Here is a 57,671-nt window from a genome sequence, read left to right on the forward strand (position 1 = left end):
CGCACGCCGTAGGAGATGCCGAAGAAAATCAGCCAGCCGAACATGGCCTTGGTCAGCGCCACGCTCCAGGTCATGTCCTGGGCCCAGCCCATGGTGTGGTCACCCAGGGCGTTGAAGAAACCGCTGCTCCACGCCCACTTGTCGGCAAGGGCAAAGAACAGGGTGTAGATGTTGTTGAGCATGACGTAGACAAAAGTCACCAGGGTCATGGCGGCCAGCAGGATGGCGATAAAGCCTTCCTCCAGGTGCTCCCAGACGCGCCTTAGCGTTTGCATGGCAAAACCTCGCGAAGCGGAGATAGGTGTGTGCAAGGCTTGGAGGCGGGAACCGGATCAACATGTGGGAGCGGGCTTGCTCGCGAATGCAGTCTTTCAGTTGATGCATTCGGTGACTGATACACCGCATTCGCGAGCAAGCCCGCTCCCACATTTGATCTCGGTGCCCTCCAAATTACTGGTTCGACGCGTCGGCCGCCTTGATCAGGTCAGCGCCGATTTCACCTTCGAACTTCTGCCACACCGGGCGCATGGCTTCGCGCCAGAGCTGGCGTTGCTCCGGCGTCAGTTCGATGATTTCGCTGGTCTTGGCGTCGATGATCTTCTGCTTGGCCGACTGGTTCAGCGCCTCGGCCTGCTTGTTCACCTCGACGGTGACTTCAACCATGACCTGGTCCAGGGTGGTGCGTACATCCGGCGGCAGGCCGTTCCAGAACTTGGCGTTGGTGATCACCATGTAGTCGATCAGGCCATGGTTGGATTCGGTGAAGTACTTCTGCACTTCGTTGACCTTCTGGCTTTCATAGTTCGACCAGGTGTTCTCGGTGCCGTTGACGGTGCCGGTCTGCAAGCCCTGGTACACCTCGGCAAAACTCATCTTGCGCGGGTTGGCGCGGATCGCCTTGAACTGCTCCTCCAGGACGCTGGAGGCCTGCACGCGGAACTTCAGGCCACGGGCATCCTTGGGCTCACGCAATGCCTTGTTCGCCGACAGTTGCTTGAGGCCGTTGTGCCAATAGGCCAGGCCGAGGATGTTCTTGTCTTGCATCGAGGTCAGCAACGCCTTGCCCTGGGCCGCCTGGAAACGGTCGACCGCCGCCAGGTCGTTGAACAGGAACGGCAGGTCGTAGATCTGTACTTGCTTGGTGTACTGCTCAAACTTGGCCAGGGACGGCGCCAGCATCTGCACGTCGCCCAGCAGCAGCGCTTCCATTTCCTTGCCGTCGCCGAACAGCGAGGAGTTGGGGTACACCTCGACTTTCACCCGGCCGGGCAGGCGTTCTTCAGCGAGCTTCTTGAACAGCAGGGCGCCCTGGCCTTTGGGGGTGTTTTCCGCGACGACGTGGGCGAACTTGATCACGATGGGGTCGGCCGCCTGGGCCAGGCCCGCGGCAAACAAGGTGGCGGCGCAGAACAGCGCCCGAGAAAGCTTGAGCATGGAAAATCACCTTCTTATTGTTGTGTTATAGGGCAAGGTGCCTGATGTCACGCGTATAGAGAATTTCGAATTTTAGATACCTGCGTTCGGCGTGGACGAACGCCGATTTTGCAAACGACAGAGATCCAATGTGGGAGCGGGCTTGCTCGCGAAAGCGGTGTGCCAGTCACCGGATGCACTGGCTGACCCGCCGCTTTCGCGAGCAAGCCCGCTCCCACATTTCTACGGTTGCGCGGCTAATAATCGTTGGGCCCGCAACAACACCGGTGCATCCACCATCTGCCCGTCCAGCTGATACGCCCCGGCCCCATGGGCACCGGCATCCACCACCCGTTTGGCCCAGGCCAGATCCTCGGCACTGGGGGCCAACGCCTGGTGAATCACCGCCACCTGCTTGGGATGGATACACAGCGCGCCGGCAAAGCCCATTTCATAGGCATGCCGAATCGAACGGCGCAGGCCTTCGGGGTCGTCGATGGCCGGGTGCACGCCGTCCAGCGGCGCCACCAGCCCGGCGGCGCGGGAATGCACGATCAAGGCAAGGCGAGCCTGGTCGAGGGCAAATTGCGCGGCCGGGGAGCCGCTGCTCAGGTTCAAGTCCAGCGCCAGGTCCAGGCCACCAAACGACAGGCGCTCCACCAGCGGCGCATGGGCGATTTCCGCCACCGCCAGCAAACCCCGCGCACTCTCGATAATCGGCCAGATAGCCTTGCCCGTTGCAGCCACCACGGCCACCTGGGCCGCACTTTCAACCTTGGGCAGCAACACCCCCGCGACCCCGGCGTGGGCCTGACAGAACGCCACATCGGCAAAATGCTCGGGATGCTCCGGCGCGTTGATCCGCACCCACACCCGCGCCGCCGGCGTCGCCTGCAAAAACACCCCGAGGTTGTCCCGGGCCTGACGCTTGAGCGGCTCTTCCACCGCGTCTTCAAAATCCACAATCACCGCATCGGCGCCACTGGCCAGGGCCTTGGCAAAACGTTCCGGTCGGCTGCCCGGTACAAACAGCGCAGAGCGCACAAGAGAGGTTGGCATCGTTCGATTCCTTGTCAGATAACGCCGCGGATACGCAGGCCGTCGATGGCTTCAGCGGAGTAACCCAGCTGGTCGAGAATCCCTTGGCTGTGCTGCCCCAGCCCCGGCACTGCATCCATCCGCGGAATGAACGCGGCATTGCGTGCCGGTGGCAGCAACGACGGCAACTTGCCCGCCGGGCTGTCGACTTCACGCCAACTGTCCCGGGCCTTGAGCTGCGGGTGGTCCCACACGCCTTGCATGTCGTTGACTCGTGCACTGGCGATTTGCGCGTCTTCCAGGCGCTGGATCACGCCCTCGGCGCTCATCTGCGCAAAACTGTCGACGATGATCTGGCGCAGCACGTCGCGGTTTTCCGAACGCTTGAAGTTGGCCGAGAAACGCTCGTCGGTGGCCAATTCCGGGGTGAGCAGCACCTTGTCGCAGAACGCCGCCCATTCCCGCTCATTCTGCAACCCGAGCATCACCGTGCCGCCGTCGCCGGTGGGAAACGGCCCGTAGGGGTAGATCGTCGAATGCGCCGCACCCGCGCGCGGTGGCTGGGGCGCGCCGTCGAACGCGTAATACATCGGGTAGCCCATCCACTCCACCAGGCTTTCCAGCATGCTGACGTCGATGCGACTGCCCTGCCCGGTCTTGCCCCGCAGCAGCAGCGCCGAGAGGATGCCGCTGTAGGCGTACATCCCGGCGGAGATATCGGCGATGGAGCAGCCGGCCTTGGCCATCTGGTCTTCACCCGGGCCACCGGTGACCGAGAGAAAGCCGCCTTCGCTCTGGATCAGCAGGTCGTAGGCCTTTTTCTTTTCATACGGGCCACCCTCGCCATAGCCGGAGATGTCGCAGACGATCAGCCGCGGGAAGCGCTCATGCAGCGCCTCGAATGACAATCCCATGCGCGCGGCCGCGCCCGGTGCGAGATTCTGCACCAGCACATCGGCATCGGCCAGCAGGGTTTCCAGGATGTTCCCGGCATCGTCGTGCTTGAGGTCCAGGGTCAGGCTTTCCTTGGAACGGTTGGTCCACACGAAATGCGAGGCCAGGCCGCGCACGCGCTCGTCATAGCCCCGGGCAAAGTCGCCCGCCCCGGGACGTTCGATCTTGATCACCCGCGCGCCCAGGTCGGCCAACTGGCGAGTGCAGAACGGTGCGGCAATCGCGTGTTCCAGGCTGACAACGGTGATGCCGTCCAGCGGTCGTTGATTAGCGGTCATGACAGTTCCTTAAAGCCAGTGAGCCAGGGACGCGGCGTTGCGCAGGTCCCAGACTTTTTCAATCAGCCCGGTGGTTTGCGCGGGTGTGCGGGCACCGCTGAATTGAGTCAGGCGCTGGAACTTGTCGGCCAGCTCCGAGCGATTCAGGGTGTTGCCCGGGTCGCCCTTGGGTTCGTCGATGGCGCCGTGCAGGGTGCGACCATCGGCGGTGGTCACGATCACCCGGCCCAGCCAGCGCTGCGGATAGGCACCGTCGACTTCGGTGTCGAGGGTCATGGAGACCTTGTCGCGAAACGCCGCCACGTCCCCGTCGCTCAGCGCCAGCTCGTGAAACTCGGTCAGCCCGGCCTTGCCATGCACGGCAATCAACCCCAGCACGGTGCCCATGGAGAACTTGGCCTGGTGCACGGTCTGCGGCAGCGTCACCCGGCCCAAAACGTCGATGGCGCCCTGGTGAACGCGGGTTTCCACATGGGCGATCTGCTCATGGCCCAGCCCTTCGCGCTGCATCAGATCCAGCAGCGCATCGGCGGCCGGATGGGTATGCCGGCATGAAGCATGGAACTTGAACGACGTTTCCAGCAGCGCCCAGCGACTGCCGAGGCGATCCGACAATTTGCCTGGGTCGGCGTCGGTGGACATACCCGCCGCCATCCCCTGATCACCTTCCAGAATATTGCGCGCACCGGTCAGCCCGTCCGCCGTCAGATACGCCGCCAGCAAACCATCGGCAGCGGCCTTGGCAGTGTGCAGTTGCTTGGAGTCGGCGGCATCCCGCAGGAACTCCCACAGCCCGGCCGCCTGAGTGCCGGCACTGCCCAGCAGATTGATGAATTGCTCTTGGTTGAAGTCGAGCAATTTGCCCACGGCCACCGCCGCCGCGAGAGTGCCGACGGTGGCCGTGGTGTGGAAGATCCGGTAGTGGGAGCGGCCCATGAACTCACCGATGCGAATCCCGGCTTCGTAGCCGGCCACCGAGGCCAGCAGCAGCTCGCGACCGGACTTGCCGAGGTCTTGCGCCGCCGCCAATGCCGCCGGAAACACCACGGTCGCCGGGTGCAATACCGAGCTGTTGTGCAGGTCATCCTGCTCCACCAGGTGCGACGACGCGCCATTCACCAGCGCGGCGAAATAGGCACTGCTGCTGCCGCCGTTGACGATGATCTGCGCCGGGCCATCAGCCGGGCCCATCCTGCGGGCATAACGTTCGAACAGCGGGATCGGATGCGCGCCCTTGCTGGCCAGCGCCGAGGCGAGCCAGTCGAGGAACAGGTCTTCGGTGCGGGCGAGTACGGCGTCCGGCAATTGTTCGTAGTTCAACTCGGCGAGGAACCGGCACAGCGCTTGGGTATGGCTCATGGTCGGGCCCTCAGAAACTGCGTGGCAGTTCGAGCAGATGCTCGGCCACGTAGGACAGGATCAGGTTGGTGGAGATCGGCGCGACCTGGTACAGGCGGGTTTCGCGGAACTTGCGCTCCACGTCGTATTCGCAGGCAAACCCGAAGCCGCCGTGGGTTTGCAGGCAGGCGTTGGCCGCCTCCCAGGAAGCCTTGGCCGCGAGGTACTTGGCCATGTTCGCGCTGGCCCCGGCATTGGCGCCGCTGTCGTATTCCTCACAGGCACGCCAGCGCATCAAGTCGGCCGCTTCGATCTCGATATGGGCTTCGGCAATCGGGAACTGCACGCCCTGGTTCTGTCCGATGGGCCGACCAAATACCACGCGGTCGCGGGCATAGGCGCTGGCTTTCTCGATAAACCAGCGGCCATCGCCGATGCACTCGGCGGCAATCAGGGTGCGTTCGGCGTTGAGGCCGTCGAGGATGTAGCGAAAGCCCTTGCCCTCCTCGCCAATCAGGCTGTCCAGCGGCAACTCCAGGTTGTCGAAGAACAGTTCGTTGGTCTCGTGGTTGACCATGTTGGCGATGGGCTGCACGGTCAGGCCGTTGCCGATGGCTTCCCGCAAGTCCACCAGGAAGATCGACATGCCTTCGGATTTTTTCTTCACCTCGGCCAACGGCGTGGTGCGGGCCAGCAGGATCATCAGGTCGGAATGCTGCACCCGCGAGATCCAGACTTTCTGGCCGTTGATCACGTACTTGTCGCCACGCTTGACTGCGGTGGTCTTGATTTTGGTGGTGTCAGTGCCGGTGGTGGGCTCGGTCACGGCCATCGACTGCAGGCGCAATTCGCCGCTGGCGAGCTTGGGCAGGTAGAAGCTTTTCTGTGCTTCGCTGCCGTGACGCAGCAAGGTGAACATGTTGTACATCTGGCCGTGGACGGTGCCGGAGTTGCCGCCGCAGCGGTTCACTTCTTCCAGAATCACCGAGGCTTCCGCCAGCCCCAGGCCGGAGCCGCCGTAGGCTTCCGGGATCATTGCCGACAGCCAGCCGGCATCGGTCAGGGCCTTGACGAAGGCTTCCGGGAAACCTTTTTCTTCATCGACCTTGCGCCAGTAGGCAGCGTCGAATTCGGCGCAGAGTGCGCGCACGCCTTCGCGGATGGCATTCAGTTCTTCGTTGTCATTCGGGTTCATTAACGGCTCTCCGCCTGTTGTTCTTGGAGGTTTATTCGAAATGCAGTTCGGCGCGCTGGGCCAGGCCGTCGGCGTTGCCCGCCCACAGTTCCGCGACGCCCGGCGCGGTGACGCGCCCGCCCACTTCAAAGGCTTGCGGGGCAATCAACGGGCGCACGCCGCGATACGAGAAACGGCGCAACGTGGCCGCGGGGTTGGCGCGGCAAAATGCGCGCAGGCTCAAGGTGGCGATCAGCGGCCCGTGCACCACCAGCCCCGGATAACCTTCGGTGCCGGTGACATAGGGGTAGTCGTAGTGAATGCGGTGGCCGTTGAAGGTCACGGCGCTGTAGCGGAACAACAGGGTTGGCGTCGGGTCGACCGCTTCGCGCCAGGCGCCTTCGGGGAGCGCGTCACCACTGCCCTGCTTGGGCGGCGTGGGTTCGCGGTAGACGATGTCCTGTTCTTCGCGCAGGGCCAGGCGGCCGTCCTGGGAATAGTCGTGGCGCACGGTGACGAACAACAACGAGCCGGTGCGACCGGTTTTTTCTTCCACCTGGGTGATGGTCGAAACGCGGGTGGCGGCCTCACCGGCACGCAATGCATGGAAGAACTCGATGCGCCCGCCGGCCCACATGCGGTTGCGATTATCGGCCGGCGGCAGGAAGCCGCCACGGGCCGGATGACCGTCACCGCCCAGGGCGGACTCGGGCAGCGGGTCCTGGAAGAAGCACCATTGCCACAAGGGCGGAACCGGCTCGCCATCTGCCGGTGCCGCTTCGCCAAAGGTGGCGGCGATGCGTTTGAGCAGGTTGTGGCTCAAGTGGTCGTGGGCTGTTTCGCTACGGCCGATCCAGTCTGTGGCGCTCATCAGGTGCATGTCCTCGGGCAGGGAATCTGAACCGGATCATGCTGGGCCCTGGCCGTTCTGAGAATTTGCATTTCAATAAAGCAGCGTTCGGCTATGCTGAACGCCATCGCCCATAAAAAGATCTCAAGAACCCGGATGATCAATGTGGGAGCTGGCTTGCCGGCTCCCACATGGGTTCTTCGTCGCTGCCCCGGAGCCTTGCATGCACTTTGATCTGGCTGACTTACGCCTGTTTATCCATATCGCCGAATCCCCCAGCCTGACCCAGGGCGCCAAGCGCGCGTTCCTTTCGCCGGCCGCCGCCAGTGCGCGGATCAAGGCCCTGGAGGGCCAGCTCGACACCCGCCTGTTGTACCGCGACAGCCGTGGCGTGGAGATCACCCCGGCGGGCGAACGGCTGCTGCACCATGCGCGGCTGATCATGCGCCAGGTGGATTACCTGAAAAGCGAGTTCACCCAATACGGCATCGACTCGGCCGGGCATATCCGCATTTTTGCCAACACCACCGCCGTGACCGAGTTTCTCCCGGAGGTGCTGGCCGGCTTCCTGTCCCAGCGCCCCGGCGTGACGGTGGACCTGCAGGAGCGGCTGTCGCGGGATATCGTGCGGGGCGTGCTGGATGGCACCAGCGACATGGGCATCATCGCCGGGCCTGTGGAAGCATCGGGTTTGCAGGTGCTGCACTTCAGCACCGACCACCTGGTGCTGACGGTACCGGTGGGGCATCCGCTGGCGGGCCTGCCTTCGGTGACGCTGGAGCAAACCCTGGCTTATCAACATATCGGCTTGCATGACGGCAGCACGTTGCTGAGTTTCCTGCGTGAGCATGTGGAGCGGCTGGGCAAGCACTTGTCGTTGCGCATTCAAATGTCGAGCTTCGAGGCGATCTGCCGGATGGTTGAGGCGGGCGTGGGGATCGGCATCATTCCCGAGTCGGCCGCCGTGCGGCACAGCCGGACCATGCAACTGGTGACGGTGAAGCTGGATGAAGTTTGGGCAGTGCGCGAGCGCAGTATTCTGGTGCGGGAACTGGAGGCGTTGCCGGGTACGATTCGGGCGTTGATCGCGACCTTGATGCCCGAGATGGAACCGCCCCGGCTGCCGGGCGCCTAAGCTAACGTTGCCCTTTTGCGAAGGAGATCTGGTCATGCAGCTTGAAGGTTCCTGCCATTGCGGCGCGGTTTCGTTCAGTCTTGAGAGTGCGCATCCCTACCCTTATCAGCGGTGTTATTGCTCGATTTGTCGCAAGACCCAGGGGGGTGGCGGGTATGCGATCAACCTTGGGGGGGATGCCAGGAGCCTTAAGGTGCGGGGGCGCAAGTTGATTTCGATTTATCACGCGCGGATGAAAGAGCCGGGGGATAGCCGGGCGCATGCGAGTACGGCTGAGCGGCATTTTTGTTCGCAGTGTGGGTCGGGGTTGTGGTTGTTCAGTCCGCAGTGGCCGGAGTTGATTCATCCGTTTGCTTCGGCGATTGATACGCCGTTGCCGGTGCCGCCGGAGCATACGCATCTGATGCTGGGGTCGAAGGCGCCGTGGGTTGAGGTGAGTGTTCGCGCGGGGGACCTGGAGTTTGAGGACTATCCAAAGGAGTCGATTGCCGAGTGGCATGAGCGGTTGGGGCTGGGTTGATTGATTAAGTGAGTGAGTGAGTGAGTGAATATCCGTTATTTGGGTGATGGCTGAGATTGGTTCCGCTCTTACAGCGGCTCACTTTTGAAAAGCGCAAAAGTAAGCAAAACGCTCTTGCCCCACCACTCGGCACCTCGCTTAGGCTCGGTGTGCCCTCACTCCGGCTTTGAACCGTGGGCCGCCGTCATGGGCCATCCCTGGCCCAGGACGGCTAACCCGGCGTCCTGCCGGGTTACCCACGCTCCAAAGCCTGCGTTCGGCCAGCGTGGTTTAACGGGGCGCCCAAGATCAAGATCAAAAGCAGATCAAGAGCACAGCGGCCTACCGGCCGGCTTGAGTGTTGAAGAGCAAAATCAAAATCTAAAGCGGGCACGGTCCAAAAAATGTGGGAGCGGGCTTGCTCGCGAAGGTCGTTAACGATGACGCGGGCATTCTGGATGAACGCGGCGCTCTCAGGTTTTTCGCGAGCAAGCCCGCTCCCACAGAAAAGCAGATCTGCTTTCGCTCTGGTCTTTGCTTTTAACACTCAAGCCGGCCGGGAGGCCGCTGTGCTGTTGCTTTTGATCTTGATCTGCGGGCCCCGTCAACCACGATGGCCGCAAGTAGGCACGGTGGAGCGGGTAAATCGGCAAGGATGCCGATTTAGCCGCGCCGGGCCATGGATGGCCCGTCGCGGCGGCCCGCGGAACCGGGCCGGAGTGCGGGCATGCCGAGCCTGGGCGAGGCACCGAGTGGTGGGGCAAAGACCTTTTGGTTACTTTTGGGGCGTTTGCCAAAAGTGACCCGCTGTAAGAGCGGAACCATAAGTGGCCGTTACCGCAGCAATGGATATGTACACAAACCCCACACCCCCCACTCCTCACCCAGCCGCCAAAGAAGGCTCCAACTGCCGCTGAGCCAACCAAATCTCCTCCTGCAGCCACTGCGCAAACACCTGCAACTGCGGCGTATCCGTCTGCTCCGGCCGGGTCACCAGCCAATACGACTGATGCCCCTCCACATGCACATTCAGCACCTGCGTCAACTGCCCACTGGCCAACTCCGAAGCGACCATATGCCAATCCGCAATGGTAATCCCCAACCCATCGATCGCCGCCCGAATCGCCAAATCCAGCAGGTCAAACTCATACCCCCCCTCGATATCAACCCCACTGATCCGCGCCGCATCCAGCCAATGCTTCCACGTCAGATACCGCTGATCCTCCCGCGCCAGCACATGCAGCAACGTCATGCGATTCAGATCAATCCCGTCACTCCACTCCCGGGCATACAACGACGGCGCACACACCGCGATATGCCGCTCCTGAATCAACAACGAGCTGTCCAACCCATCCCATTCCCCATCGCCAAACCGAATCGCACAATCCAGCGTACTGGTCTCCGCCAGGCTGTCCTGCAACCGCGTGGTAATGCTCAACTCCAACTCCGGATGCTGCTCGCGCAAGCGCCCCAACCGCGGCATCAACCAACGATTGGTAAACGTCGGCGGCGCATTGATGTGCAGTCGATTGGCATGGGACTTCTGCTGGATACTGCGCACCGTCAACTCGATCTTGTCGAACGACTGATGCAACGCCCGCAGCAATACCCGCCCGGCACTGGTCAATTCCAGGTGATGGTGACGACGCTCCAGCAGGGCCTCGCCCAACTGTTCTTCAAGCTGGCGCACCTGGCGGCTGACCGCACTCTGCGTGACGTTCAACAGCTCGGCGGCCCGGGTAAAACTGCCGGTACTGCCGGCGACTTCGAAAGCTTTGAGGGCGTTGAGACCGGGCATTTTGCGTTTCATGGACGACACTCGGGAGCACAGGGGAAATAACCTGCACAACATACCTTTTTGTATTGGGTCAGCGGTAGCACCCCAGCCTGACAAACAATTAATCGTCACAAACGCTGAAAGTGTCGTTTATCGCTACAGACCGTCGCTCACGAATAAATAGCCTGCGTATAACGCATGCACACTAAGACAATTAAGCATTGGTCGTCGCCAGGCTATAAACGCTAGTCTGCCGATGTACTTCCTGTAACTTCGCCCCTCTCTTTCGCGATTAACTTATCGAGTCATCGCCATGTCCAACGCACCCGTTTCATCCCGGCGAAGTATTGGCTTGCTGGCACTGGTGTTTACCGCCTGCAACGCCACCACCCACGGTTTCAGTGTGTTCCTGTATTCGGCGCTGTTGCCGCAGATCCGCCTGGCCTTTGAGCTCAGTTACAGCCAGGCCGCATTGATCGCCGCGCTGTTGCAGCTGTTCTACATGGGCGCCTCGATTGCCAGCGGCCTGGCGGCGGCGTGGATCAGCCCGCGCAATATGGTGCGCCTGACCATCGTCCTCAGCCCCGCCCTGCTGGCCCTGGCCGTCGCCACGCCGTGGGTGCTGCCGTTTGCCCTGTGCCTGGCACTGGTGTCGGCGTGCGCGGTGTCGAACTGGAACGCGATTTCGGCCCTCGCTCAAGAGGTGATCCCGACTACACATCGCAGCCGGGTGCTCGGGCTGGCGTCCTCGGGCTCAGCCTTTGCGCTGTGCTTGAACGGGCTGTTGATCGCGCTGTTGCAGGGGTTGTCGTTGCGCCAGTTCTGGCTGATCTGCGCCGGGTTGACGCTGGTTGTCACGCTGTTGACCCTGTGGGCACTGGCCCCGATCAAGCAACCGGCACCACGCGAGACCATGGCGCCGGCGCTGAATCAAGTGCTGCGCCAATGGCTGAAGTTGTGCATGGCACAACCGGTGGCAATGCAGATCGTCTTGCTCAGCGCGTTTATCGGCGCCATCAGCGGGCCGTTTCTGAATTTCCTGTCGGCGTTCGTCAGCGAGCAGCTACAGGCCAGCGCCTCCGTCACCGGCTCGATGTGGACGCTGATCGGGATCGGCGGTGTGATCGGCGGCTTGCTGCTGGGCACGCTGGCAGATCGTTGGGGGGCGTTGCGGGTGATGGCCCTGAGTATCGGCGCGTTTGGTCTGAGCATGCTCGGCTTGCTCGGGCACCCGAGCCTGGTACTGAGCTGGCTGGCGGCCGGGCTGTTCGCGCTGTTCTATTTCCCGTGTTGGGGCTTGATGGCCGCCTACGTCGGTGCCCGGCTCAGCCCGGTGCACAGCCTGCAAGTGGTGAGCCTGAGCATGGTCAGCTACGGCCTGGCGAGTGCCACCGGCAATGCCTTGTGCGGCTGGCTGCTGCAAGTCACTGGCGAATTTGCGGTGGTGCACGGCTGGATCGCGGCCTGGGTGTTGGCCAGCCTGTTATTGCTCAAGCGCATGGCCCAGCGACACACCCGTGAAGCGCTGGCCGCCCAGATGCCCTGAGTGGCCCAGTTGCCGGCGCAGAATCTCCACCAGGGCATCCACTTCCGGCACCTGGCAACCGGCTGAACGCCAGAACATCAGGCGCGCCGGGGCAATCGGCGGGAAGCCCTGGCGCTCGTCCAGAATCTGCCAGTCGGGTGGCACCAGGCGCCGCGCCATCACGCCCACCGACAAGCCCTGCTCGATCGCAATCGCAATGCCGCGCGGGCTTTGGCTGGTGTAAACCACCTGCCACGAGCGCCCGGACTGGGCCAGCGCCTGCACGGCGTTCGCACGGAACGCGCAGCCCTCGGCGTACACCGCCAACGGCACCGACTGACGCCCCACGCAACTCCAGCTGGGCGCCGCGACCCACACCAACGGCTCGTCGCACAGGTATTCCCCGCTGTGCAAACCTGCGTGTTCCACCCCCAGCACCAGGTCCAGCTCGCCCCGTTGCAGGCGCCCCACCAGGGCCGTCGACATCTCGCAGCACACATCGGGCCGTACCTGGGAGAACTGCGCCTGGAAGTCCTTGAGCATCCCGCCCAGGCAGTACTCGGCGTAGTCCTCGGGCATGCCGAGGTGGATACACACCTGTTGATTGGGCAATTGCGCGGCGCTGACGGCCTCGCTGTGCAGCTTGAGGATCTGCCGGGCGTAGATCAAAAAGGTTTCGCCACCGGGGGTCAGGCCCACCGAGCGGCTGGTACGGCGGATCAGTGGCGTGCCGACGATGTCTTCCAGGCGTTGCAGGCTCTGGCTGACGGTGGATTGGGTCTTGTGCAGGCGCTCGGCGGCCGCCGAAAACCCCTGGCACTCGATAATTGCCACAAACACTTTAAGCAGGGTGCCATCCAGTTCGCCCGACATAACTATCGCCCTCGCCGATGGATTCGATCACAACTTGTAATTTCCACTTTGCACCTCGTTCAGCAACTATCGGGTCAGCCAAAAAACACCAACTGATAGTTCCGGGAGTCTTGCATGAGCCTTCAACTTGCTGACGCTGAAGTGGGCGATATCAGCGACATTATTAATACCGAGCTGTATCCCATACATGATTCGGGCCATGTTCAATTACAGGCCCTGATCGAACACGCCCGGGCCGAACTGGCCGAAGACGGTTGCTGCCTGCTGAAGAACTTCCTGCGCCCCGCAGCGCTTGAGCAGGCGCGCCTGGAAGGTTTGGCGCTGTCGGGCAAGACGTTTTATTCGGTGCGCAAGGTCAACGCCTACTTCACCGAGGACGACACCTCCCTGCCCCACGATGACCCGCGCCGCACGTTCATGGAGCGCACCAGCGGCTTTGTGACCCGCGACATGATCGCCCCGGACGCGATCATCCACCGGCTGTACGTGTCGCCGATGATGAAACGCTTTATCGGTGCCTGCCTGAATGAGCCGGAAATCTTCGAGTACGCCGACCCGTTCGCCGGGCTGGTGATCAACGTGATGCCGGACGGCACCGAGCAGCCCTGGCACTTCGATACCAACGAATTCATCGTCAGCATGATGACCCAGAAGCCCGAGGCCGGCGGCCTGTTCGAGTACGCGCCGATGATTCGCTCGCGCACCCAGGAGAACCTCGGCGCCGTGGGCAAGGTGGTGCGTGGCGAGGACCGTTCGCGGGTGCAGGAACTGGAGCTGAATCCCGGCGATTTGCAGATATTCAAAGGGCGTTTTTCGGTGCACCGGGTGACCCGCGTGGAAGGCGCCACCGAGCGCAACACGGCGATCTTCGCCTACTCCGAAAAGCCCGGAATCATTGGCCGTGCCCAGCGCACCAAGCAGCTTTACGGACGCCTGTCCGAAGCCCATCTGCAAGCCGAACGCAACCTGGTCCGCAGCGACCAGTTGCTCGACTGATTCATACCTAAAAAACCTTGAAACCGTATTTGCCCTGCGAGGAACACCCCATGAGTCTGTCCGGCCCCAACCGCAACCCCGCTGACTGCGAACCTACCCATGACGAGATCCAGCAGATCCAGCTGGACCGCCTGCAACGGGTGCGCAACGAACTGAAAAAACGCGACTACGCCGCCTGCGTACTGTTCGACCCTACCCACATGCGCTACGCCACCGGCTCGCGCAACATGCAGGTGTACTCGGCGCGCAACCCGGCCCGCTATGCGTTTATCCCGGCAGAAGGCCCGGTGGTGGTGTTCGAATTCGGCGGCTGCCTGCACCTGGCCGAAACCCTCAACACCGTCGATGAAGTGCGCCCGGCCAAAGCCATCTCCTATTACTTCTGCGAAAGTTTCCTGGGCAATGTCACCGCCGACTGGGCCGCGGAAATCGATGAGCTGGTGCGCAAATGCGGCGGCGGCAAACGCATCGCCATTGAAAGCGCCACCTCCGCCGCAGCCTTCGAACTGCAAAAGCTCGGCTACCAGATTTTCGACGCCCAGGAACCGCTGGAACGTGCGCGCTGCATCAAGGTGCCGAACGAACTCAAGATGATCCGCGCCAGCCTGCGCGCTACCGAGGCCGGGGTGCGCCTGATGGAAAGCAAACTCACCCCCGGCATCAGCGAGAACGAGCTGTGGTCGCACCTGCACCAGCATGTGATCGCCACCGACGGTGATTACGTCGAGACCCGCCTGCTGTCCTCCGGCCCACGCACCAACCCGTGGTTCCAGGAGTGCAGCACCCGGCCCATCGAAGCCGGCGACCTGGTAGCGCTGGACACTGACGTGGTCGGGCGTTTCGGCTACTACGCCGACTTCTCGCGGACCTTCCTGTGCGGTGAACAAGCCGCCACCGCCAAGCAGCAGGAGCTGTACAAACTGGCCTACGAGCAAGTGCAGACCAACATGGAAATGCTCAAGGCCGGGCGCAGTTTCAAGGAGTACGCGGAACTGGCCTGGAAGATTCCCGAGCATTACAAAAACAACCGTTACTTCGCCCTGGTGCACGGGGTTGGCATGACCGGTGAATACCCCTACGTGGTGCATCGCGAAGACATTGATGCCCTGGGCTACGACGGCGTGTTCGAAGCCGGCATGACCATCTGCGTGGAAAGCTACATCGGCCACGACGACGGCGGCGAAGGGGTCAAGCTCGAAGAGCAGATCTACATCCACGAACACGGCATCGAGTTGCTCTCCGACTACCCGTTCGACCCGCGCTTGTTGAGGTACTGATCGTTCCCACGCTCTGCGTGGGAATGCATCCCGTGACGCTCTGCGTCACCGTTTCGCAGAGGGGACGCGGAACGTCCGGGGCGGCATTCCCACGCAGAGCGTGGGAACGATCGGTCGGTGGGGAGCGACATGTAACATGCGTTTATAGAACGTTCCAACGCAGAATTTGTCGTTTGTCGATCTTTGCGCAAATGACAAAACTGCGGGCATCTCTAATAAAAACAACATGAGAGCTGCCCTATGTCCTGTCCCATTGCCACCCTCCCGACTTCGTTGCGCCTTGTTCTTCTGCCGGCTTCACAGCGGTCACGGTCGCGCCTTCGCGGCGCTTGCCATTGACCCTTGCGGTTCAACAAAAAAACGCATATTCGCAAGTACCGGAGAGGCTTATGAAAGAGTTGACTACCCTGGACGGCGCCGCGCCGCATCCAGCCGTAAATGATCTGTGTGCCCAAGTGCAAAGCGGCGAAATCAACCGTCGCCAATTCCTGCGCACGGCCGCGCTGCTGGGCATCACCGTCGCCAGTGCCAGCACCTTTCTCGGTTCCGCACTGCTGGGCAATGACGCCCAGGCCGCCGAGCCACGCCAGGGCGGCAGCCTGCGGTTTGCCTGCGCGATCCAGGAAATCCAGGACCCGATGCTGATCACCTGGATCGAAGCCTCGAACCTGCTGCGCAACTCGGTGGAATACCTGACCTGGGTCGACGCCGACAACATCACCCACCCTTACCTCGCCGAGAGCTGGAGCCCGTCGGAAGACCTCGCCACGTGGACCTTCAACCTGCGCCAGAACGTGAAGTGGAGCAACGGCGACACCTTCAACGTCGACGACGTGCAGCACAATATCGAACGCTGGATCGCCGCCGATTCCAAGTCGGTGAACCGCACCGCGTTCCAGGACATCAAGGCCTTCGAAAAAGTCAGCGAGTTCCAGTTCCGCCTGGTGCTCAAGCGGCCGATCCTGGCGATCCCGGAGATGCTCAACGCCTTCACCTGCGCCATCGTGCACCGCAGCTTCAAGGCCGGTGACGACTGGGCGAAAAACCCGCTGGGCACCGGGCCGTTCAAGCTGGTTTCATTCGCCGTGAACAAGCAGGCGACCTTCGCCAAGCGCGCCGATTACTGGGGCAAACCAGCCAACCTTGACGAGTTGCGCTACATCGACATGGGCACCGACGTGTCCACCCACCTCGCCGCCCTGCAAGCCGGGCAAGTCGACGTGCTGTACCGCGTGACGGTGGCTGAACTGGACCTGGCCAAGCGCTTGCCCGGGGCCCAGTTGCTGACCTGCAAGTCGGCGCAAACCGTGGTGATGCGCATGGCCTGCGACCAGAAGCCGTTCACCGACCTGCGCATCCGCAAGGCGGTGGTGCTGTGCGCCGATAACGCGCAGATGCTGAAGATCGCCTATCGCGGCATGGGCACCCTCGGCGAAGACCATCATGTGGCGCCTTCCCACCCCGAATATTTCCCGCTGCCCAAGCGCAACCGCGACGTGGCGGCGGCCAAGAAGCTGCTGGCCGAAGCCGGCTTCCCCAACGGCATCGACATTGACCTGATCGTCGGCAACACCCAGGGCCGCTATGAACAGGACTGCGCGCAGATCCTGCAACAGAACTGCCTGGAAGCCGGGATCCGCATCAACCTCAAGGTGATCCCTGCTGCACAGTACTGGCCGATCTGGGACAAGGCCGCCTTCAGCCTGACCTACTGGGCCCACCGCCCGCTGGGCGTAATGTCCCTGGAACTGGCCTACCGTGGCGGTGGTGCCTGGAACGAAAGCCATTACAGCGACCCGGCGTTTGATGCCGCGCTGGACAAGGCCATGGGCATCATCGACCCGAAACAGCGCGCCGTGGCGATGGAAGATGTCGAACGCATCCTGCAGGACGCCTGCGTGATCGTGCAGCCGTTCTGGGGCGACAAGTTCACCGCCGTGAGCAAAAAGGTCCAGGGCTTCCAGGTGCACCCTTCCGACTTCTACCCGATGGACAGTGTGTGGATGAGCGCTTGATTTAGCGCACGCCCTCCTCCCTGCCCGCACACGGGCAGGCATCCCTTGAACAGTCGGAGCATGCACCCATGGCTCATTTTCTGATGCGCAAGTTATTGGCGCTGGTGGCGACCCTGCTGTCGGTGTCATTGATCGTGTTCCTGGCCCTGGAACTGAATATCGAAGACGTGGCGATCAACGTCCTCGGCCCCTACTCCGCCGCCGACCAGCGCGCCGCGTGGCTGGTGGAACATGGCTATAACCAACCCTTTGTGTGGCGCTACCTGGTGTGGCTCAAGGACTTTGTCAGCGGCGACTGGGGCACCTCGGTGTACTTTCGCGAATCAGTGATCAAGCTGCTGCTGCCGAACCTTGCGCAAACCCTGACCCTGGCCGGCCTGGCCTTGCTGGTGATGGTGCCGGTGGCGTTGACCCTCGGCGTTCTGGCCGGGATTCGCCAGGGCTCGGCGCTGGACCGCCTGGTGTCGTTCCTGTCGATCGTCACCACCTCGATTCCCGACTTCGCCAGCGCGGTTTTCGTCTCCGCGATCTTTGTGTTCTGGCTTAACTGGCTGCCCGGTGTGAGCAGCATGAGCGAAGGCTTCAGCGTCGTGCAATTGGTGCTGCCACTGATGGTGCTGTGCCTGTTCGGCATCGGTTACCTGGCGCGCATCACCCGGGCCTCGATGGTGGAAGTGATGCAGGCGCCGTACATCCGCACGGCGCGGCTCAAGGGGGCGTCGACCTCACGCATTGTGCTGCGGCATGCCCTGCGCAATGTGCTGATCGCGCCGGTCACGGTGATCATGCTGTACATCCCGTGGCTGCTGTCGAACGTGATCGTGGTGGAGGTGTTCTTCGCCTACAAGGGCTTCGGCTCGCTGCTGTACACCGCCTCGCTGAACCATGACGTGTACCTGATCGAAGCCTGCGCGATGGTCAGTGCCGTGGTGGTGGGCATCACCAAGATTTTCTCGGACCTGGCCTACACCTGGCTCAACCCGCGCATCACCCTGCGCAGCCTCGGCGGAGGTGCCCAATGAACCTGCTGCACTCGTTCAAACATCCCTTGGCATTGCTCGGCCTGCTGCTGGTGGGCGGCTGGGTGCTGATCGCGCTGTTCGCACCGTGGATCGCGCCCCATGATCCGCTGGAAAGCTTCACGCCCTTGCTCACGCCAATGACCGTCGGCGACAACGGCCAGGGCTTCCTGCTGGGCACCGATATGATTGGCCGCGACATTCTCTCGCGGCTGATCTGGGGCACTCGTACCGTGCTGTTCTGGTCGATCCTCGCCACGCTCACCGCGTTTGCCGTGGGCATCGCCATGGGCCTGTGCGCCGGCTACTTCAACGGCTGGGTCGACAGCGTGCTGTCGTATGTGGCCGACACGGTGCTGTCGTTCCCGGTGCTGGTGCTGTACATCGTGATCATCATCGCCCTCGGTGCTTCGGCGCTGAATATCCTGATTGCGGTGACCTTCACCAGCGCACCGGCGATCTTCCGGATCATGCGCGCCCTGACCATCGACATCCGCTCGCGAGACTACGTGCTCAGCGCCATCACCCAGGGCGAAGGCTCGCTGCGGATCATGCTGGTGGAAATCCTGCCCAACTGCGGCGGGCCGCTGATTGTCGATTTTTGCCTGCGCATCGGCTACACCGCGATCATGATCGGCGCCCTCGGCTTCCTGGGCCTCGGGCTGCCGCCGCCCACACCGGACTGGGGCGGCATGATCAATGACGGCCGCGCCATGGCCATCGCCTTCCCGCACCTGGTGATCTTCCCGTGCATCGCCATCTCCACCCTGATGCTGGGCCTGAGCCTGTTGGCGGACGGCCTGGATGAACACGCCCAGAAAGGCGCAAGGAGTTGAGCATGAACCACACGCAAGTACTGCGGGTGCAGAACCTGTCCATCGAATTGCCCGCCGGCGCCGACCGCAGCCACGCGGTGCAAGGCATCAGCCTGGAAGTGCGCAAGGGCGAAATCCTCTGCGTGATCGGCGAGTCCGGCTCCGGCAAGTCCGTGCTGTCGGCGGCGATCATGGGCGACTACGCCAAGGGTTTGCGGCATACCGAAGGCGTGATCGACTTCCTCGGCGATGACATTTGCACCCTCGACGAGGAGCGTTTGCGCCAGCTGCGGGGCAACCGTATTGCGATGATTTTCCAGGAGCCCATGGCGGCGCTGAACCCGGCGATTCGCATTGGCAAGCAAGTGGAAGAGATCTTCGATATTCACGCACCGCAGATGCCTGGCGCTGAACGCCGCGAGCGCATGCTGGCGCTGCTGGAGTCGACGCAACTGCCGGACCCGCCACGCATCGCCAACAGCTTTCCCCATCAACTGTCTGGCGGGCAATGCCAGCGGGTGGTGATTGCCATGGCGCTGGCGATGAACCCGGACCTGCTGATCGCCGACGAACCCACCACGGCGCTGGACGTGACCACCCAGGCGCAAGTGCTGAAGCTGGTGCGCGAGCTGCGCGGCCGCGGGCAACACGGCATTCTGTTTATCACCCATGACTTCGGCGTGGTGGCGCAGATTGCCGACCGTATCGCGGTGATGGAAGGCGGCCGGCTGGTGGAAATCGGCGAGCGCGACCAGGTGCTGAATGCCCCGGCCCACGCCTACACCCGCAAGCTGATTGCGGCCGTGCCGGCGCTGCACCCGGAGCTGCACAAGCCGAGCGCCGACGGCGAGCTGGCATTGCGCATCGAGCACCTGACCAAGACCTACACCGTCGGCGGCAGCTCGGTGGCGGCCTTGCGCAATGTCTCGCTGCAACTGCCACGGGGCAAGACCCTGGCGATTGTCGGCGAGTCCGGTTCGGGCAAAAGCACGTTGGTGAAAGCCGCGATCCGCCTGGTGGACAGCGACAGCGGCCACGTATGGGTCGGTGACACCGACTTCCTGGCCCTGCGCGGCTCGGCGCTGGCGGCGAATCGTCGGCGCATCCAGATGATTTTCCAGGACCCGTATGGCTCGCTCAATCCTCGGCACCGGGTGGGCGACATCATCGCCCGCGCCGCGCAATTGCGCGGGTTGTCGGCCAAGGATGCGTGGGCTGAAGCCGGAGATTTGCTGGAACAGGTGGGCCTCAAGCGCGACGCCCTCAAGCGCAAGCCCCGGCAGTTCTCCGGCGGCCAGCGCCAGCGCATCGGCATCGCCCGCGCCCTGGCGATGCGCCCGGAAGTGTTGATCGCCGATGAGAGCGTGTCAGCCCTGGATGTCTCGGTGCAGAAACAGGTGCTGGAACTGCTGGCCGAACTGCAGCAGCGCCTGAACCTGAGCATCCTGTTCATCACCCACGACCTGCGGGTGGCGGCGCAGATCAGCGACTACATCGCGGTGATGCGCCAGGGCGAAGTCGTGGAATACGGCACTGCCGAGCAAGTGTTGCTGCGACCTCAGAACACTTACACCCAGACCTTGCTGGCCGCCGCCCCCGGCGCCTCGGAGCTGCCCGCCTCCGGCCCGCCGTTGCGGCTGATTCGCCCGCAAGCGCACTGAGTCAACCCTTTACCCCGCGTCGCAGCGTTCGTTGCGGCAAGGGGCTGCTGTTGCCAAAAAATAATTAATAACGAGAGTAAAACCATGCGACCAACCTTCCGTTACATCGCTCTGGTCCCTGTGCTTGGCGCCCTTGCGGCACCGGCCATGGCCATTCAAGTCACCGACAACCTCGACCTCGGCGGCGCCGTGCGCGCCCGTTGGGACTACGACCCGGATCGCGACATCCAGAAGTTCGGCCTCGACACCGCGTACCTCAGCGCCAAGTACAACTCCGACACCTGGATCGGCGAGGCGCAGTACCGTTTCTACGGGCGCTCCTACCCGTACCAGTACACCAAGAACTACGGCGATATCCAGTTCGCCAAGTTCGCCTGGGTGGGCTACAAGTTCAACCCCGACCAACAGGTGCAAGTGGGTTTGAACACCGTGCCGTTTGGCTTGCAGCCGTACTTCGGCAGCACCTTCTACGAAACCCTGGGCAACGTGATCGGCCTGGAAGATGTGCAGCAGGTGGGCGCCAAGTACATCCAGCAAAGCGGCGACTGGAACATCCAGGCCGGTTACTACCTGCGCCCGGCGTGGCAAGGCAAAGGCACGAGCAAGGGCGTGACCTACTCCAGCGTGATCTCCGAGGCCGACAGCTACGTGGGCGACGGCAGCAACAACCAGGAACGCAACACCGTGGTGGTGCGGGTGGCCAAGGCCATGGACCTGGGCGGGTGGAAATCGGAAGTCGGGCTGTCCGGCCTGACCTCCACCCTGGAGAACAAGGACACCAACGACGATGGCCGGCGCAACGCGGTGGCGATCCACTACCTGGGCAAGAACGGCCCGTGGGGCGTGCAATTGCAGGCGGCACGCCAGCAGATGTCACCGCGCAACCCGGGCACCGACAGCGTGGTGACCCTGGGCGGGTATGACGGCACGTTCAACGTGGCCAGCCGCGGCAATCTGTATGTGGCGGACTTGAGCTACGACGTGGGCGGCAAGTACCTGTTTGACCAGGTCAGCGGTGTGAAGCTGTATGCCAACTACAGTGCGTTTGACAAGTCCGAGGATCAGTTCAAGACCTCGCAGCGGGTGATCCTGGGCACATCGTTTTCGGTGAGTAAACTGTGGGTGGCCACGGAGTGGTTGATCGGCAAGAACGATCCGTATATTGGTGGGAGCAGCTATACCGAGAGCTTGGGAGCTGGGGGGAGTAACCAGTGGGAGAATCAGTTGTATATGAACATTGGCTACTACTTCTAAAATAGGCGGCGTCTTCACTGACGCCTTCGCGAGCAAGCCCGCTCCCACATTTTGACCGCGGCGCCGATCAAATGTGGGAGCGGGCTTGCTCGCGAAGAGGCCGCCAAAAACACCATAAAAACAACAGGTGTGGAATCCATTTCATGCGCCAACTGCCCTCCCTCAACATGCTCCGTGTCTTCGAAGAAGTCGCCCGCCACCGCAGCTTCAGCCAGGCCGCCGTGGGCCTCAACGTCACCCAGGGCGCCGTCAGCCGCCAGATCAAACAACTGGAAGACTACCTCGGCGTTGCCCTCTTCATCCGCACGCCCCAGGGCCTGTCCCTGACCGAAGCCGGCTTTGCCCTCTCCCCGCACCTGAGCGACGCCTTCGACCATATCGAGCGCGCCCTGCACGCCGTGCGCGTGCCCAACCTGCGCCAGCGCCTGCGCATCGTCGCGCCACCCACCTGGGCCACCCGCTGGCTGTCCGCCCACCTGCGCCGGTTTTGCGAGCGTTACCCGGACATCAACCTCAGCGTCACCCACCAGAACACCCACGCGAGCCTGGCGGAAATCGACTGCCAGGTCCGCTTCGGCCTGGAAGCGGCCACGCAGTGCAGCAGTGAACTGTTGGTGATGGAACGCCACATCGCCGTCGCCAGCCCGGAACTGTTCAGCGACGGTCAGCCGCCCGACCTGCGGCGCTTTCCGCTGCTGCACATCCTGCACGACGGCAAGCGCTTGAAGGTCTGGGAGAACTGGCTGGCGGCCATGGGCCGGGAAGATATCGATGCAGGCCAGGGCCTGGAATTCAGCACCCTGGACCAGGTGATCCACACCGCCCTGGCCGGCGGTGGGTTGGCGGTGATCGACCGGCAGATGATCGAGCGTGAACTGGCGAATGGCAGCCTGCTGCCGATCACCCCGGTGGAGGTGATCGGCCCGTATGGCTATTGGCTGGATGTGGCAAGTGACAAGCAGGGTTTATCCAAGGTTCGGTTGTTTACACAGTGGTTGAACCGGGTGAGCAATCCCTGACACCGCAGGCTCGGCCTTGCACGCCTGGCTCAAGGTCAACGCCTTGGTTTCCGGCGCCCAGGCCCAGGAGATGATCGCCCCCAGCACCAGGATAGCGGCGAGGATGCCCATGGTCGGGCTCAGGCCGATCCCCGCTACGCTCACCGGCAACAGGAAGGTACTCACCGCCGAACCCAGGCGGCTGACGGCTGTGGCAAGGCCGATGCCGCTGGCCCGCACTTCGGTCGGGAAGCTCTCCGCCGGGAATACGCCCACCAGGTTGCTCACCGCCGACAGCACCAGGGTGAACACGCCGAACGTCAGCACCATCAACCACGCCATGCTGCCCGGCAATACCGCCAGCAGGAACAGCGCCGCCGCCAGGATGATGAACGAGTTGATCAGGAAGCCGCGCCGGGAGAATTTCACGGTGCACCAGATGCCGATCAAGGCGCCGATGATCAGCAGCAGGTTGAGCATCAGCTCGGTGCCAAAACCTTCGGCCAGGCCCATCTTCTGCAGGATCGACGGCAGGAAGGTGTAGATGGCGAAGTACGGCATCACGATGCACACGAAGAACAGGCAGTTGAACGCGGTGCGCTTGCGGTATTCACGGCTGAACAGCACGCCGTAGCCGGAACGGGTTTGCCTCGACGGCTCTTCATCGAGGACCACGTGTTCGCCGAGGTGTTTCTTGACGATGGCTCGGGCCTCGGCAATCCGGCCCTGGTTGACCAGCCAGCGCGGCGATTCGGGCGTGCCGATGCGCGCGATCAGGATCAGCCCGGCAGGAATTGCCGACGATGCGAGCATCCAGCGCCAGGCATCATCGCCGAGGCTGAGCATGGCGGTGCCGACGAAAGTCGCGGCCACGTAACCAACCGTCCACACCACGCTGAAGGAGCCCAGCAGTACCCCGCGATGTTTCCTGGGCGAGAACTCGGCGAGCATCGCGTGGCCGACGCTGAAGTCGCCGCCCAGGCCGATACCGATCAACACCCGACAGAGGAACAGCCCCATGGCGGTTTCGGCGTAAAACTGCATCACCGAGGCAACGGTGATCAAGACGAAGCTGACCAGGAAGATTTTCTGCCGGCCGAGGGTGTCGGAGATCCAGCCAAAGAACAGGCTGCCCATAAACAGACCGATCAGGGCCGAGGCGCCGATCAGGCCTTGCCAGAAGGCGTCCAGTTGCATCTGTGGGCTGAGCAACGTGAAGGCGATGCCGATCAGGCCGAGGATGTAGCCGTCGGTGAAGTGGGCGCCGAAGGTCAGGCCGGCGATTTTAAGGTGGAAGCGACCGATGGGCAGGTCGTCGATTTTGATGGGTTGAGTGGACATGGTGTTCTCCATATTTTTGTTCTTGACGGAGTAACAGCGGGCAAGCCCATTTCCCTGTGGGAGCGGGCTTGCTCGCGAAGGCGGTGTGTCAGTCAATGCATGTGGTGGCAGGCCCACCGCTTTCGCGAGCAAGCCCGCTCCCACATTGGATCGGTGTTGTTTGGGAGAGTGGGGTCAGAGACCGCCCATCAACAGGTATTTGATCTCCAGGTAATCCTCCAGGCCGTACCTGGAACCTTCACGGCCCAGGCCCGACTCCTTGATCCCGCCAAACGGTGCGACTTCGGTGGAGATGATCCCTTCGTTGATCCCGACCATGCCCGCTTCCAGGCCTTCGGCCATGCGCCATACGCGGCCGATGTCGCGGCTGTAGAAGTAGGCGGACAACCCAAACGGCGTGTCATTCGCCCGTTGCAGCACTTCGGCTTCGTCCTTGAAGCGGAAGCAGGCCGCCACCGGGCCGAAGGTTTCTTCCTGGGCAATCAGCATCTCGCCGTGGGCTTCGGTGAGGATGGTCGGTTCGAAGAACGTCCCGCCCAAGGCATGGCGACGGCCGCCGCACAGCAGCTTGGCGCCTTTCTCCAGGGCGTCGCCGACGTGGGCTTCAACCTTGGCCAACGCGGCCGCATTGATCAGCGGGCCTTGTTCGGTTTCGCCGTCCAGGGCGCTGCCGACGCGCATCGCAGAGACCGCTTCGGCCAGCTTGCGGGTGAACGCATCGTACACACCGTCCTGGATGAAGAAGCGGTTGACGCAGACGCAGGTCTGCCCGGTATTGCGAAACTTGGAAGCCATGGCGCCTTTGACGGCAGCGTCCAGGTCGGCATCGTCAAACACGATAAAGGGTGCGTTGCCGCCCAGTTCCAGGGAGACCTTTTTCAGGGTGTCGGCGGCCTGGCGCATCAGCAGCTTGCCGGTGCGGGTGGAGCCGGTGAAGGACAGCTTGCGCACAATGCTGGAGGCTTGCAGTGCGCCACCGATGGCCACGGCATCGCCGGACACGATGTTGAACACGCCCGCCGGAATCCCGGCCTGTTCTGCCAACACCGCCAGGGCAAAGGCCGACAGCGGGGTTTCTTCCGACGGTTTGAGAATCATCGTGCACCCCGCCGCCAGCGCCGGGCCAACCTTGCGGGTGACCATGGCCAGGGGGAAATTCCATGGGGTGATCGCTGCGACCACGCCGATGGCTTCCTTGGTCACGATGATGCGGGCGTCGGCCTTGTGGCTCGGGATCACGTCGCCATAGGCACGCTTGGCTTCTTCGGCAAACCATTCGAGGAAGCTCGCGGCGTAGACCACTTCGCCCATGGCTTCGGCCAGCGGCTTGCCCTGTTCCAGGCTGAGCAGGTGGGCCAGGTCCTTCTGGTTGCTCAGCATCAACTCGCTCCAGCGCTTGAGGCGCTGGCTGCGTTCCTTGGCGGTGAGCTTGCGCCAGGCCGGCAACGCGCGGTTGGCGGCGGCAATGGCCAGGTTGGTTTCTTCAGCACCGGCGCGTTGGACTTCGGCGATCTGCGCACCATTGGCCGGGTTGCGCACCGGGTAGACCGGCCCACCGCTGGACCATTGGCCATCAATGAAATTGCCTGTGCGAATCAGCGGGTTCATGCCACGGCCTCTATCAGGTTAAAACGGTCCAGGCCCGGACGGGCGCTGCGCAAGATGCGTTTGCCGGCGGTGTAGTCGTTGATCACATCGCACGGCGTGTAGTTGCGTTCCAGCTCGTGCAGTTCTTCGGCATCCAGTCGGGTGTCCAAAGCGGCGAGCGCGCTATCAAATTGTGCGGTGGTGTCGGCGCCCACCAGCATCACGTCCACACCCGGATGATTGGCCACCCAGGCCTGGGCAATCTGTGCGTTGGACACGCCACGGGCACGGGCCACACGTTGCACCGAGTGGGCGATGTCGAACGACGCCTGGTCGCTGTACATCTGCTGGGTGAAGAAGTCGGTCTGGTTGCGGGTCGACTGCACTTCGCCGGTGAGCAAGCCACGGGCCAGCGGGCTGAACACCGACACGCCCAGGCCCTGGTCGCGGCAGAACGGGATCATCTCGCGCTCTTCCTCGCGGTAGGCGCAGTTCAGTTGCAGCTGCATGTTGATCGGCTTGACCCAGCCATTGCGCTCGCAGGCCATGAGGATTTTTGCCAGTTGCCCGGTGAGCATGGTCGACACGCCGATGTAGCGCGCCTTGCCGGAACGCACGATGTCGTTGAGGGCGCCCATGGTTTCTTCCACCGGGGTGTTCACGTCGAAGTAATGCAGCATGAACACGTCGACGTAATCCATGCCAAGGCGGCTCAGGGACGCGTCGATGCTGTCCATGATGTGCTTGCGCGAATGGCCGCTGGCATTGATGCCGCTGCGGGTGCCGTAGCCGACCTTGGTGGTGACCACGATGTCTTCACGGCGCGCAACGCGCTTCAGGATGCGCCCGACCACTTCCTCGCCGACGCCTGCGGAATAGAAGTCCGCCAGGTCGATGAAGTTGACGCCGTTGGCCAGGGCATGGGCAACGATGGGTTCGCTTTGTTTCTCGTCGAAGATCCACGGTTTCCAGTCCGGGGTGCCCATGTTCATGGTGCCCAGGCACAGGCGCGAGACTTGCAGGCCGGAGTTGCCCAAACGGATGTATTGCATGGGAATGTCCTCAGGCTTTTGGCGTGTAGAAAGGGTTGCTGATGTGGTTGACCACATCCGCCAGTTGCGCGGTGTGCGGCAAGCCTGTGAGGGCGGCGCGGATCGCAGTGCGGCAGGCGTTGTAGTTGTTCAGGTAGACCGCATCCAGGTCATCGCAGGCCGGGTTGACCCAGTTGGCGGTGACAATCGCCCACTCGTCCTCGGCTTCCGGCGGCAGGGTGCCGTCGAGCAGGGCTTCGAGCACCGCCTTGGCGATCCCGGCCTGGGACGCGCCCCAGGTGGCATTGCCGTGCAGGTCGCTGCCGATGGCGGCCTTGTTGACGTAGAGGGTCATGGGTTTGACCGGGATGTTCGGCTGGGCAATCACCATGAACGGGCAATGGCCCTGGCTTGGCGACGCCAAACTGTTGGCAAACGCCTGGCCGGCCGGACCGTTGCGCGGGCCGATGAGGATGTTGATGTGGGCAGCATTGACGCCTGGGCCTTCGAAGCCTTCGCCGATGTACAGATCAAGTGCTTTCATTTCGCAAACGCTCTTTTTTGTTATGGGGAGCTGGTTGGCGAATTTTTAGCACTGGCCCGGGTAGCGGCCGTAACCATTAAAAGTCATGGGGCTGTGAGTTTTAGTCATGGCCCTGCGACCATCGGCCTGGTCTTGTGCGTTGACCAACGTTGTTACACCCCATATAGTGTGCCCACAAACACAGACAACCACTACATAGTGTGCAAGAACGCTGAACACCGACCACACTATGCGCAGTATTTCAATGCCTTGAAGCCTGCAAAACGCACATTTTTGAACACGCTGGGTGAATCGAAGCCCACGCCGTCAGACGGACCACGAAGGAGCAATTCAATGCTGAGTTGGGATGAAGCAGATCAACCAGACACCGGTGACGTAGTCATCCGGGGCGCCAACGCCGGCCACGCCACCGAAGCCAACATGGACCGCCTCGACGGTGCCGGCGCTGCCGCCGCCCTTGAAGCCCGCAACGTGACCGCCAGCGACTCCGCCGCGATCATCCGGGCCAAGGCCGCCCTCGACAAACTCGACGTCGCCGAAGGCCTCGCAGAACTCGAAGGCTCCGCCGCCCGCGTCGCCGTTGACGAAAAGCGCATGATCAACTGCCGCGCCGACCTCAACCAACTTGTACCCTTCAAGTACGACTGGGCCTGGCAGAAATACCTCGACGGCTGCGCCAACCACTGGATGCCGCAAGAGGTCAACATGACCGCCGACATCGCCCTGTGGAAAAACCCGGAAGGCCTGACCGACGACGAGCGTCGCATCGTGATGCGCAACCTCGGCTTCTTCTCCACTGCGGATTCGTTGGTCGCGAACAACCTGGTACTGGCCGTGTACCGCCTGATCACCAACCCGGAGTGCCGCCAGTACATCCTGCGCCAGGCCTTCGAAGAAGCGATCCACACCCACGCCTACCAGTACTGCATCGAATCGCTGGCCATGGATGAAGGCGAGATCTTCAACATGTACCACGAGATTCCATCGGTCGCGAAGAAAGCGGCTTGGGGCTTGAAGTACACCCGTTCGATCTCCGATCCGAAGTTCGAAACCGGTACCGTTGAGACTGACAAAGAGCTGCTGCGCAACCTGGTGGCCTACTACTGCGTCCTGGAAGGCATCTTCTTCTACTGCGGCTTCACCCAGATTTTGTCCATGGGCCGTCGCAACAAAATGACCGGCGTGGCCGAGCAGTTCCAGTACATCCTGCGGGATGAGTCGATGCACCTGAACTTCGGCATCGATGTGATCAACCAGATTAAAATCGAAAACCCGCACCTGTGGGATGCCGAGATGAAGGAAGAAGCGACCCAGATGATCCTGCAAGGGACTCAGCTGGAGATTGAATACGCGCGTGACACCATGCCACGCGGCGTACTCGGCATGAACGCCGCGATGATGGAGGACTACCTCAAGTTCATCGCGAATCGTCGTCTGTCGCAGATTGGGTTGAAGGAAGAGTATCCAGGGACGACTAACCCGTTCCCTTGGATGAGCGAGATCATGGACTTGAAGAAAGAGAAGAACTTCTTCGAGACCCGTGTGATCGAGTACCAGACTGGCGGCGCGCTGAGCTGGGATTGATTTAAAGCGGCCCCTTCGGGGGCCGTGTTGTTTCACCTGTCGATGTTTTTTTATGCCCAATCAAACCATCAAGACACCCTGCGTCGGCCTGTGCTCCACCGTCTACGGAGACCTGGTGTGCCGGGGTTGCAAGCGTTATCACCATGAAGTGATTCAGTGGAACGGCTACAACGCCGAGGAGAAACAGGCGGTGTGGCTGCGCCTGGAACAACTGCTGGTGCAGGTGATGACCAGCAAGCTGCAGGTACTGGACCCGCAGCGCCTGCGCCAGCAACTGGAGGACCGCAAGATCCGCTTTGTGCCCCACCAGTCGCCGTATTGCTGGGCGTACCAGTTGATTGCCCGGGGCGCGCGGGTGATTTCGAAGCTGGATGCGTATGGGTTGGCGCTGTTGCCGGAGTTTCGCGAGCGCAATCTGGCAGATTTGCGGGATGCGATTGACCGGGAGTTTTTCCTGTTGTCCGAGGCGCATTACGAGCGGTATATCGCGCCGGGGTTTCTGCGGGAATCGTTTGGGGCGCCGTTGATAGCCAGTATTTAGACAAACACACAGAACCAGTGTGGGAGCGGGCTTGCTCGCGAAAGCGGTGTATCAGTTGCCGGATATATTGACTGACACACCGCATTCGCGAGCAAGCCCGCTCCCACATTTAGATCTTTGTCGCTCAGGAGGTCCAGGACGGCTCGCGATCGGTCTGCACCCCATAACGCTTTATCGCCTGCTGGCAAACCTGCCTGTCCAGACTCCCCTGCTCTACTAACGCCGTCAGCGCCGCCAGCACGATGTGATGGCGGTCCACCTCGAAGAAATCCCGCAACGCCGCCCGGGTATCGCTGCGACCAAAGCCATCCGTCCCCAGCACGGTGTAAGCCGAATCCACGTACGACCCAAGCATCTGCGGCACCGCCCTTACATAGTCAGATACGGCCACCACCGGCGCGCCCTTGGGCAAACACTCCGCCAGGTGGCTGCGCCGCGCCGGCTGTTGCGGATGCAGGCGGTTCCAGCGTTCCACGTCACGGGCGTCCCGGGCCAGTTCGCTGAAGCTGGTGACACTGAACACTTCAGCGTCAACCTGCCAATCCTCCGCCAACAATTGCGCCGCTGCCTGGGCTTCGCGCACCAGCGTGCCGGAGCCGAGCAACCGGACCATGCCGTCAGGCTGCCCGCTCAGCCGGTACATGCCTTTGATGATCGCCGCTTCGACGCCTTCCGGCAGGCTCGGCTGCGGGTAGTTTTCGTTCATCAGGGTCACGTAGTAGAACTCGTCCACATCGTGCTCCAGCATCTGGCGCATGCCATGGTCGAGGATCACCGCAAACTCGCCGGCAAACGCCGGGTCGTAGGCGCGGCAATTGGGCACGGTGGCGGCCATCAGGTGGCTGCTGCCGTCCTGGTGCTGCAAGCCTTCGCCACCCAGGGTGGTGCGCCCGGCAGTGGCGCCCAGCAGGAAACCTCGGGCACGCTGGTCGGCGGCGGCCCAGATGAGGTCCCCCACGCGCTGGAAACCGAACATCGAGTAGTAGATGTAAAACGGCAGCATCCGCAGGCCATGCACCGAATAACTGGTGGCGGCCGCGACCCAGGAACTGATGGCGCTGGCTTCGCTGATGCCTTCTTCAAGGATCTGCCCGTCGGTGGCTTCGCGGTAACTGAGGATCGAGCCGATGTCTTCGGGCTCGTAGCGCTGGCCGACGCTGGAATAGATGCCGATCTGCTTGAACAGGTTGGCCATGCCGAAGGTGCGCGCCTCATCGGCGACGATGGGCACGATGCGCGGGCCGAGGGCCTTGTCCTTGAGCAGATTGGTGAGCATGCGCACAAAGGCCATGGTGGTGGACATTTCCTTGCCCTCCGCCTGGGTGGCAAACGCGCCGTAGCCCGACACCGGCGGGACACTCACGGTGGGCGCCTGCTGGCCACGGCTCGGCACATACCCGCCGAGGGTGGCGCGGCGCTGGTGCAAGTAGCGCATTTCGAGGCTGTCTTCAGCCGGTTTGTAGAAGCTCAGGGATTCGGCCTGTTCATCCGACAGCGGCAACTGGAAGCGATTGCGGAAGGCGATCAAGGCCTCGCGGTCGAGCTTCTTCTGCTGGTGGGTGGTCATCTTGCCCTGCCCGGCCTCGCCCATGCCAAAGCCCTTTTTGGTCTGGGCCAGGATCACCGTGGGTTTGCCGGCGACCCGGCGCGCCGCGTGATAGGCCGCGTGGATCTTGACCATGTCATGGCCGCCACGCTTGAGCCGGTCGATCTGCTCGTCGCTCAGGCCCTCGACCAGTTTGGACAGCGCCTCGCTCTGGCCGAAGAAATGTTCGCGGTTGTAGGCGCCGTCCTTGGCGGCGAAAGTCTGGAATTGCCCGTCCACCGTCTGCGACAGGGTGCGCGCCAGCTCGCCGTCGGTGTCCTTGGCCAGCAAGGCGTCCCAGTCCGAGCCCCAGACCAGCTTGATCACGTTCCAGCCGGCACCGGCGAACAACGCCTCCAGCTCGTCGATAATTCGCCCGTTGCCACGCACCGGGCCGTCGAGCCGTTGCAGGTTGCAGTTGACCACCCAGGTCAGGTTGTCCAGGCCTTCACGGGCGGCCAGGGTGAGGGCCGACATGCTTTCCGGTTCGTCCATCTCGCCGTCGCCGAATACGCCCCATACGTGGCGGTCGGTGGTGTCCTGCAAGCCGCGGTGTTGCAGGTAGCGCATGAACCGCGCCTGGAAAATCGAGCTGATGGGGCCAATGCCCATGGACCCGGTGGGAAATTGCCAGAAGTCCGGCATCAACCACGGATGGGGATAGCTGGACAAACCTCGGGCACCCGCCTTGCCTGCACCGATTTCCTGGCGATAGTGGGCCAGGTCGGCCTCGGTCAGGCGCCCTTCAAGGAAGGCGCGAGCATAGATGCCGGGGGCGGAATGCGGCTGGTAGAACACCAGGTCGCCGCCAAAACTGTCGCTTCGGGCCCGGAAAAAGTGGTTGAAGCCCACCTCGAACAAATCCGCCGCGCTGGCGTAGCTGGCGATATGCCCGCCCAGTTCGCCATAGGCCTGGTTGGCGCGCACTACCATGGCCAGGGCGTTCCAGCGCACCACTGAGGCCAGGCGTTCTTCAGTGGCCAGGTCGCCGGGAAACGGCGGTTGCTGCTCCACGGCGATGCTATTGATGTAGGGCGTGCCATGCCGGGGTTTCCAGGCGATGTGCGGCGCGCCGCCGGCATCCGCCAGCATGTCGAGGATCTCCCGTGCGCGCGCCGCGCCGGCGTTGGCCACCAGGGAGGCCAGGGCATCGCGCCATTCGGCCAGTTCTTCCTGGTCCATCGCTGTCTGACTCACTGCACTCGCGAAACCGTTCATGGGCACCTCCGGGCTTTTTTTCCAGTTTATGTCGGTGCCAAGGGATTTTTTGACTGTTGTGCGCCGCCTCTCAGGGACTTTTGAGCATAAATCACTGCCAATCAGCAAATTCAAAGCACGTTGTGCTTCAACTCCCGAACACCCCGCAATTGTGTTTAAAATGCCGCCCGCTCAATGACCGACGTTGCCCGATGAACCCAGACGCACTCGCCACCCTGCACACCCATTTGCTGAATGCCCTGCAAACCGTCCCCGCCGAGACCCGGCGCCTGTTTCACGGGCGTGGCCGCTGCTGGCCGGGCCTGGAGCAACTGACAGTGGACTGGCTGCAAGGCGTGGTGCTGGTCTCGCTGTTCAAGGAGCCTGAAGCCGCGGAGCTTGAGGCCTTGAAGCAGATGCTGGTGCAGATCGACTGGCGGTCATTTGGCGCCCATACCGTGGCGCTGCAACACCGCTACCTGCCGCAAAGCACCACCGAATGGCTGCTGGGCGAGGTGGTCGACGAACTGACCATCACCGAAGGCGGCCTGCGCTACCTGATCGACCTGGGCAAAAAGCAGAACAGTGGGCTGTTCCTCGACATGCGTTACGGCCGCAACTGGGTACGCGAACAGGCTCATGGCCTGCGGGTGCTGAACCTGTTCGCCTACACCTGTGGTTTCTCCGTGGCGGCCATCGAAGGCGGCGCCGAGCATGTGGTGAACCTGGACATGGCCCGAGGCGCCCTGAGCCGTGGTCGTGACAATCACCGCCTGAACGGCCACGACCTGAGCAAGGTGACGTTCCTCGGCCACGACCTGTTCAAGTCCTGGGCCAAGGTCACCAACAGCGGCCCGTACGACCTGGTGATCATCGACCCGCCCTCGTTCCAGAAAGGCAGTTTCCTTTTGACCAAGGACTACCAGCGGGTGCTGCGTCGCCTGCCGGATTTGCTCACGGCCCAGGGTACGGTGCTGGCGTGCATGAACGACCCGGCGTTCGGCGAAGACTTCCTGATCGACGGCGTAACCCGCGAAGCGCCTGGCCTGCGCTTTGACCAGCGGCTGGAAAACCCGCCGGAATTCCCCGATATCGACCCGCAAAGCGGATTAAAGGCACTGGTGTTTCGCCAAGGCTGATGCCGAAACGTCCTGCGCTTGCTACGCTTAACCTACGCCGGGTGGTGAACCTTATCCCACCCTTCCCGGTCGATACCTGCACACTCTGGCCAGATTCGACGGTGCTACCCCGTCGGCTGCCCTGTTTCACCTTTTGGAGAACGCCCCTGTGATATCGACCCTGCATGTAGCCCGTCTCAAGGCCTGGGGCGCCCACGGTTTTACCGCCACCGGCGTAGTACTGGCCTTCCTGGCCACCCTGGCACTGCTCGACAACCAGCCCAAGGCCTGCCTGCTGTGGCTGGGCCTGGCCTTGATCGTCGATGGGGTCGACGGCTCTCTCGCGCGACGGGTGAATGTGCAAACAGTGCTGCCAAGCTTCGATGGCTCGGTATTGGACCTGGTGATTGATTACCTGACGTACGTGTTTATTCCGGCGCTGTTTATCTATCGCTATATCGCCCTGCCGGACTTCACCCCGTTGTTTACGGTGTCGGTGATTCTGGTGTCGTCGCTGTTCTGCTTCTGCAACGTCAACATGAAGAGCAAGGACAACTACTTCGTCGGCTTCCCCGCCGCATGGAACGTGGTGGCGCTGTGCGTCTATATCATCCAGCCGGAAGCCTGGGTCACCTTGCTCACCGTGATCGGCCTGGCGTTGCTGACCGTGACGCCGATGAAGTTCCTGCACCCGTTCCGGGTCAAGCGCTTCATGCCGATCAATATTGCCGTGACCACCATCTGGTTGCTGTGCAGCCTGCTGCTGGTGATCGACTTCCCGTACACCAATCGCCTGACCCTGGGCCTGTGGTTGCTGATGTCGGCGTACTTCCTGGGGATCTGCATCTGGCGGACCGCACTGGAGTGGGTCGAAACACATAAATAGCCAAGCGGGCACGGTTGAAATGTGGGAGCGGGCTTGCTCGCGAATGCGGTGGATCAGCCACTCTATCCGGTGACTGACACTGCGCATTCGCGAGCAAGCCCGCTCCCACATTGGGCATGCATCCCGTGACGCTCTGCGTCACCCTTGCGGCAGCAGGACGCGGAGCGTCCAAGGCGGCATTCCCACGCAGAGCGTGGGAACGATCATAGTCGCAGGCCCCCACGCTAATCGGTAAGATACCGGCCTTTCGCGCAGCCCTTGCTGCGCCCTGCCGACTAAGTCTTGCCCATGCCTTTCGAACTCAGCGTTGACCTCACCACCCTGGCGATCCTCGCCGTGGTTGCCTTTATCGCCGGTTTCATCGACGCCATCGCCGGCGGTGGCGGCCTGCTCACCACGCCCGCCCTGCTGACCGCCGGCATGCCGCCCCACCTGGTGCTGGGCACCAACAAACTCAGTTCCACCTTCGGCTCGGCCACTGCCAGCTTTACCTTCTACCGGCGCAAGCTGTTTCATCCGCGCCAGTGGGTGCATGCCATCGTCGGCACCCTGGTCGGTGCACTCACCGGCGCGGTCGTGGCCCATTACCTGCCGGCAGAAACCCTGAACAAGATGCTCCCGGTGATTGTGTTCGGCTGCGGTTTGTATTTGCTGTTCGGCGGCACGCCCAAGGCGGCGCTGGACAACGACGCACCGATCAAGAAGAAATGGCAGTCCACCCAGGGCTTTGGCCTGGGTTTCTACGACGGCGTCGCCGGCCCGGGCACCGGGGCCTTCTGGACCGTGAGTACCATGCTGTTGCACCCCATCGACCTGGTAAAGGCCAGCGGCGTGGCGCGCAGCATGAACTTCGTCAGCAACGCGGCGGCGCTGACGGTGTTCATTTTCAATGGCTCGGTAGACTGGATTGTCGGCCTGTGCATGGGCGTGTCGGTGATGTGCGGCGCGTTTTTTGGCGCACGCAGCGCCATCAGCGGCGGCGCCAAGTTCATTCGCCCGGTGTTCATCACCGTGGTGCTCGGCCTGACGGTGCGCCTAGCCTGGCAGCACTGGTTCAGCGTGACCTAGGCGACGGGCCAGGTAGAGGTCGATCAGGTAGCGCGCAATCGAGCGCGACGCCGGCAACGGCGGCAGTTCATGGATGTTGAACCACTGCGCGTCTTCGATCTCGTCAGCCTGGGGCACAATGTCGCCGCCAGCGTACTCGGCGTGAAAGCCCAGCATCATCGAGTGCGGGAACGGCCAGCACTGGCTGCCCATGTACTGGATGTTCTTGACCTCCACCTGCACTTCTTCACGCACCTCGCGAATCAGGCAGTCCTCGGCCGACTCGCCCGGCTCGGCAAACCCCGCCAGGGTGCTGTAGACCCCCGTGACAAAGCGCGGCGAACGGGCCAGCAGGATCTCGTCGCCACGGGTCACCAGCACGATCATGCTCGGCGAGATACGCGGGTAGCTGCGCAGGTCACAGGCCTGGCAGAACATCGCCCGCTCCCGTGGCACCTGCACCATCGCCTGGCCGCAACTGCCGCAAAAACGATGCTCCCGGGCCCAGGTGCCGATTTGCGCGGCGTAGCCCAGGACTTTGTACAGCGTGTGATCGCCCTGCAGCATGAATGCCCGCAGGCCCTGCCAGCCGCAGCCCGGAACGTCGGCGGGGCTGTTGAGTTCCAGCAGGTACACCGGCTCGCCGTCCAGGTGGCCGATGCCATGCTCGGCGAACACCGAGAGGTCCTGGCGCTTGAGCCACTCCCGGGGAAACAGCGGGCCGTTCTGGTCGTGTAAAAAGCCTTCACGGCTGCGGGCCACGGCCCAGCCGCCCGGGGCGTCATTGTCCAGCAGCGTTGTGGTAATCCAGCCTGGGGTCATGTTCAGTCAATCCACGAAGTCGGGTTTCTGCTTGCTCATATGGGCCGCGATGGCCACGCGCAGGTCGTTGGATTGCAACATAGCTGAGTTCCAGGTGGCAACGTATTCCAAACCGTCATTGATCGTGTGGTCACGCATGTAGCTGATCATCGCCTTGGTGCCGGTGACCGCGATCGGCGATTTGGCGGCGATTTCCCGGGCGATTTCCAGCACGCCGGCCAGCAGGCTCTGGTGATCGCTGTACACCCGATTCACCAGGCCGATGCTGCGGGCCTCTTCGGCGCCGAACTGGCGGCCGGTGTAGGCCAGCTCGCGCAGCATGCCGTCGCCGACGATGCGCGGCAGGCGTTGCAGGGTGCCGACGTCGGCGGCCATGCCGATGTCGATTTCCTTGATGGAGAATTGCGCATCTTCGGCGGCGTAGCGCATGTCACAGGCGCTGATCAGGTCGATGGCGCCGCCGATGCAGTAGCCATGGATCGCCGCGAGTACCGGCTTGCGGCAGTTGTCGACGGCGTTGAAGGAAGCTTGCAGTTCGAGGATCTTGCGCCGCAGCAGGCGCGCGTTGCGGCCCACGTCCTTGCCGAACTCGTTGGCGACCGAAGCCAGCAGCATCAGGTCGATGCCGGAGGAGAAATGCTTGCCGGCGCCGCTGATGACCACGGCTCGCACCGCGTCGGTGTCTTCGACCCATTGGAAGATGTCGATGATCTCGGTCCAGAACGCCGCGTTCATCGCGTTGATCTTTTCCGGGCGATTGAGCTGCACATGGGCGACGTTGCCGCTGAGTTCGACGACAAAGGCTTGGTATTCGGACATGGCAGTGATCCTTGACTGGCGGCTGGAATAGGGGCCGAACTATAACAAGGCACCGCGTGAGGTGGTAAGGCTGTGCAAACGCCAAATTCGGGACTGAAGAACGATGAAGATCAAATGTGGGAGCTGGCTTGCCTGCGATGGCGGTGTATCAGTTAGCAAAGATGCAAGCTGACCCACCGCCATCGCAGGCAAGCCAGCTCCCACAATGGTTTTGTGGTGTTCTTTAACTCGGCAGCCAGAGCCGGAAGCGTGCACCACCCAATGGCGAAGCCTGGGCCGTCAATGTTCCGCCCTGCGCCTCCAGCGCCCGCCGGCTGATGGCCAATCCCAGGCCAAAACCGCCAGTGGCTCGATCCCGGCTGCGATCCAGCCGGTAGAACGGCTCGAAAATCCGCTCCCGCTGGTCAACCGGAATGCCAATACCGTCATCATCCACGCAAATCTCGCACCCCCTGGGACACACCTTCACCCCCACCTGAATTCGCCGCTCGCAATACCGCATGGCGTTGCGCAGCAGGTTTTGCAGGGCCCGGGCGGTCAGGCGCGGGTCCAGGGTGAAGCGCTCCACGGCGCAGTCCAGCACCACGTCCATCACGATATCCGGGTTTTCCAGTTCGTCGTCGACGCTGCCCAGGATGCTGTCGATGAACTCATCCAGCACCACTTCCACCCGCTCGGGTGTTTGCGCCGGGTTTTGCAAACGGCTGTAGGAGAGCAGCTCCAGCACCAGCTCATCCAGCTCGCGAATGTGCGCCACCAACCCTTGCAGCCGCTCACGGCTGGCCGCCGGGAGGTCGTCGGACAGCGCCAGGGCCAGGCCGAAGTCCAGGCGCGTCAGCGGCGTACGCAGTTCATGGGAGACGGCATTGAGCAAGTCGCGTTGCTGGTTGAGCAGCTGTTCGATGTCGTTGGCCATGGTGTCGAACACCGCCGCCAGGCTGCCGATGTTGGAGCTGGGCGGGATTTTTGTGCGGGCCGCAAGGTTGCCCTGGCCGAGTTGCGCGGCGGTGCTTTTCAGGCGTTCCAGGTCGCGCCAGTGGGGCCGCAGCCAGAACAGCAGGCATGCCAGCAGCGCCGCGCCGATCAGCACGTTCATGCTCCAGTACAGCAGGTTCATGTCCAGCGGGTCCGGCGGTACCGAGACCTTGACCACCAACTGGTCGTCCAGGGCCGAGCTGACGTCGTCCGCCCAGCCCCACTCGCCCAGGCGAATCACCATCTGGTCTTTTTCCAGCAGGCGCTGTTCTTCAGGGGTGTAGCTGGCGTCCTGGATACGCAGCAGTTGCACCTTCAGCGGCGCGAAATCCGCCGACAGGCGCACAGTGACATTGGCCCACTGCTCCATCGGCACCCGTCGGTACTCCTTGACGATCAGGCTCTGCATGCCTCGGGACTGCTCGATGTTGTAGTTCATGTAACGGTGTTCAAACAGCTGGATCACCGCCCGGGGCACCAGGTAGATCGCGGCGGCAAAGGTGACGATGGTGATCAGGTACAGCCGAATCAGGACGCGAAACATGGCTCAGCATTCCCACTCGGAACGGCTGAACAGGTAGCCCTTGCCCCACACGGTCTTGATCTTGCGCGCCTCGCCCGCGTGGTCGTCGAACTTGCGCCGCAGCTTGGAAATCGCCACGTCCACCGAACGGTCGGTGCCGTTGAACTCGATGCCGCGCAGGCGTTGCAGGATCTGGTCGCGGCTGAGCACTTCGCCGGCATGCCGGGCCAGTACCACCAGCAGGTTGTATTCACCGCTGGACAGCTCAACCGGCTGGCCGCGCCAGGTCACGGTGCGTTCCGACAGGTCGATGCACAGGTTGCCCATCAGGATCTGATCGTTGGCCACCTGGGGTTCGGTGAGGCTGCTGCGGCGCAGCAAGGTTCGCACCCGCGCCAGCAATACCCGCGGCTCGCAGGGTTTGGTGACGTAGTCGTCGGCGCCCATTTCCAGGCCCAACACCTGGTCGTGGCTGTCGTCGCGGGCGGTGAGCATCAGGATCGGCAGCGTGGCCGAGTCGGCCCGCAGCAACCGGCAGACCTGCAGGCCGTCGAGGCCCGGCAGCATCAGGTCGAGAATCACCAGGTCCGGTGGGTTGAGCCGCGCACGCTCACGCACGTGGTCGCCACGGCTGAGCACGCTGACGTGATAGCCGTTGCGTTCCAGGTAACTGGCGATCAATTCGGAGAGCGCGGCGTCGTCTTCCACCAGAAGAATGTTGGGCATGGTATTTCCAAATAATACAATTTCTGAGTAGTACGCAAATCCAATGTGGGAGCGGGCTTGCTCGCGAAGGCGGTGTTTCAGTTAACGCACACGGCGACTGACACACCGCCTTCGCGAGCAAGCCCGCTCCCACATTTGATCTTCGGTGTCAGGAAGATCGTGTAAGGTTCGGCGGTTATGAAGGATATACGCCCGCGTGCATCTGTGGGTCGCACCTTACATTTCTTCACACACCACCTACAGAGCTTCACAGCACTGTGGCGGGGGCGCCCGTAGGATGCGCCAGTCAATATTGGGATATGAGCATGTCGAAGAATCTGTTTGCGCCGTTTTGCCTGTTGGCCCTGACACTGGCGTTGAGCGCGTGTGGCAAGTCGGCGGACGACGCCGCCGAGGCGCCGCTGGCCAAGGTGCGGATCGAAACCCTGGAAGCCAAGCCCCTGTCCATCACCAGCGAGTTGAGCGGACGGATTGCCGCGCCACGCATCGCCGAAGTGCGCGCCCGGGTGGCCGGCGTGGTGTTGCAACGGGTGTTCAAGGAAGGCCATGACGTCAAACAGGGCGATGTGCTGTTCCGGATTGACCCGGCGCCGTTCAAGGCCGACCTCGACAGCGCCCAGGCCAGCCTGCGCAAGGCCGAGGCCAATGCATTCCAGGCGCGCCTGCAAGAGCAGCGCTACAGCCAACTGGTGGAAGGCAACGCCATCAGCGGCCAGGAATACGACAACGCCCGCGCCGCCGCCCGGCAAACCGCCGCCGATGTGGCCGCCAACCAGGCCGCCGTGCAGCGCGCCAAATTGAACCTGGGTTATGCCACCGTGACTGCGCCGATTTCCGGTCGGATTGGCCGTGCGCTGGTGACCGAAGGTGCGCTGGTGGGCCAGAACGAAGCCACACCGATGGCGCTGATCCAGCAACTGGACCCGATCCACGCCGACCTGACCCAATCCACCCGCGAGCTGAACGACCTGCGCCGGGCCTTTCGCGCCGGGCACTTGAAGCAAGTCGGCCAGGACCAGGCCAAGGCCACGCTGATCCAGGATGACGGCAGCCTGTACCCGCTGCCGGGCAAGTTGCTGTTCGCCGAGATCAGCGTCGACCCGGGCACCGGGCAGATCATCTTGCGCAGCGAGTTCCCCAACCCGGACCTCGACCTGCTGCCCGGCAGCTTTATCCGCGTGCGCCTGGAGCAAGCCGTGGACCAGCAAGGCATCAGCGTGCCGCAACGGGCGATCACCCGCGACAGCGCCGGGATCCCGATGGTGTTGCTGCTGGACGCCGAGCAAACCGTGAGCCAGCAGCCGGTAGAACTGGGTTCGGTGGTCAATGACCGCTGGGTGGTGACCCGCGGCCTGAAGGCCGGTGACCGTATCGTCGTCGAAGGCCTGCAACACGCCCGCCCTGGCGAGAAAGTCCAGGTCGACGACAGCCCCGCGCCAATCGCCCAGGCATCCGGCCAATAAGGATCGTTAAACATGCCGCAGTTCTTTATTGACCGCCCGATCTTCGCCTGGGTGGTCGCCCTGTTTATCCTGCTGGCCGGCGCCCTCGCCATCCCGCAGTTGCCAGTCGCGCAGTACCCCAACGTCGCGCCGCCGAAAGTCGAGATCTATGCGGTGTACCCGGGTGCCTCCGCGCAAACCCTGGACGAAAGCGTGGTCAGCCTGATCGAGCAGGAGCTTAACGGCGCCGATCACCTGCTGTATTTCGAATCCCAGAGCAGCCTCGGTTCGGCCACCATCACCGCCACCTTTCAGCCGGGCACCGACCCGGAGATGGCCCAGGTTGACGTGCAAAACCGTCTCAAGGCGGTGGAGCCGCGCCTGCCCCAAGCCGTGACGCAGCAAGGCTTGCAGGTGGAGAAAGTCTCCGCCGGCTTCCTGCTGCTGGTGACCCTGACCTCCAGTGATGGCAAGCTCGATGACGTGGCGCTCAGCGATTACCTGGCGCGCAACGTGATGAACGAACTCAAGCGCCTGGACGGTGTGGGCAAGGCCCAGCTGTACGGCGCCGAACGCGCAATGCGCATCTGGATCGACCCGCAGAAGCTGATCGGCTTCAACCTGACCCCGGCCGACGTCAACGCGGCGATTGCGGCGCAGAACGCCCAGGTGTCGGCCGGCAGCATCGGCGATTTGCCGGGCACCAAGACCCAGGAAATCACCGCGTCGATCCTGGTGAAAGGCCAACTCTCGACCCCGGCCGAATTTGCCGACATCGTGCTCAAGGCCAACCCGGACGGTTCCACCGTGCGCGTCGGTGACGTGGCGCGGGTGGAAATCGGCAGCCAGGAATACCAGTTCTCCACCCGCCTGAACGGTAAGCCGTCCACTGCCGTCAGCGTGCAGCTGTCGCCCGGCGCCAACGCCTTGAGCACCGCGACCCTGGTGCGGGCGAAGATGGACGAACTGGCGCGCTACTTCCCGGCCAACGTCGAATACAAAATTCCGTACGACACCTCGCCGTTCGTGAAGGTCTCGATCACCAAGGTGGTGTACACCCTGGGCGAAGCGATGTTGCTGGTGTTTGCGGTAATGTTCCTGTTCCTGCAGAACATCCGCTACACGCTGATCCCGACGCTGGTGGTGCCGATCGCCTTGATGGGTACCTTTGCGACGATGCTGTTGCTGGGTTTCTCGATCAACGTGCTGACCATGTTCGGCATGGTATTGGCCATCGGCATTTTGGTGGACGATGCGATTGTGGTGGTAGAGAACGTCGAGCGGATCATGGTCACCGAGGGCCTGTCGCCCAAGGAGGCCACCCGCAAGGCAATGGGCCAGATTACCGGGGCGATTGTCGGCATCACGCTGGTGCTGGTGGCGGTGTTCCTGCCGATGGCGTTCATGCCGGGTTCGGTAGGCGTGATCTATCAGCAGTTCTCGTTGTCGATGGCCACCTCGATCCTGTTTTCGGCATTCCTCGCCCTGACCTTGACCCCAGCCCTGTGCGCGACCTTGCTCAAGCCGATTGCCAAGGGCGAGCACCATGAGAAAGGCGGGTTCTTCGGCTGGTTCAACCGGCGCTTCGAGCAGTTCACCGACCGCTATGAAGGCTGGGTGGCCTACGCCCTCAAGCGCAGCGGGCGTTACCTGTTGATCTATCTGGTGCTGGTGGTGGGGCTTGGGGTGTTGTTCGCCCGCCTGCCCTCCTCCTTCCTGCCGGTGGAAGACCAGGGCTACACCATCACCGATATCCAGCTGCCGCCGGGTGCCAGCAAAAACCGCACGGTGCAGGTGGCCGAGCAGATCGAGGCACACAACGCCGGCGAGCCAGGCGTGGGCGATACCACGATGATCATGGGTTTCAGCTTCTCCGGTTCGGGGCAGAACGCCGCGCTGGCGTTTACCACGCTCAAGGACTGGTCGGAACGCAGCAGCAAGGATTCCGCCGCGGCCATTGCGGACCGTGCCAACGCGGCTTTCAGTGAGCTGAAGGACGCGATTGCCTATGCAATCCTGCCGCCGCCGGTGGATGGCCTGGGCACCTCCAGTGGTTTCGAGTTCCGCCTGCAGGACCGTGGCGGCGTCGGCCATGCCGCGTTGATGGAGGCCCGTACCGAACTGCTGGCCGCCGCCGAGAAAAGCCCGATCCTGGCCAACGTGCGTGAAAGCGCCCTGGCCGAAGCTCCGCAAGTACAGCTTGAGGTGGACCGCAAGCAAGCCAATGCCCTGGGCATTTCCTTTGCCGATATCGGCAATGTGCTGTCCTCGGCCATCGGTTCGGCCTATATCAACGACTTCCCCAACCAGGGCCGCATGCAGCGGGTGGTGGTGCAGGCCGAAGGTGATCAGCGCAGCCAGGTGGCCGACCTGATGAAGATCCATGTGCGCAACAATGCCGGGAAGATGGTGCCGCTGTCGGCCTTCGTCGAGGCGCGCTGGATTCAGGGCCCCGCCCAGTTGACCCGCTACAACGGCTACCCGGCCATCGCGATTTCCGGTGAATCGGCACCGGGCCACAGTACCGGCGAGGCGATGGAGGAAATCCAGCGCCTGGTCAGCCAACTGCCCGCCGGCCTGGGCCAGGAATGGACCGGCCTGTCGTTGCAGGAACGCTTGTCCGGCTCCCAGGCACCGCTGCTGCTCGGTTTGTCGCTGCTGATCGTGTTCCTGTGCCTGGCGGCGCTGTATGAGAGCTGGTCGATTCCGACCTCGGTGCTGCTGGTGGTGCCCCTCGGCGTGCTCGGCGCGGTATTGGCCGTAAGCTTGCGCGGGATGCCCAACGATGTGTTCTTCAAGGTCGGCCTGATTACCATCATTGGGCTGTCGGCGAAGAACGCGATCCTGATCATCGAGTTTGCCAAGGACCTGTATGACCAGGGTGAAGACCTGATCGACGCCACGTTGAAAGCCGCACGCCTGCGCCTGCGGCCGATCATCATGACGTCCCTGGCGTTCATCCTCGGCGTGGTGCCGTTGGCGATTGCCACGGGCGCCAGCTCGGCCAGCCAGCAGGCCATCGGTACCGGGGTGATCGGCGGCATGATTACCGCGACGCTGGCGGTGGTGTTTGTGCCGGTGTTCTTCGTCGTGGTCATGAAGCTGGTGCGCAAGCGCCACACGTAATAAATGCGCTATGGTGCTTACACATCCCTGATTTGTGAGCGCCATGCCCTTCCTCGCACGCACCCACCCTCGCCTGTCCTCCGCCGCCGTCCTGGGCCTGGCGGTGGGGCTCCTGGCGCCCGCCGACACGATCATCAGCAAAATCCTCATCGGCTGGAACGCCGGGGTCTGGACCTACCTGGTGCTGATGCTGTGGCTCACCAGCCATTCCCGGGCCGACGACGTGAAACGCATCGCCGAGATCGAGGACGAGAACGCCGGCCTGGTGTTGTTCATGGTGTGCATCGCGGCGATTGCCAGCCTGGCGACCATCACCCTGAACCTGGTGGGCACCAAGGACCTGAGCGATAGCCAGCGCCTGTTGCACTACGGTTTTACCGGCCTGACGGTGGTTGGCTCATGGCTGCTGATCGGGGTGATTTTCAGCGTGCACTATGCGCGCCTGTATTACACCTGGGACGGCCCCGAGCCGGCACTGCGCTTTGCCGAGGATTTACGCACGCCCAATTACTGGGACTTCCTGTACTTCTCGTTCACCATCGGCGTGGCGGTGCAAACGGCGGATGTCGGGGTTGCCACGCGTACCATGCGCAAGGTGGTGCTGGGGCAATCGTTGATCGGGTTTCTGTTCAACACGGCGATCCTGGGGTTCTCGATCAACATCGCCGCCGGATTGTTTGGATGAAGCTGCACAAACCTTCTAGACGCTAAGCCCCTGCAGAAGCGAGCTTGTTCGCTCTTGCAGTGTTCCACCCCATAGGTATTTTATGGCCGCCCACAACTGGATCGACCTGGCTCAGGACGCCGACACCGGCATCGAGACCCTGCGCGCGCATTTCGAGGGCCACGCCTACGACCCGCACTGGCACGACAGCTACCTGGTGGGCGTCACGGAGCAAGGCGTGCAGCAGTTCAACTGCCGTCGCACCCGCCATAACAGCGTGCCCGGCCAGGTGTTCCTGGTGGAGCCCGGCGAGCTGCACGACGGCGACGCGCCCACGGCGGACGGTTTTACCTACCACATGCTTTACCTCGACCCGCAGTGGTTGGCGCGGGAAGTCAGCGCAGTGTTCGAAGAAGCGCCGCTCGACAGCCAGCTGGGGTTTGCCAGCACCCTGGCCAGCGACCCGCGCCTGGCCCTGGCCACCAGCCGGGCCTTCCAGACCTTGCACGGAGGTGAGCTGCGCATCGTGCGGCAACAGGCGATGGACCAACTGCTCGAACGCCTCACTGCGCAACTGCACTGGCGCACCCGCTACCATGAAGACCCTCGCCTGCCACGGGTGGCGCACAAGGCCCGGGAATACCTGCATGCGCACCTGCAGCAAGATGTGGGCATGGATGAACTGGCGCGGGCCTGCGGCGTCGATCGCTTTCGCCTTACCCGCGCCTTCAAGAGCGCCTTCGGCCTGCCACCCCATGCCTACCTGGTGCAACTGCGCCTGGCCCGCGCCCGGCATTGGCTGGCCAACGGCAAGCAACCCGCCGACGTAGCGATTGCCCTGGGCTTTGCCGACCAGAGTCACCTGGGGCGCTGGTTCGTGAGGGCGTATGGCCTGACGCCGGCGGCGTATCGCAAGCGGTGTTCAAGCGTTTTGCAGCGCTAGCTGCGCCACCACCACTCGTCGGCACTGTCAATTCTCACAGGTTCGCCACGCCCCCCGATAGGTGTTTGATCTCCTTGTCAGCCGTCGGCCACTCAGGGCCGCGCCTCATTCAAGGAAGCCTGTCCATGCCCAATTTTCCCATAGCCCCGGATAATGCGCCGCTGGGCGACAACAACCCGCCCGGCAACGCCCTCGTGCTGCATAACCCATCGTCAGGCCTGGCGTCGCGCCGCGTCGAAGACCTCGACCCACCCAAGTCAGCCTATCCGTCGGTCCCGCTGGATGCCACGCTGTATCCTGAAAGAGGGGTCTACGGCCTGGGCATCCGCCACGTGCGCCCCTTTGCCCAGTGGACCTTCGAACGCTGGTTCAACTTCAATTACGACTTCTACGCCCTCTACCTCAACGACCTGGTCAATGCAGTCGCCGCCGATATTGCGCTTGAAGACCGGGACCGTTACGACTTGTTCGTCCCCGAAGAATTCATCCCCGAAGGCGACGTCCAGATATACGGCCGCGTAGTGCGGGCCGGCAGCGGCCAGGAGAGTACGTCGCCGCTGCAAACCATCCTGATCAAGACCACCCGCCCCGGTGGCCGCGATAACGACCCCGGCAGCAAATGGCACCCGGGCCTGGTGATGACGGTGGAAGGCCTGCCTGAGGGCTCCACCGTTAATATAGATAATGCCAACAGCGGGGTCTGGTGCCTGATCCAGCGCTATGAAAACCTGCGCCAGAATGACCAGATCGAGCTGTCGTGGGATGGGGTTTTAGTCACGCATATCGTCAGCCCGGCCGAAGTCGCGGGTTCAGGGCCGATTCGCGTCTTTGTCTCCAGGGACATCATTTTGCAGGGTGGGCATTTCGGCAAGCTGACCCTGCGGTTCCGGGTCTCGGACGTGGTGCAAAACTTCTCCGGGGATAAATACCAGTACTCCAAACCCTACTTCCTGGACAGCGAGCTGGATCCGAACCTGCTTTTTGCACCGATCTTCCTGGTGGATTACGAAGAGGCGACCCAGATCGACTTCGATACCCAGAGCGAGGCAACCTTCGAAGTGCTGGTGACGGTGCCTCGGCAAACCCCGGCGCCCCTGCCGCGGCACCAGTTGGCGGTGACCTTGTTCGGTACCCTGGCCGACGGTTCGACCCAGGTGTTCCCCTTGGCCCCGGTGGTGGACAAAAACCTCAGCGTTGAATTTGTCACCGTCGACCGCGAGATTATCGAACAACTGGTGGGCGGGTCCTTTCGGGTCTCGTTCCAGTGGCTGAAAAACGACGGCCGCGTGGAGCAATCCGGCAGTACCTCCGTCAGCGTGGTGGGCACGCCGGTGGCGATGCCGGCAGTGACGGTCGCACCGATCGAGGTGGGGCTGATCGAGCCCGATCAGGACATCACCGTGCAAATCCCCTTCTACGAACCCCACGACTCGGACTGGCTGGAAACCCTGGTGATTGAGCATATCCGCCCGGGCGGCGGTGGCGAAATCTACAAGGAAGAACAACTGGCGGGCGCCCAGGGCGGCACGCGCTACGTCAGCAAAGAAAACCTGAAACAGTTTGAAGGCGTGGGCGACATCGCGTTTTATTACCTGGTCAACGATGGCGCCGGCCACGTCCTGGACGGCAACGCATTGACCACTCGCAAGTCCCGCGAGCTGTTCGCCCACGTGGGTGAGCGCATCGGCAACATGCCGACTGCACACCTGGAAGGCGCCCTGGGCAACAACATCGACCCCAGCCATGTGACCACGCCCACCTTGCTGCTGACCCTGCCTTTGACCTTGCCCGCCCCGCACGGGCAGACCGAAGAAGGTGACCTGATCCACTGGAACGCCATCGGCTCCGGCCTTGACGGCTCGGCCAGTGGCGTTGTGCGCATCAACGGCGGCACGGCAGGCAAGCCCCTGGTTTTCCCGGTGAGCCGGGCGATCCTCGACAACAACAATAATGGCAGCCTGCGCATTACCTATAGCCTCGAACGCAGCGGCCCGCCACGCCTGGTATTGCGCTCCGAGGTGCTCAACCTGACCGTGGGCCGCGGCGTGCAACTGGACCGTCCGGTTATCGACGGCGCCACCCTGTTCCCCGACGCACTCAACCCCCTGGCCGCATTGAGCGGCGCCAAGGTCATCGTGAGATACCGGCCGATGCAGGCCACCGACCAGATCAAGGTCGACTGGTTGAGCCGCGACGGGCTGGGCAGTGCCACCGAGTACACCCTGGGCAACCCGTCCACCAACGAAGTATTCGTGACCATCCCGGCGCGCACCATCGCCAGGGGTATTCGCCCCGGTGGCAACCAGATCAGCGTGCAATACCACTTCAACCGTGGCGCCTTTCCGTACCCCTCGGACACTGTCGACCTGCACCTGCTTCCCCTCACCGGGCTGCCCACACCGACGATCGACGGCATTGGCGACAGCACCCTGCTCGACCTGTCGAAACTCAATGACCAGGCCCGCGCCCGTGTATCCGTCTGGCCGTTTATCGATGCCGGGCAGTTTATGTGGATGAGTTGGGAGGGCACGTTTGCCGACGGCAGCCCGTACCGCGAGGACACCTACACCGCCAACCTGGTCACCGAAAACGGTGCCGCCAACGGTATCTCGCCACCCGCGCCAGTGGACAAACTGCAGCGCTTGATGGATGGCTCGCACCTGACCATCCGCTTCTGGGTCAGCCTGGCAGAAAGCCCCGACAAAAACACCGCCGTGCTGTTTGGCGTGCGTGAACACCGTGTGCAAACCCTGCCCGCCGTGCTGCCGCACCCACGGTTCAACGACCAGCCCGGGGCAACGCTGACCATTCAGCCGCTGGACCACGTAGACAACGCCAGTGTCACGGTGGCGTATGGCGGCATGAATCCAAGCCATTCCATCCAGTTGCAATGGATTTTCCCGGATGGTGGTGTTGCGGATATTGGCGCCAAGGACGGCCTGGACGGCGGTCGTGTGGATTTCGTCATTACCAATGAAGTGCTGGCAGACAGCGTCGGCAAAACCATTGAGTTGCGCTATGTCGCCACCATCAATGGCAGCCCGGTGCCTTCAGAGGTTCAAGTGCTGAGGGTTGAAAGCATCGCACCAAATAACTTGCCGCGACCGTTGATCAATAGCATCGCCAATGGCGGTTCGTTGAATATGGATGCCATTGTCGGCAACCCGCTGGCCTCTGTGGCTAAATGGGATTTGAGTAAGCAAGGGCAAAAAGTCTGGTTGACATGCACTGCTGACAGGGTAGAACCGTTGTACATCCTCGACGGCTATAGCATTACCTCGGCGGAAGCCAGGAACGGCTTGGCGAGCAAAGCCGTCGAGCGCAGCTGGTTCCTCTACCTGGCAAACGGCGGGATATTTACCCTGACGTGCAAGGTGACGTTTGATGGCAGTGACGATGAGTCAAGCGCGGTGGTGTTTCAGCAGACGACGTATAGCGTTGTAAGACGGGTGGGAATTATTGGCGCTATTGACGTGGCACGCCTTCCTCTCTCGACAATTGCAAGCCCGGACAGTAGACGAGTATATACAACCTCGCAATACGGGATATCGGTTATCGATACCGCCAGCAATAGCGTAATTCGCACAATCCTAGAAGTAACTTCAAACAACTGCGCAATTTCGCCAGACGGCTCAATTCTATACATAATCGGAGTTGGACGTGAAGTCAGAGCAATAAACACCACAAACTTCAATATTATCAGGAGATTTTCTATCCCCTCCTCAGCATTTGAGCTGGTACTCAACTCGAGTGGTACGCAACTTTATACCAAAAGTCCACTCAGCATTGACATCTACGATGCCAATAGTGGGCGCCACTTGGCTTCGATACCTGTGTCCGCAAACGGCGTAGGGAGCACAGCCTACGCAATGGCCTTTAGCGCCGACGGGAGCAGTTTTTATACCCACGGGGCGATCAGGACCGGTGTAAACGCACTATTTGTAATTGACACCACCACTTACAAGATAACTACAACAATCGAGCTACCAGGATTTGCTTACTCACTCGCGGCCGACCCTCATAATACATCGCTCATGTATTGCACGACGTTACGTGAAATACTCATCTTCAATACTGACAGCCACACACTTCACAAAACCATTTTGCTCCCTAGCGGCAGTCGGAGCGCTGACATATCCGTCAATCAACAAATTGCACGCGCGTATGTGGTAACCACTAGTAATCCAGGAACACTTCTAACCTTTGATACGCGCACAGAGGAGATAATAGGCAGCATTGATATGCCGCGCCGCGCCTACGATGCTTGCGTATTACCCGACGGTTCAAGACTTTATACAGCCGACTTTATCGACGACAAAGTGACAGTCATCGCTTTATAAGTCACAGCCAACACCGGGACAAATCCGTCTTAGTCATGGATTTGTCCCGTCTTTTTATCCCCCACTCCCCCTGCCTCATATACCGATGCGCTTGCCCTGCTCAAACCTTCCAGACACGCCACCACGCCCCTGCAACCATCGACTCCATCGCCCCACCTACGGAGTCGCCCCACCATGTTCCCTACCCTGTTGCCCTTCCTGTTATTCGCTTTTGTAGCCTCCATCACTCCTGGCCCCACCAATATCCTGGTGCTGAGTAACAGCGCACGGTATGGCTTCAAAGCCGCACTGCCTATCGTGCTGGGGGCATGCGCGGGGGCGGCGGGGATTGTGCTGCTGGTAGGCTCCGGCGTTGGCCAGTCGCTGGCGCACTGGCCCCGGGTGCAGGCAGCGATGCAATGGCTGGGGGTCGCCTGGCTCAGCTACCTTTCCTGGCAGATTTTCAGCGCCCCCGCCGAGTCAATCGGCCCGGCTGCCGTGCAAAAACCCTTGGGCCTGGCCGGCGCCGCCAGCCTGCAACTGGTCAACCCCAAGACCTGGATGATGGCCCTGGCGGTGGTGAGCGTGTTTGCCGGCAATGGCGATGAACGCCAGAGCCATGTGCTGTACCTGTCGCTGGCGTTCTTTGTGATCGCCTTGCCGTGCCTCGGCGCGTGGGCATTGCTGGGGGTTGGAAGCAGCCGGGTGTTTCGTTCGCCCAAGGCCATGCAACGGTTCAACCGCTGCATGGCGGTGTTGTTGCTGGTCTCAAGCTGGCTGAGCGTCTGGGTGTAGACACAACCGTTCGTCGGCACTGTCATTTTTCACAGCTATCCGCTATCGGGGCTGCGGGTGTTTGATTTCCCTTGCCTATATGCACAGCCAGCGCTGTGCGTGACTTCCAGCAAGGAGTGGTCAGCATGCCCAACCAACCGATCGACCCCGATGACAATGCCTCGGTCATTGAAGACCCAGGTGTACCTGTTTCCGACAGCCCCCTGACCCTCCTTGAGCCCGCGCCCCTGCCGGTGATCACGGCTGAAGACCTGGCCCCGCCCTATTCGGCGTTCCCGCCGGTCTCGCTTGACCAGTATCCCGATGAACCTTACGCCTATGGCCTGGGCATTCGGCATGTTCAGCCCTATGCGTATTTCGTCCTGGAAAAATGGCACACCTGGGCCATCTTCGACGCCTTTGAGTTGTACCTCAATAACGATCTTCAGGCGTCTGGTGTCGTCGAGATGGACCAGGATCGTTATGGCATGTACGTCATCGCCGAACGCATGCCTGAAGGTGAAGTGCAAGTGCGCGCGCGGGTAGTGCGCGCAGGCAGCGGTCAGGAAAGCACCTCGCCGCCGCAAAGCATATTGATCAAGACCACCCGTCCCGGCGGGATTGAGAACAATGGTGACGACAAATGGCACAGTAAACTGAGCCTGAGTGTCGACGGCTTGCCCGAAAGCAGCACGATCAACATGGACACGATCAGTCGCGGGTTATACGCCGTGATTGCGCCCTATCCGAACGTGCGCAAGAACGACACCATTGAGTTCTATTGGGACGGAGTTGAGATCAGGCACCTGGTCACGGCCACCGAGGCCGCTGGTATCCAGCCGATCAGGGTATTTATCAGCAAGGAAAATATTCTCAAGGGCGGCCTCAACGGCGCACTCACCCTGCGCTTCAGGGTGTTCGATGTGGTTCAGAATTACTCAGGGGAAAAATACCAGTACTCCAAGCCGTATGGACTGGTCGCCGAACTGGACCCCAGCTTGATGAGCGCGCCGTTTTTCCTGGTGGATGACGCGGAAAGCCGGCAAATCGATTACGACACGCAAAGTAATTCACTGTTCGAAATCCTGTTGCAGACCCCACGGGTGACACCGGCCCCGCTGCCCCCAAACCAGGTCACGATTACCCTGACGGCCACACTGGCGGACGGCACGATCGAAGAACTGGTGCTTGATCCTGTCGAAGTCAGGAACGGTCGGGAAGAGATCTTCCCGGTGGACCGCGATTTGATCGAGCGCGTCATCGGCGGCTCGTTCAGGGCTTCATTCGTCTGGCACACGGCCACCGGTGGCCACCTCGGGCAGTCTGGCAGTGTCACCGTAACGGTGGTGGGTACACCGACCTCGATGCCGGCAGTGACCGTGACCCCGAGCGAGTTGGGCCTGATCAACCCGGACGATGATGCGTTTATCAGCATCCCGTCCTACCAGCCCCACGCCTACGATTCGATGGAAACCCTGGTCATCGAGCAGATCGTTCCAGGGGGCGGTGGAATGCGCTATTCCGACCCGCAACTGGCCGGGGACCAAGGGGGCACGCGCCGGGTAACCAGCGAGGTGCTGCAACGCTTCAAGGGATTAGGTGACGTCGCGGTGTACTACCTGGTCGACGACGGCGCAGACAGCCAGTTGCATGCCTACGGTGCGCTGATCGAACGCAAATCCCGGGTGCTGACAGTACGCATCGACGAACGCCTCGAAACCATGCCTGCCCCCACCCTGCAGGGTGCGATTGACGACAACGTTGACCCGGTTGACGTAGTGGGCGACAGCGTGCTGCTGACGCTACCCTATACGGCAACCAGGAGCCGCGACCATATCCAATGGAACATTGTGGGCACGGGCACAGGCGGTTCCGCCAGCGGTTCGGTGACGATCAACGGTGCGACACAGGGCCAGCCACTGGTACTGCCGGTGAGCCGTGCGGTGCTGGATAACAACTTCGATGGCCAACTGCGCATCACCTACAGCCTGGAACGCGAAACCCCGCTGCCGAAACTCACCTTGCGCTCGTTTACAACCCTCCTGACCGTGGGCCGTGGCGTGGAACTGGATGCGCCTGAAGTCGTGGAAGCCGAGCAGTACCCTGACCGGCTTGACCCGCTGGCAGCTCAATCGGGTGCAACGGTGCTGGTGAAATACCGGCGCATGCGCGAGAGCGAATCGTTTTCAGTGAAATGGGTGACGGCCGATCTGCTGGGCAGCACCGTCGAAACGGGTTGGGGCAACCCCGACACCAATGAAGTGGGTGTGCCGATAGAGGCCCGTACCATTGCCAAGGGCATTCGCAACGAGCGTAACCGCATCAGTGTGCAATACAGTTTTACCCGCAGCGGGTTTCTCCATGAGTCGGATACTCTGAACCTGGACCTGCTGCCGTTGAGTGGCTTACCCACACCAACCATCGACGGGGTCGGCAACAGCGTGATCCTGCCGACGAACGAGCTCGTCGCTCAAGCCCGCACCCGTGTGGCGGCCTGGCCTTTGGCCTTTGAAGAGCAGTTCATGTGGCTGCAATACACGGGTACCAACACCGACGGCAGTGCGTTCAACCTGGACACTTTTATCGCCGCCCCTGTTGGAGAAAGCGCCACCCTGGGTGTCTCGCAACCCATACCGTTGGCGGAGCTGCAAGGCCTCAGGAACGAGTCGCACCTGACCATTCGCTTCTGGGTCAGCCTGGCCGAAAGCACTGATAAAAACACCGCAGTATTGTTTGGTGTACGCGAGCATATTATCCAGTCGATCCCCGCCACATTGCCGCGCCCGGCCTTTGCCAATCTGCAGGGCGCCACCTTGACCATCGACCCACAGGACTGGCAGAACAACGCCTATGTGGCGGTGGCCTATAACGAAATGACCGCGGCCCACCGCATCGCCCTCGAGTGGATTTACCCGAACGGCACCATGGCGACCATCCCGGCGCAGAACGGTAACACCAATAAGCGCGTCGACTTTCAGATCAGCCGGGACATCCTCGCCAACAGCGCGGGCAAATTGATCGAGCTCCGTTATATGGCGACGATAGGGACGACTACTGTCCCGTCAGAAACACAGAAGCTGACCGTCAACCGTGTTCCGTCCTCGGCGCTGCCTCGGCCGCTGATCAATGGCGTCCCTACAGGCGGTGAGTTGAACCTCAATAACTTCAGCACCAATGCCACCTTGAGTGTTGCCCCTTGGCCTTTGGCCGCAACGGGCCAGAAGGTCTGGGTGCAACTGACCAGGGCGGGCAGCGCGCCGTTGAATGTGCTGACAAACTACAGCCTGCCGGCGGGAGAAGTATCGACCGGCTTGGTGAACAAGGCGGTACTGCGCACATGGCTGGACGGCCTACCTAACAACAGCACCATCACCGTAACGTGCAAGGTAACGTTTGATGGCAGTAGCGTTGAATCCACGGCCATTACGTTCCCCACTGCGACCTATACGGTAATTACTTCGCTGAGGATTGATCAAAGTCAATTAAACCTGAATGGAGTTAGGATCATTGCAAACTGGTCCCCAAGAGGGCAAGACTGGCCGAACAATACGGCGACTCGCGTGGCCAGTGGTGGCGTGCCAAACTACCGTTATAGCTCCAGTAACCCCGCGATTGCTTCAGTAGATGCCTCGTCGGGCAAGGTGACAGGTAATCGCAACGGATCGGCAGTTATCACTGCTTTTGATAGAAACAATATTCAAAGGCAGTATACAGTTAATGTTTCCAACATCTATCAACTGCAAGTCAACGAGACGGAACAAAGTTCTCAGGCTCAGATAAACTGGATGCGATCGATAGGAGGCTACCCGATAGTTTCTACTGTGGGGACTGGTCCTTTGGACCGGCTCAACACTATATATTATCCACCAGCGCGCTCAAAACATTACGGGCTTTGCGAGTTCAGTCCGCATGCGTGGTACTGGTTCGTGCACATATCTGCCCCTATACAGTTATGGGCGGTAAACTCTTCCCATGCAATCTACGGAGGATGGTGCCTTACTCGCTACTAGCAATTATTCATCAAAAAATGATGGGGACGGATCCATTTAACCCCAAACCCCCCACCCACAAAAAAAGGAAGCCTCGGCTTCCTTTTTTCTTTACCCCTGTTTCCTAGAAATCGTAACGCACTCCCACATTAACCCCCCACGGCTGATCCACCTTCTTGCCCTGGGCATGTTCAATATCAGCGTGCAGCTTGACGTTCTTCGACACCGACATCGCCACGCCCGCTGCCACTTCAATACGCGAACCGAACACATCGTTGTTGAAGCGCTGGTCGTTCACCTTGACCTTGTTGCTGTGGTTGAACTCATGGGCCAACGCTGTACGCAGGTAGGGCTGCAGCACCCCGCCGCTCTCCAGCTGGATATTCTTGCCACCTGTCACGCCGAGCTTGCCCACCACGGAGGCGGTGCGATCCCCCTTGGCCTGCAGGCCATTGTCCAGCTCGTAACTTTGCGCCTGGATAATCGCTGTGCTCAGTTGCGAGTACGGTTCTACAAAGTAACCATCGTCGAGCTTGATATGCCGGCCGACTTCCGCCGATGCGCTCACGGCATTCTGCGTGTAGTTGCCCTTGGCACGCTTGCCGTCGCTCATGGTCACGTTGACCTCGTTGTGCAAGCGGTTGAGCTTGACCACGCCGTCGAAGTACAGCCCGCTCTCGTCGTCGATCCAGGTGGCATACCCCCCCAGGTAGTAGCTGTTGACCTTGCCGCTGCCGGAAGTGTTGGCGCCGATGTCGGACGTGCTGTGACCCGCCATGACACCGGCCATCCACTGGCCATCTCCGCCCGACAATGGCGCATCGGCACCCAGGCTCAGGCCACGCTGGTTTTGCGTGTAGCCACCACCGTCCTTGTTCCCGGCTACCTCGTATTTGTTGCCGTAGCCACGCATCCAGAACCCGTTGCTCTGGCCGTCGCTGAAACGCAGCTCACCCATGCGGGTACGCAGCAGGGACATCTCGCCGTACAGCACGGTGGGGGCCGTGTTGAACAACGCCATCACGGTTTTGGTGCTGTTGCTGGTGCCACGACGGTTAGGATCGAGGTACCAGTCGGTGTCTTCCTTCTTCAGCCCGTAGGAATAGGCGCCCACATCCACGGTGTCGCCGTCCAGCGAGAAGTGCGCATCGCCACCTTCGGTGTGCACCACACGAATCGGCAACGCACTCGCCAACTCGGAGCCGGTCGCCGCCAACAGCAGGCTGTGGTTGCCCGTGGCGACCCCGTTGACGTTGAGCAAGTCGGTCTGGCCGGTGCTGAAGTCGGTGTGCATCACATAGCTGCCGTCACCCGACAGGCTGTTGACGTCCAACTGGAAGAACTCATCGGCGCCGCCAAAGTGCACGGTGCCGCCGCCCATGATCAGGTCGCCGACTGAACTGTCATCCACCAGCATCCAGTGGGACGCTGAATTGACGCTCAACTCGGCGACGTTCTGCAGTTTGCCGGTGAGCCAGGAGCCATTGTTGAGCTGCAACCTGGCGGTGCTGCCGTCTTCGACCACCACGTCACCGACCAGGAAGCTGCGGTCGACGTTCATGTTGGCGGTGGCGCCATTCATGACTTCCAGCAGCACACCGTTTGCGCCGGTCAGCGTGGAGCCATTGAGTACATGAATATCAGCAAGGGTGGATTCCCCGGGCCTGAACGAGCCGACCTGAATCGCCGAACCGGTCTTGCCCTCGACGCTCGAGCGGTCGAGGATCAGGCTGCTGGCCAAAGTCGGGTCGTTATCCACGCCCATCTTCACGCCAATGTCTCCACCAACGATGCTGGTATTGAACGCACGGGCCTGGCCATTGAACAGTTCGATACCCACGCCATCATCTGCGGTCGCCTCGACACGCGAATCGGTCAGGTCCAGCACACTGTGGGCACTGGCCGAGGCACCGCGGGTGCTGCCGGTGATGTGACTGTTGACGACCGTGACGCTGGAACCATTGGTGGCGCCCAGGGAACGGGCCGCTGCCAGCCCGGTTCCGTTGTTGTGGGTAACGTTGCTGTTGGTGATCAGCACGTTGCTGCCCGTGACATGAACCCCAGCCCTTGCCGAATCCCGCGCAATGACGTCCGAACCATCGATGCGGATGTCGGAGTTGATTGCGGCAATGTCCCGGGTGCTGCTGCCGGCATTGACAATCAGGGTTGCGGAATTGGCAGTGATTTGCAGGGTGGGCACTCCCAGAACCGTCAGGCGGGAACCTGCACGCAATTCAAAAGTGTCAGGGCGCGGGCCAGGCCCCACCATTTCATCCGGGCCGGTCACGACACGCGCTTCGGACAGCTGCGCCATGAGCATCAGCAGTGTGACGGCCTTGGCCTTGAAGGCAAGGCTTAAGGGAGTTGGTTTGAAATTGAATGGAGCTGACATCTTTACGGACCTCTGGGTTGGCGTTCCTTTACGGAAAAAAACTGGCCGGTTCCGAAAAGCGTGTGGACCCTGCCAATCAAGCGGCGCCCAAGGTACCCAGAGCTGTTCCCAACATCTGTAGGACTAATCCCAAGGTGCTGTGCTGAAAGTGAATGCAGTTTGTAGTCGACCCAACGGCAAAAATGCCAAAGAGGAGCAAGGCTCCTCTTTGGCATTAGGGCTCAAACAAGTATCAAGGAAGCGGGACGGCAGTACCGTCGCAGAAAAAGCCATTCGTTCCACCTATCCGAACCCCGCGAACAAGAGGATGCGCTTCATCGGAAGGTAATGGTCCTTCAGGCAGGTTGATGGTGTACCAGATCCGCGCGGAGCCGGCCAGCCTTGCACCCGAGTTGGGCTGGATGGGTTTGTAGATGGTCTCATAGGGCCCCAGGAGCAACTCGAACCCAGAATTGATCATGGCTTGCGTGAGCGGTATGGAGTCCACACGACCCACTGCTGCCGGGACCTCTATCGTTCCTGCATTGTCGCTGTAGCCCTGCCAGTGCAGCGTAACCACCATCCTCAGTTCAAAGTGCTCCGAAGGCGGGATAAACACCACAACGTTTCCGGGAGGATTTTCAGGCCTGAACGTAGCGCAGTTGATCGCCCCTGCGTCCGACAGATGTCGTACCACCGGCGGGGCAAGCTCTTTGAAGTTGGCATTCACCGTCACCGTCGTGTCAGGGGAAAACTGGCGGTTGGTGCTGGCCCCTTGGGCAATGGTGTAGAACACCGTCTTGCGGCCATTGCCATGACGCTCAATGA

At 61.8% G+C, this 57,671-nt stretch carries 43 protein-coding genes (2 of these 43 only partly in view); 23 read left to right on the forward strand and 20 right to left on the reverse strand.

What is annotated here, in order from left to right:
* The 7 genes from C0058_RS17820 to C0058_RS17855 all read right to left on the reverse strand — a co-directional run.
* Window positions 1-275, reverse strand: the beginning of a protein-coding gene (locus C0058_RS17820) for a TRAP transporter small permease (protein WP_003215060.1). Its footprint begins 358 nt before the window's first position; 275 of the gene's 633 nt are visible here — the first part of the coding sequence; its start codon is at window positions 273-275; its stop codon lies off the left edge, out of view.
* A 175-nt stretch (window positions 276-450) separates the two neighbouring features.
* Window positions 451-1,434: a C4-dicarboxylate TRAP substrate-binding protein DctP gene (dctP, locus tag C0058_RS17825; RefSeq protein WP_003215057.1), complete on the reverse strand. Its 984-nt coding sequence runs from the start codon at window positions 1,432-1,434 to the stop codon at window positions 451-453.
* Window positions 1,435-1,656: 222 nt separating this feature from the next.
* A complete protein-coding gene (locus C0058_RS17835) occupies window positions 1,657-2,472 on the reverse strand; it encodes a CoA ester lyase (RefSeq protein ID WP_003215055.1) in 816 nt (271 codons plus the stop codon).
* 14 nt (window positions 2,473-2,486) lie between these two features.
* Complete coding sequence (locus tag C0058_RS17840; RefSeq protein WP_102369223.1) at window positions 2,487-3,683, reverse strand: CaiB/BaiF CoA-transferase family protein; 1,197 nt, start codon at window positions 3,681-3,683, stop codon at window positions 2,487-2,489.
* A gap of 9 nt (window positions 3,684-3,692) precedes the next feature.
* The gene (locus tag C0058_RS17845; protein WP_102369224.1) at window positions 3,693-5,042 is read right to left on the reverse strand and encodes an MmgE/PrpD family protein; all 1,350 of its coding nucleotides are present in this window, start codon (window positions 5,040-5,042) and stop codon (window positions 3,693-3,695) included.
* A 10-nt stretch (window positions 5,043-5,052) separates the two neighbouring features.
* Window positions 5,053-6,216: an acyl-CoA dehydrogenase family protein gene (locus C0058_RS17850; protein ID WP_087694986.1), complete on the reverse strand. Its 1,164-nt coding sequence runs from the start codon at window positions 6,214-6,216 to the stop codon at window positions 5,053-5,055.
* 31 nt (window positions 6,217-6,247) lie between these two features.
* Window positions 6,248-7,066 carry a MaoC family dehydratase N-terminal domain-containing protein gene (locus C0058_RS17855; protein WP_102370277.1) on the reverse strand — a complete coding sequence of 273 codons (819 nt, stop codon included), beginning with the start codon at window positions 7,064-7,066 and terminating at the stop codon, window positions 6,248-6,250.
* A 202-nt stretch (window positions 7,067-7,268) separates the two neighbouring features.
* On the opposite strand from C0058_RS17855, the gene C0058_RS17860 reads away from it, so the two are divergent.
* Window positions 7,269-8,180, forward strand: coding sequence for a LysR family transcriptional regulator (locus tag C0058_RS17860; protein WP_008436234.1), 912 nt, complete (start codon window positions 7,269-7,271; stop codon window positions 8,178-8,180).
* 34 nt (window positions 8,181-8,214) lie between these two features.
* A complete protein-coding gene (locus C0058_RS17865) occupies window positions 8,215-8,700 on the forward strand; it encodes a GFA family protein (protein ID WP_102369225.1) in 486 nt (161 codons plus the stop codon).
* An 859-nt stretch (window positions 8,701-9,559) separates the two neighbouring features.
* On the opposite strand, the gene C0058_RS17875 is transcribed toward C0058_RS17865, so the two are convergent.
* Window positions 9,560-10,489, reverse strand: a complete 930-nt coding sequence (locus tag C0058_RS17875) for a LysR substrate-binding domain-containing protein (RefSeq protein ID WP_003218560.1) — start codon at window positions 10,487-10,489, stop codon at window positions 9,560-9,562.
* A 280-nt stretch (window positions 10,490-10,769) separates the two neighbouring features.
* On the opposite strand from C0058_RS17875, the gene C0058_RS17880 reads away from it, so the two are divergent.
* Entirely contained in the window at window positions 10,770-12,002 is a 1,233-nt protein-coding gene (locus C0058_RS17880; protein ID WP_102369226.1) for an MFS transporter, read from the forward strand.
* On the opposite strand, the gene C0058_RS17885 is transcribed toward C0058_RS17880, so the two are convergent.
* On the reverse strand, window positions 11,940-12,854 hold the full coding sequence (locus tag C0058_RS17885; RefSeq protein ID WP_102369227.1) for a LysR family transcriptional regulator: 915 nt from the start codon (window positions 12,852-12,854) through the stop codon (window positions 11,940-11,942). The genes C0058_RS17880 and C0058_RS17885 overlap by 63 nt on opposite strands.
* Before the next feature lie 114 nt (window positions 12,855-12,968).
* Here C0058_RS17885 and C0058_RS17890 point away from each other — a divergent pair, with 114 nt between their 5' ends.
* From C0058_RS17890 to C0058_RS17925, 8 genes are all read left to right on the forward strand, one after another.
* Window positions 12,969-13,850, forward strand: coding sequence for a hypothetical protein (locus tag C0058_RS17890; RefSeq protein WP_008432881.1), 882 nt, complete (start codon window positions 12,969-12,971; stop codon window positions 13,848-13,850).
* 50 nt (window positions 13,851-13,900) lie between these two features.
* Window positions 13,901-15,127: a Xaa-Pro peptidase family protein gene (locus tag C0058_RS17895; RefSeq protein ID WP_003218567.1), complete on the forward strand. Its 1,227-nt coding sequence runs from the start codon at window positions 13,901-13,903 to the stop codon at window positions 15,125-15,127.
* Window positions 15,128-15,516: 389 nt separating this feature from the next.
* A complete protein-coding gene (locus C0058_RS17900) occupies window positions 15,517-17,142 on the forward strand; it encodes an ABC transporter substrate-binding protein (protein ID WP_087693500.1) in 1,626 nt (541 codons plus the stop codon).
* 68 nt (window positions 17,143-17,210) lie between these two features.
* A complete protein-coding gene (locus C0058_RS17905; protein ID WP_102369228.1) occupies window positions 17,211-18,164 on the forward strand; it encodes an ABC transporter permease in 954 nt (317 codons plus the stop codon).
* On the forward strand, window positions 18,161-18,997 hold the full coding sequence (locus tag C0058_RS17910; protein ID WP_102369229.1) for an ABC transporter permease: 837 nt from the start codon (window positions 18,161-18,163) through the stop codon (window positions 18,995-18,997). The genes C0058_RS17905 and C0058_RS17910 overlap by 4 nt, the downstream gene beginning before the upstream one ends.
* Before the next feature lie 2 nt (window positions 18,998-18,999).
* Window positions 19,000-20,637: an ABC transporter ATP-binding protein gene (locus tag C0058_RS17915; protein WP_102369230.1), complete on the forward strand. Its 1,638-nt coding sequence runs from the start codon at window positions 19,000-19,002 to the stop codon at window positions 20,635-20,637.
* 84 nt (window positions 20,638-20,721) lie between these two features.
* Window positions 20,722-21,891, forward strand: a complete 1,170-nt coding sequence (locus C0058_RS17920; protein WP_003218578.1) for a hypothetical protein — start codon at window positions 20,722-20,724, stop codon at window positions 21,889-21,891.
* A gap of 143 nt (window positions 21,892-22,034) precedes the next feature.
* Window positions 22,035-22,910 (forward strand): LysR substrate-binding domain-containing protein, encoded by an 876-nt coding sequence (locus tag C0058_RS17925; RefSeq protein WP_008432889.1) that lies wholly within the window; start codon window positions 22,035-22,037, stop codon window positions 22,908-22,910.
* Here the strand turns inward: C0058_RS17925 and C0058_RS17930 are convergent.
* The 4 genes from C0058_RS17930 to fae form a co-directional block, all read right to left on the reverse strand.
* Window positions 22,857-24,230, reverse strand: a complete 1,374-nt coding sequence (locus tag C0058_RS17930; RefSeq protein WP_102370278.1) for an MFS transporter — start codon at window positions 24,228-24,230, stop codon at window positions 22,857-22,859. The two genes, C0058_RS17925 and C0058_RS17930, sit on opposite strands and share 54 nt — an antisense overlap.
* Before the next feature lie 174 nt (window positions 24,231-24,404).
* Window positions 24,405-25,838: an NAD-dependent succinate-semialdehyde dehydrogenase gene (locus C0058_RS17935; RefSeq protein ID WP_087694400.1), complete on the reverse strand. Its 1,434-nt coding sequence runs from the start codon at window positions 25,836-25,838 to the stop codon at window positions 24,405-24,407.
* The gene (locus tag C0058_RS17940; protein ID WP_102369231.1) at window positions 25,835-26,869 is read right to left on the reverse strand and encodes an aldo/keto reductase; all 1,035 of its coding nucleotides are present in this window, start codon (window positions 26,867-26,869) and stop codon (window positions 25,835-25,837) included. The genes C0058_RS17935 and C0058_RS17940 overlap by 4 nt, the downstream gene beginning before the upstream one ends.
* Window positions 26,870-26,879: 10 nt before the next feature.
* Complete coding sequence (gene fae / locus C0058_RS17945) at window positions 26,880-27,392, reverse strand: formaldehyde-activating enzyme (protein ID WP_003212394.1); 513 nt, start codon at window positions 27,390-27,392, stop codon at window positions 26,880-26,882.
* 333 nt (window positions 27,393-27,725) lie between these two features.
* On the opposite strand from fae, the gene C0058_RS17950 reads away from it, so the two are divergent.
* Together C0058_RS17950 and C0058_RS17955 are read left to right on the forward strand one after the other, a co-directional pair.
* The gene (locus C0058_RS17950) at window positions 27,726-28,976 is read left to right on the forward strand and encodes a ribonucleotide-diphosphate reductase subunit beta (protein ID WP_008432895.1); all 1,251 of its coding nucleotides are present in this window, start codon (window positions 27,726-27,728) and stop codon (window positions 28,974-28,976) included.
* A 52-nt stretch (window positions 28,977-29,028) separates the two neighbouring features.
* Window positions 29,029-29,517: a DUF1289 domain-containing protein gene (locus C0058_RS17955; RefSeq protein WP_003208512.1), complete on the forward strand. Its 489-nt coding sequence runs from the start codon at window positions 29,029-29,031 to the stop codon at window positions 29,515-29,517.
* 124 nt (window positions 29,518-29,641) lie between these two features.
* Here C0058_RS17955 and mdeB read toward each other — a convergent pair whose 3' ends face one another.
* On the reverse strand, window positions 29,642-32,320 hold the full coding sequence (gene mdeB / locus C0058_RS17960) for an alpha-ketoglutarate dehydrogenase (RefSeq protein WP_102369232.1): 2,679 nt from the start codon (window positions 32,318-32,320) through the stop codon (window positions 29,642-29,644).
* A 191-nt stretch (window positions 32,321-32,511) separates the two neighbouring features.
* Here mdeB and C0058_RS17965 point away from each other — a divergent pair, with 191 nt between their 5' ends.
* From C0058_RS17965 to C0058_RS17975, 3 genes are all read left to right on the forward strand, one after another.
* Complete coding sequence (locus C0058_RS17965) at window positions 32,512-33,438, forward strand: class I SAM-dependent methyltransferase (protein ID WP_102369233.1); 927 nt, start codon at window positions 32,512-32,514, stop codon at window positions 33,436-33,438.
* Between the two features lie 148 nt (window positions 33,439-33,586).
* On the forward strand, window positions 33,587-34,303 hold the full coding sequence (gene pcsA / locus C0058_RS17970; RefSeq protein WP_003208507.1) for a phosphatidylcholine synthase: 717 nt from the start codon (window positions 33,587-33,589) through the stop codon (window positions 34,301-34,303).
* Window positions 34,304-34,591: 288 nt separating this feature from the next.
* On the forward strand, window positions 34,592-35,371 hold the full coding sequence (locus C0058_RS17975) for a TSUP family transporter (protein WP_003208505.1): 780 nt from the start codon (window positions 34,592-34,594) through the stop codon (window positions 35,369-35,371).
* On the opposite strand, the gene nudC is transcribed toward C0058_RS17975, so the two are convergent.
* The 4 genes from nudC to C0058_RS17995 all read right to left on the reverse strand — a co-directional run bounded on the left by nudC (window position 35,339) and on the right by C0058_RS17995 (window position 39,215).
* Entirely contained in the window at window positions 35,339-36,172 is an 834-nt protein-coding gene (gene nudC / locus C0058_RS17980) for an NAD(+) diphosphatase (RefSeq protein ID WP_008430294.1), read from the reverse strand. The genes C0058_RS17975 and nudC overlap by 33 nt on opposite strands.
* A 6-nt stretch (window positions 36,173-36,178) precedes the next feature.
* Complete coding sequence (locus tag C0058_RS17985) at window positions 36,179-36,991, reverse strand: crotonase/enoyl-CoA hydratase family protein (protein ID WP_102369234.1); 813 nt, start codon at window positions 36,989-36,991, stop codon at window positions 36,179-36,181.
* Window positions 36,992-37,214: 223 nt separating this feature from the next.
* A complete protein-coding gene (locus C0058_RS17990; protein WP_003214046.1) occupies window positions 37,215-38,510 on the reverse strand; it encodes an ATP-binding protein in 1,296 nt (431 codons plus the stop codon).
* Window positions 38,511-38,513: 3 nt separating this feature from the next.
* Window positions 38,514-39,215: a response regulator transcription factor gene (locus C0058_RS17995; protein ID WP_008430287.1), complete on the reverse strand. Its 702-nt coding sequence runs from the start codon at window positions 39,213-39,215 to the stop codon at window positions 38,514-38,516.
* 305 nt (window positions 39,216-39,520) lie between these two features.
* Between C0058_RS17995 and C0058_RS18000 the strand changes: the two genes are divergently transcribed.
* The 7 genes from C0058_RS18000 to C0058_RS18030 all read left to right on the forward strand — a co-directional run bounded on the left by C0058_RS18000 (window position 39,521) and on the right by C0058_RS18030 (window position 54,493).
* The gene (locus C0058_RS18000; RefSeq protein ID WP_023658897.1) at window positions 39,521-40,678 is read left to right on the forward strand and encodes an efflux RND transporter periplasmic adaptor subunit; all 1,158 of its coding nucleotides are present in this window, start codon (window positions 39,521-39,523) and stop codon (window positions 40,676-40,678) included.
* Between the two features lie 12 nt (window positions 40,679-40,690).
* Entirely contained in the window at window positions 40,691-43,783 is a 3,093-nt protein-coding gene (locus C0058_RS18005; RefSeq protein WP_003214052.1) for an efflux RND transporter permease subunit, read from the forward strand.
* Window positions 43,784-43,826: 43 nt separating this feature from the next.
* A complete protein-coding gene (locus C0058_RS18010; protein WP_003214055.1) occupies window positions 43,827-44,468 on the forward strand; it encodes a DUF1345 domain-containing protein in 642 nt (213 codons plus the stop codon).
* Between the two features lie 82 nt (window positions 44,469-44,550).
* Window positions 44,551-45,390, forward strand: a complete 840-nt coding sequence (locus C0058_RS18015; RefSeq protein ID WP_102369235.1) for an AraC family transcriptional regulator — start codon at window positions 44,551-44,553, stop codon at window positions 45,388-45,390.
* A gap of 125 nt (window positions 45,391-45,515) precedes the next feature.
* Complete coding sequence (locus C0058_RS18020; protein WP_102369236.1) at window positions 45,516-49,730, forward strand: YncE family protein; 4,215 nt, start codon at window positions 45,516-45,518, stop codon at window positions 49,728-49,730.
* A 174-nt stretch (window positions 49,731-49,904) separates the two neighbouring features.
* Window positions 49,905-50,504 (forward strand): LysE family translocator, encoded by a 600-nt coding sequence (locus tag C0058_RS18025; protein ID WP_102369237.1) that lies wholly within the window; start codon window positions 49,905-49,907, stop codon window positions 50,502-50,504.
* 125 nt (window positions 50,505-50,629) lie between these two features.
* Entirely contained in the window at window positions 50,630-54,493 is a 3,864-nt protein-coding gene (locus C0058_RS18030) for an Ig-like domain-containing protein (RefSeq protein ID WP_102369238.1), read from the forward strand.
* A gap of 103 nt (window positions 54,494-54,596) precedes the next feature.
* On the opposite strand, the gene C0058_RS18035 is transcribed toward C0058_RS18030, so the two are convergent.
* On the reverse strand, window positions 54,597-56,864 hold the full coding sequence (locus tag C0058_RS18035; protein ID WP_102369239.1) for an autotransporter outer membrane beta-barrel domain-containing protein: 2,268 nt from the start codon (window positions 56,862-56,864) through the stop codon (window positions 54,597-54,599).
* Window positions 56,865-57,096: 232 nt separating this feature from the next.
* A protein-coding gene (locus C0058_RS18040; RefSeq protein WP_102369240.1) for a hypothetical protein crosses the window boundary here: on the reverse strand, window positions 57,097-57,671 show its end. Its footprint extends 1,456 nt past the window's final position; only the last 575 of its 2,031 coding nucleotides appear in the window; its start codon lies beyond the right edge, outside the window — the gene reads right to left on this strand; the stop codon is at window positions 57,097-57,099.

The sequence above is a fragment of the Pseudomonas sp. NC02 genome, assembly GCF_002874965.1.
Classification (GTDB): Bacteria; Pseudomonadota; Gammaproteobacteria; order Pseudomonadales; family Pseudomonadaceae; genus Aquipseudomonas.

Coding starts and splice junctions, on each gene's coding strand:
- C0058_RS18020 (WP_102369236.1), top strand. CDS start 45,516: ATGCCCAATTTTCCCATAGCCCCGGATAATGCGCCGCTGGGCGACAAC.
- C0058_RS17880 (WP_102369226.1), top strand. CDS start 10,770: ATGTCCAACGCACCCGTTTCATCCCGGCGAAGTATTGGCTTGCTGGCA.
- C0058_RS17885 (WP_102369227.1), bottom strand. CDS start 12,854: ATGTCGGGCGAACTGGATGGCACCCTGCTTAAAGTGTTTGTGGCAATT.
- C0058_RS17935 (WP_087694400.1), bottom strand. CDS start 25,838: ATGAACCCGCTGATTCGCACAGGCAATTTCATTGATGGCCAATGGTCC.
- C0058_RS17975 (WP_003208505.1), top strand. CDS start 34,592: ATGCCTTTCGAACTCAGCGTTGACCTCACCACCCTGGCGATCCTCGCC.
- C0058_RS17860 (WP_008436234.1), top strand. CDS start 7,269: ATGCACTTTGATCTGGCTGACTTACGCCTGTTTATCCATATCGCCGAA.
- C0058_RS17990 (WP_003214046.1), bottom strand. CDS start 38,510: ATGTTTCGCGTCCTGATTCGGCTGTACCTGATCACCATCGTCACCTTT.
- C0058_RS18005 (WP_003214052.1), top strand. CDS start 40,691: ATGCCGCAGTTCTTTATTGACCGCCCGATCTTCGCCTGGGTGGTCGCC.
- C0058_RS17940 (WP_102369231.1), bottom strand. CDS start 26,869: ATGCAATACATCCGTTTGGGCAACTCCGGCCTGCAAGTCTCGCGCCTG.
- C0058_RS17930 (WP_102370278.1), bottom strand. CDS start 24,230: ATGTCCACTCAACCCATCAAAATCGACGACCTGCCCATCGGTCGCTTC.
- C0058_RS18000 (WP_023658897.1), top strand. CDS start 39,521: ATGTCGAAGAATCTGTTTGCGCCGTTTTGCCTGTTGGCCCTGACACTG.
- C0058_RS18035 (WP_102369239.1), bottom strand. CDS start 56,864: ATGTCAGCTCCATTCAATTTCAAACCAACTCCCTTAAGCCTTGCCTTC.
- C0058_RS18025 (WP_102369237.1), top strand. CDS start 49,905: ATGTTCCCTACCCTGTTGCCCTTCCTGTTATTCGCTTTTGTAGCCTCC.
- C0058_RS17995 (WP_008430287.1), bottom strand. CDS start 39,215: ATGCCCAACATTCTTCTGGTGGAAGACGACGCCGCGCTCTCCGAATTG.
- C0058_RS17875 (WP_003218560.1), bottom strand. CDS start 10,489: ATGAAACGCAAAATGCCCGGTCTCAACGCCCTCAAAGCTTTCGAAGTC.
- fae (WP_003212394.1), bottom strand. CDS start 27,392: ATGAAAGCACTTGATCTGTACATCGGCGAAGGCTTCGAAGGCCCAGGC.
- C0058_RS17890 (WP_008432881.1), top strand. CDS start 12,969: ATGAGCCTTCAACTTGCTGACGCTGAAGTGGGCGATATCAGCGACATT.
- C0058_RS17835 (WP_003215055.1), bottom strand. CDS start 2,472: ATGCCAACCTCTCTTGTGCGCTCTGCGCTGTTTGTACCGGGCAGCCGA.
- C0058_RS17920 (WP_003218578.1), top strand. CDS start 20,722: ATGCGACCAACCTTCCGTTACATCGCTCTGGTCCCTGTGCTTGGCGCC.
- C0058_RS17985 (WP_102369234.1), bottom strand. CDS start 36,991: ATGTCCGAATACCAAGCCTTTGTCGTCGAACTCAGCGGCAACGTCGCC.
- C0058_RS17925 (WP_008432889.1), top strand. CDS start 22,035: ATGCGCCAACTGCCCTCCCTCAACATGCTCCGTGTCTTCGAAGAAGTC.
- C0058_RS17915 (WP_102369230.1), top strand. CDS start 19,000: ATGAACCACACGCAAGTACTGCGGGTGCAGAACCTGTCCATCGAATTG.
- C0058_RS17965 (WP_102369233.1), top strand. CDS start 32,512: ATGAACCCAGACGCACTCGCCACCCTGCACACCCATTTGCTGAATGCC.
- mdeB (WP_102369232.1), bottom strand. CDS start 32,320: ATGAACGGTTTCGCGAGTGCAGTGAGTCAGACAGCGATGGACCAGGAA.
- C0058_RS17855 (WP_102370277.1), bottom strand. CDS start 7,066: ATGAGCGCCACAGACTGGATCGGCCGTAGCGAAACAGCCCACGACCAC.
- C0058_RS17840 (WP_102369223.1), bottom strand. CDS start 3,683: ATGACCGCTAATCAACGACCGCTGGACGGCATCACCGTTGTCAGCCTG.
- C0058_RS17845 (WP_102369224.1), bottom strand. CDS start 5,042: ATGAGCCATACCCAAGCGCTGTGCCGGTTCCTCGCCGAGTTGAACTAC.
- C0058_RS18015 (WP_102369235.1), top strand. CDS start 44,551: ATGGCCGCCCACAACTGGATCGACCTGGCTCAGGACGCCGACACCGGC.
- C0058_RS17950 (WP_008432895.1), top strand. CDS start 27,726: ATGCTGAGTTGGGATGAAGCAGATCAACCAGACACCGGTGACGTAGTC.
- C0058_RS18030 (WP_102369238.1), top strand. CDS start 50,630: ATGCCCAACCAACCGATCGACCCCGATGACAATGCCTCGGTCATTGAA.
- C0058_RS17850 (WP_087694986.1), bottom strand. CDS start 6,216: ATGAACCCGAATGACAACGAAGAACTGAATGCCATCCGCGAAGGCGTG.
- C0058_RS17910 (WP_102369229.1), top strand. CDS start 18,161: ATGAACCTGCTGCACTCGTTCAAACATCCCTTGGCATTGCTCGGCCTG.
- C0058_RS17900 (WP_087693500.1), top strand. CDS start 15,517: ATGAAAGAGTTGACTACCCTGGACGGCGCCGCGCCGCATCCAGCCGTA.
- C0058_RS18010 (WP_003214055.1), top strand. CDS start 43,827: ATGCCCTTCCTCGCACGCACCCACCCTCGCCTGTCCTCCGCCGCCGTC.
- nudC (WP_008430294.1), bottom strand. CDS start 36,172: ATGACCCCAGGCTGGATTACCACAACGCTGCTGGACAATGACGCCCCG.
- C0058_RS17865 (WP_102369225.1), top strand. CDS start 8,215: ATGCAGCTTGAAGGTTCCTGCCATTGCGGCGCGGTTTCGTTCAGTCTT.
- dctP (WP_003215057.1), bottom strand. CDS start 1,434: ATGCTCAAGCTTTCTCGGGCGCTGTTCTGCGCCGCCACCTTGTTTGCC.
- C0058_RS17955 (WP_003208512.1), top strand. CDS start 29,029: ATGCCCAATCAAACCATCAAGACACCCTGCGTCGGCCTGTGCTCCACC.
- C0058_RS17905 (WP_102369228.1), top strand. CDS start 17,211: ATGGCTCATTTTCTGATGCGCAAGTTATTGGCGCTGGTGGCGACCCTG.
- C0058_RS17895 (WP_003218567.1), top strand. CDS start 13,901: ATGAGTCTGTCCGGCCCCAACCGCAACCCCGCTGACTGCGAACCTACC.